General features: G+C 71.7%; 50 protein-coding genes. 37 read left to right on the top strand and 13 right to left on the bottom strand.

Going from position 1 to position 57,231, the window contains the following annotated elements:
* Window positions 1-30: 30 nt before the first annotated feature.
* Window positions 31-798 carry a hypothetical protein gene (locus AC07DS_RS35390; protein ID WP_479152100.1) on the bottom strand — a complete coding sequence of 256 codons (768 nt, stop codon included), beginning with the start codon at window positions 796-798 and terminating at the stop codon, window positions 31-33.
* A 166-nt stretch (window positions 799-964) separates the two neighbouring features.
* The gene (locus AC07DS_RS35385; protein ID WP_479152098.1) at window positions 965-2,638 is read right to left on the bottom strand and encodes a PucR family transcriptional regulator; all 1,674 of its coding nucleotides are present in this window, start codon (window positions 2,636-2,638) and stop codon (window positions 965-967) included.
* A 343-nt stretch (window positions 2,639-2,981) separates the two neighbouring features.
* On the opposite strand from AC07DS_RS35385, the gene AC07DS_RS35380 reads away from it, so the two are divergent.
* From AC07DS_RS35380 to AC07DS_RS35360, 5 genes are all read left to right on the top strand, one after another.
* A complete protein-coding gene (locus tag AC07DS_RS35380; protein WP_479152096.1) occupies window positions 2,982-3,875 on the top strand; it encodes an FAD binding domain-containing protein in 894 nt (297 codons plus the stop codon).
* On the top strand, window positions 3,875-4,456 hold the full coding sequence (locus AC07DS_RS35375) for a (2Fe-2S)-binding protein (protein WP_479152095.1): 582 nt from the start codon (window positions 3,875-3,877) through the stop codon (window positions 4,454-4,456). Before AC07DS_RS35380 ends, AC07DS_RS35375 begins: the two co-directional genes overlap by 1 nt.
* Before the next feature lies 1 nt (window position 4,457).
* The gene (locus AC07DS_RS35370) at window positions 4,458-6,842 is read left to right on the top strand and encodes a xanthine dehydrogenase family protein molybdopterin-binding subunit (protein ID WP_479152093.1); all 2,385 of its coding nucleotides are present in this window, start codon (window positions 4,458-4,460) and stop codon (window positions 6,840-6,842) included.
* 208 nt (window positions 6,843-7,050) lie between these two features.
* Entirely contained in the window at window positions 7,051-8,508 is a 1,458-nt protein-coding gene (locus AC07DS_RS35365; RefSeq protein ID WP_479152092.1) for an NCS2 family permease, read from the top strand.
* 49 nt (window positions 8,509-8,557) lie between these two features.
* Window positions 8,558-9,709 (top strand): XdhC family protein, encoded by a 1,152-nt coding sequence (locus tag AC07DS_RS35360; protein ID WP_479152089.1) that lies wholly within the window; start codon window positions 8,558-8,560, stop codon window positions 9,707-9,709.
* Window positions 9,710-9,755: 46 nt separating this feature from the next.
* On the opposite strand, the gene AC07DS_RS35355 is transcribed toward AC07DS_RS35360, so the two are convergent.
* Entirely contained in the window at window positions 9,756-10,196 is a 441-nt protein-coding gene (locus tag AC07DS_RS35355; protein WP_479152087.1) for an SRPBCC family protein, read from the bottom strand.
* Window positions 10,197-10,336: 140 nt separating this feature from the next.
* Here AC07DS_RS35355 and AC07DS_RS35350 point away from each other — a divergent pair, with 140 nt between their 5' ends.
* Both AC07DS_RS35350 and AC07DS_RS35345 read left to right on the top strand, forming a co-directional pair.
* Window positions 10,337-11,152: a hypothetical protein gene (locus AC07DS_RS35350; protein ID WP_479152086.1), complete on the top strand. Its 816-nt coding sequence runs from the start codon at window positions 10,337-10,339 to the stop codon at window positions 11,150-11,152.
* Between the two features lie 109 nt (window positions 11,153-11,261).
* Complete coding sequence (locus AC07DS_RS35345; RefSeq protein WP_479152084.1) at window positions 11,262-12,152, top strand: alpha/beta fold hydrolase; 891 nt, start codon at window positions 11,262-11,264, stop codon at window positions 12,150-12,152.
* Window positions 12,153-12,164: 12 nt separating this feature from the next.
* Here the strand turns inward: AC07DS_RS35345 and AC07DS_RS35340 are convergent, their stop codons facing one another.
* Entirely contained in the window at window positions 12,165-12,932 is a 768-nt protein-coding gene (locus tag AC07DS_RS35340; protein WP_479152133.1) for a polysaccharide deacetylase family protein, read from the bottom strand.
* Window positions 12,933-13,116: 184 nt separating this feature from the next.
* Between AC07DS_RS35340 and AC07DS_RS35335 the strand changes: the two genes are divergently transcribed.
* The 7 genes from AC07DS_RS35335 to AC07DS_RS35305 all read left to right on the top strand — a co-directional run bounded on the left by AC07DS_RS35335 (window position 13,117) and on the right by AC07DS_RS35305 (window position 22,232).
* A complete protein-coding gene (locus AC07DS_RS35335; protein WP_479152082.1) occupies window positions 13,117-13,758 on the top strand; it encodes a phosphoribosyltransferase in 642 nt (213 codons plus the stop codon).
* A 16-nt stretch (window positions 13,759-13,774) separates the two neighbouring features.
* The gene (locus AC07DS_RS35330) at window positions 13,775-14,233 is read left to right on the top strand and encodes a TIGR03668 family PPOX class F420-dependent oxidoreductase (RefSeq protein WP_479152081.1); all 459 of its coding nucleotides are present in this window, start codon (window positions 13,775-13,777) and stop codon (window positions 14,231-14,233) included.
* Between the two features lie 163 nt (window positions 14,234-14,396).
* A complete protein-coding gene (locus tag AC07DS_RS35325; protein WP_479152079.1) occupies window positions 14,397-16,037 on the top strand; it encodes a S1 family peptidase in 1,641 nt (546 codons plus the stop codon).
* On the top strand, window positions 16,034-18,325 hold the full coding sequence (locus AC07DS_RS35320; protein ID WP_479152077.1) for a serine/threonine-protein kinase: 2,292 nt from the start codon (window positions 16,034-16,036) through the stop codon (window positions 18,323-18,325). Before AC07DS_RS35325 ends, AC07DS_RS35320 begins: the two co-directional genes overlap by 4 nt.
* Window positions 18,326-18,364: 39 nt before the next feature.
* Window positions 18,365-19,897, top strand: coding sequence for a VWA domain-containing protein (locus AC07DS_RS35315; protein ID WP_479152076.1), 1,533 nt, complete (start codon window positions 18,365-18,367; stop codon window positions 19,895-19,897).
* Window positions 19,891-20,928 (top strand): hypothetical protein, encoded by a 1,038-nt coding sequence (locus AC07DS_RS35310; protein WP_479152075.1) that lies wholly within the window; start codon window positions 19,891-19,893, stop codon window positions 20,926-20,928. Before AC07DS_RS35315 ends, AC07DS_RS35310 begins: the two co-directional genes overlap by 7 nt.
* Entirely contained in the window at window positions 20,925-22,232 is a 1,308-nt protein-coding gene (locus AC07DS_RS35305) for an extracellular solute-binding protein (RefSeq protein ID WP_479152073.1), read from the top strand. The genes AC07DS_RS35310 and AC07DS_RS35305 overlap by 4 nt, the downstream gene beginning before the upstream one ends.
* A 28-nt stretch (window positions 22,233-22,260) precedes the next feature.
* On the opposite strand, the gene AC07DS_RS35300 is transcribed toward AC07DS_RS35305, so the two are convergent.
* Window positions 22,261-23,130 carry a LysR family transcriptional regulator gene (locus tag AC07DS_RS35300; protein WP_479152071.1) on the bottom strand — a complete coding sequence of 290 codons (870 nt, stop codon included), beginning with the start codon at window positions 23,128-23,130 and terminating at the stop codon, window positions 22,261-22,263.
* 505 nt (window positions 23,131-23,635) lie between these two features.
* On the opposite strand from AC07DS_RS35300, the gene AC07DS_RS35295 reads away from it, so the two are divergent.
* The 19 genes from AC07DS_RS35295 (at window position 23,636) to AC07DS_RS35205 (ending at window position 41,097) form a co-directional block, all read left to right on the top strand.
* Window positions 23,636-24,772, top strand: a complete 1,137-nt coding sequence (locus AC07DS_RS35295) for a fatty acid desaturase (RefSeq protein ID WP_479152068.1) — start codon at window positions 23,636-23,638, stop codon at window positions 24,770-24,772.
* Window positions 24,773-24,813: 41 nt separating this feature from the next.
* Entirely contained in the window at window positions 24,814-25,815 is a 1,002-nt protein-coding gene (locus tag AC07DS_RS35290; RefSeq protein WP_479152065.1) for a proline dehydrogenase family protein, read from the top strand.
* 70 nt (window positions 25,816-25,885) lie between these two features.
* Window positions 25,886-27,133, top strand: a complete 1,248-nt coding sequence (locus tag AC07DS_RS35285) for an ATP-grasp domain-containing protein (RefSeq protein WP_479152063.1) — start codon at window positions 25,886-25,888, stop codon at window positions 27,131-27,133.
* Complete coding sequence (locus AC07DS_RS35280; RefSeq protein WP_479152061.1) at window positions 27,133-28,356, top strand: MFS transporter; 1,224 nt, start codon at window positions 27,133-27,135, stop codon at window positions 28,354-28,356. The genes AC07DS_RS35285 and AC07DS_RS35280 overlap by 1 nt, the downstream gene beginning before the upstream one ends.
* 17 nt (window positions 28,357-28,373) lie before the next feature.
* Window positions 28,374-29,498 carry an aminotransferase class V-fold PLP-dependent enzyme gene (locus AC07DS_RS35275; RefSeq protein WP_479152060.1) on the top strand — a complete coding sequence of 375 codons (1,125 nt, stop codon included), beginning with the start codon at window positions 28,374-28,376 and terminating at the stop codon, window positions 29,496-29,498.
* Window positions 29,499-29,545: 47 nt separating this feature from the next.
* Window positions 29,546-29,863 carry an acyl carrier protein gene (locus tag AC07DS_RS35270; protein ID WP_336112513.1) on the top strand — a complete coding sequence of 106 codons (318 nt, stop codon included), beginning with the start codon at window positions 29,546-29,548 and terminating at the stop codon, window positions 29,861-29,863.
* Window positions 29,860-30,120 (top strand): hypothetical protein, encoded by a 261-nt coding sequence (locus AC07DS_RS35265; RefSeq protein ID WP_145880532.1) that lies wholly within the window; start codon window positions 29,860-29,862, stop codon window positions 30,118-30,120. The genes AC07DS_RS35270 and AC07DS_RS35265 overlap by 4 nt, the downstream gene beginning before the upstream one ends.
* Window positions 30,117-31,322 carry a beta-ketoacyl-[acyl-carrier-protein] synthase family protein gene (locus AC07DS_RS35260; protein WP_479152056.1) on the top strand — a complete coding sequence of 402 codons (1,206 nt, stop codon included), beginning with the start codon at window positions 30,117-30,119 and terminating at the stop codon, window positions 31,320-31,322. Before AC07DS_RS35265 ends, AC07DS_RS35260 begins: the two co-directional genes overlap by 4 nt.
* The gene (locus tag AC07DS_RS35255; protein WP_479152053.1) at window positions 31,319-32,113 is read left to right on the top strand and encodes a ketosynthase; all 795 of its coding nucleotides are present in this window, start codon (window positions 31,319-31,321) and stop codon (window positions 32,111-32,113) included. The genes AC07DS_RS35260 and AC07DS_RS35255 overlap by 4 nt, the downstream gene beginning before the upstream one ends.
* Entirely contained in the window at window positions 32,113-33,687 is a 1,575-nt protein-coding gene (locus AC07DS_RS35250; protein ID WP_479152051.1) for an amino acid adenylation domain-containing protein, read from the top strand. The genes AC07DS_RS35255 and AC07DS_RS35250 overlap by 1 nt, the downstream gene beginning before the upstream one ends.
* Window positions 33,684-34,871: an acyl-CoA dehydrogenase family protein gene (locus AC07DS_RS35245; protein WP_479152048.1), complete on the top strand. Its 1,188-nt coding sequence runs from the start codon at window positions 33,684-33,686 to the stop codon at window positions 34,869-34,871. Before AC07DS_RS35250 ends, AC07DS_RS35245 begins: the two co-directional genes overlap by 4 nt.
* A gap of 22 nt (window positions 34,872-34,893) precedes the next feature.
* Window positions 34,894-35,322, top strand: coding sequence for an acyl-CoA thioesterase (locus AC07DS_RS35240; protein WP_479152047.1), 429 nt, complete (start codon window positions 34,894-34,896; stop codon window positions 35,320-35,322).
* 25 nt (window positions 35,323-35,347) lie between these two features.
* Window positions 35,348-36,052 (top strand): 3-oxoacyl-ACP reductase FabG, encoded by a 705-nt coding sequence (gene fabG, locus AC07DS_RS35235; protein WP_479152044.1) that lies wholly within the window; start codon window positions 35,348-35,350, stop codon window positions 36,050-36,052.
* A 15-nt stretch (window positions 36,053-36,067) separates the two neighbouring features.
* The gene (gene fabI / locus AC07DS_RS35230) at window positions 36,068-36,844 is read left to right on the top strand and encodes an enoyl-ACP reductase FabI (protein ID WP_479152042.1); all 777 of its coding nucleotides are present in this window, start codon (window positions 36,068-36,070) and stop codon (window positions 36,842-36,844) included.
* A 62-nt stretch (window positions 36,845-36,906) separates the two neighbouring features.
* Entirely contained in the window at window positions 36,907-37,149 is a 243-nt protein-coding gene (locus AC07DS_RS35225; RefSeq protein ID WP_479152040.1) for an acyl carrier protein, read from the top strand.
* Window positions 37,146-38,372 (top strand): beta-ketoacyl-[acyl-carrier-protein] synthase family protein, encoded by a 1,227-nt coding sequence (locus AC07DS_RS35220; RefSeq protein ID WP_479152038.1) that lies wholly within the window; start codon window positions 37,146-37,148, stop codon window positions 38,370-38,372. The genes AC07DS_RS35225 and AC07DS_RS35220 overlap by 4 nt, the downstream gene beginning before the upstream one ends.
* On the top strand, window positions 38,369-39,349 hold the full coding sequence (locus tag AC07DS_RS35215) for a beta-ketoacyl synthase N-terminal-like domain-containing protein (RefSeq protein WP_479152035.1): 981 nt from the start codon (window positions 38,369-38,371) through the stop codon (window positions 39,347-39,349). Before AC07DS_RS35220 ends, AC07DS_RS35215 begins: the two co-directional genes overlap by 4 nt.
* Entirely contained in the window at window positions 39,339-40,148 is an 810-nt protein-coding gene (locus tag AC07DS_RS35210) for a thioesterase family protein (RefSeq protein WP_479152032.1), read from the top strand. Before AC07DS_RS35215 ends, AC07DS_RS35210 begins: the two co-directional genes overlap by 11 nt.
* Window positions 40,149-40,179: 31 nt before the next feature.
* The gene (locus tag AC07DS_RS35205; RefSeq protein WP_479152030.1) at window positions 40,180-41,097 is read left to right on the top strand and encodes a TIGR03854 family LLM class F420-dependent oxidoreductase; all 918 of its coding nucleotides are present in this window, start codon (window positions 40,180-40,182) and stop codon (window positions 41,095-41,097) included.
* A 20-nt stretch (window positions 41,098-41,117) separates the two neighbouring features.
* Here the strand turns inward: AC07DS_RS35205 and AC07DS_RS35200 are convergent, their stop codons facing one another.
* The 4 genes from AC07DS_RS35200 to AC07DS_RS35185 form a co-directional block, all read right to left on the bottom strand.
* Window positions 41,118-41,702 carry an NADPH-dependent FMN reductase gene (locus tag AC07DS_RS35200; protein ID WP_479152028.1) on the bottom strand — a complete coding sequence of 195 codons (585 nt, stop codon included), beginning with the start codon at window positions 41,700-41,702 and terminating at the stop codon, window positions 41,118-41,120.
* Complete coding sequence (locus AC07DS_RS35195; protein WP_479152024.1) at window positions 41,699-42,673, bottom strand: RNA polymerase sigma-70 factor; 975 nt, start codon at window positions 42,671-42,673, stop codon at window positions 41,699-41,701. The genes AC07DS_RS35200 and AC07DS_RS35195 overlap by 4 nt, the downstream gene beginning before the upstream one ends.
* 8 nt (window positions 42,674-42,681) lie before the next feature.
* A complete protein-coding gene (locus tag AC07DS_RS35190) occupies window positions 42,682-43,449 on the bottom strand; it encodes an SDR family NAD(P)-dependent oxidoreductase (RefSeq protein WP_479152022.1) in 768 nt (255 codons plus the stop codon).
* Between the two features lie 101 nt (window positions 43,450-43,550).
* Complete coding sequence (locus AC07DS_RS35185; RefSeq protein WP_479152020.1) at window positions 43,551-44,693, bottom strand: magnesium and cobalt transport protein CorA; 1,143 nt, start codon at window positions 44,691-44,693, stop codon at window positions 43,551-43,553.
* Window positions 44,694-44,849: 156 nt separating this feature from the next.
* Here AC07DS_RS35185 and AC07DS_RS35180 point away from each other — a divergent pair, with 156 nt between their 5' ends.
* Window positions 44,850-45,959, top strand: a complete 1,110-nt coding sequence (locus AC07DS_RS35180; protein ID WP_479152019.1) for a winged helix DNA-binding domain-containing protein — start codon at window positions 44,850-44,852, stop codon at window positions 45,957-45,959.
* 122 nt (window positions 45,960-46,081) lie between these two features.
* Here AC07DS_RS35180 and AC07DS_RS35175 read toward each other — a convergent pair whose 3' ends face one another.
* The 3 genes from AC07DS_RS35175 to AC07DS_RS35165 form a co-directional block, all read right to left on the bottom strand.
* Window positions 46,082-46,873, bottom strand: coding sequence for a S1 family peptidase (locus AC07DS_RS35175; protein ID WP_145880556.1), 792 nt, complete (start codon window positions 46,871-46,873; stop codon window positions 46,082-46,084).
* A gap of 203 nt (window positions 46,874-47,076) precedes the next feature.
* Window positions 47,077-49,920 carry an ATP-binding protein gene (locus AC07DS_RS35170; RefSeq protein WP_479152017.1) on the bottom strand — a complete coding sequence of 948 codons (2,844 nt, stop codon included), beginning with the start codon at window positions 49,918-49,920 and terminating at the stop codon, window positions 47,077-47,079.
* 172 nt (window positions 49,921-50,092) lie between these two features.
* Window positions 50,093-50,929 carry a helix-turn-helix transcriptional regulator gene (locus AC07DS_RS35165; RefSeq protein ID WP_479152013.1) on the bottom strand — a complete coding sequence of 279 codons (837 nt, stop codon included), beginning with the start codon at window positions 50,927-50,929 and terminating at the stop codon, window positions 50,093-50,095.
* Window positions 50,930-51,092: 163 nt separating this feature from the next.
* Between AC07DS_RS35165 and AC07DS_RS35160 the strand changes: the two genes are divergently transcribed.
* Together AC07DS_RS35160 and AC07DS_RS35155 are read left to right on the top strand one after the other, a co-directional pair.
* Window positions 51,093-52,763, top strand: a complete 1,671-nt coding sequence (locus AC07DS_RS35160) for an AMP-binding protein (RefSeq protein WP_479152010.1) — start codon at window positions 51,093-51,095, stop codon at window positions 52,761-52,763.
* Window positions 52,760-54,352 (top strand): AMP-binding protein, encoded by a 1,593-nt coding sequence (locus AC07DS_RS35155; RefSeq protein ID WP_479152008.1) that lies wholly within the window; start codon window positions 52,760-52,762, stop codon window positions 54,350-54,352. The genes AC07DS_RS35160 and AC07DS_RS35155 overlap by 4 nt, the downstream gene beginning before the upstream one ends.
* Before the next feature lie 5 nt (window positions 54,353-54,357).
* Here the strand turns inward: AC07DS_RS35155 and AC07DS_RS35150 are convergent, their stop codons facing one another.
* Window positions 54,358-55,095 carry a hypothetical protein gene (locus AC07DS_RS35150; RefSeq protein ID WP_479152006.1) on the bottom strand — a complete coding sequence of 246 codons (738 nt, stop codon included), beginning with the start codon at window positions 55,093-55,095 and terminating at the stop codon, window positions 54,358-54,360.
* 195 nt (window positions 55,096-55,290) lie between these two features.
* Here AC07DS_RS35150 and gcl point away from each other — a divergent pair, with 195 nt between their 5' ends.
* Window positions 55,291-57,078 carry a glyoxylate carboligase gene (gcl, locus tag AC07DS_RS35145; RefSeq protein WP_479152003.1) on the top strand — a complete coding sequence of 596 codons (1,788 nt, stop codon included), beginning with the start codon at window positions 55,291-55,293 and terminating at the stop codon, window positions 57,076-57,078.
* Window positions 57,079-57,231: the final 153 nt, after the last annotated feature.

Below are 57,231 nucleotides of genomic sequence, written 5' to 3'. Positions count from 1 at the left end.
CCCCCGGCAGAGGCTCGCGCCCACCCGCCGCTAAGCCGTCGCGGCACCCGGAGCCGGCGGAGTCAGCTGGCGGGCCAGCCACGTGGGTACACCCCCGAGCAGCCGGAACAGTCGCCCGGCCTCCCCCCGCAGCCGTGAAGCCTCCGGCTCGGACTCCGCGTCCGCCAACGACGCCAGCGCAGGGGCCGTACCCACCAGATAGCCCAACTCCTCGCGGATGCGCAGCGATTCGGCGAAGCCGTGCCGTGCCTCCGCCAACTCGCCGTCCCGCAGGGCGAGTCCGGCCAGATGGCGCCAGGTGAAGGACAGGAGCAGCGGGTCGGCGTGCGCCGTCGCGCCCGCGTGGGCCCGGCGGTACGCGGCGCGGGCCGCCTGCGGGGAGCGGGCCAGGTTCTCGGCCAGCAGGCCCCGGCGGAAGTCCAGCAGGGCCCGGCCCACGGCCCCCGGAGGGATCAGCGCGGCCGCCCGGCCCAGCGCGGCCCGGGCCTCGTCCGCCCGGTCCCGCACCCCGTGCAGCGTGGCCGCGTAGGCGAGCTGGCCGCGTTCGCAGGCGGCCGCACCCCGCTCCTCGTCGGTGTGCGCCTGCGCCTCGGCCGTACGGAGGGCGTCCTCCGCCTCCTGCCAGCCCCGCTCGGTGTACAGGCACCGTTCGACCAGCAGCGCGGCCCGCTGGAGGGTCGTGGCCGGTGTGTCCGCCGGGAGCAGCGCCGCGGCATCGGCCCAGCAGGCCCGCGAGCGCAACCGCCATACCGCGGTCTGGAGAGGATCGTCACCGGCGGTCGTTCCGTTACCAGACATGGCGGAATGCGCCACGTTGCCCTCCCCGAGCACGCCATCGAGCTGTTGAGTGGTGGCGGCATTCCAGCACCAAAGACGGGGCCGGGCCAAGAGGGTGGGTGAAAGATTTCACAAAGTGGCGGGGCATTGGCGTGAGTTGGTTTGACCGCCCCGCGCCCGCCCGGCCTCAGCTCATGCGCAGCGCCAGGAAGAAGTCCAGCTTGTCCTCGAGGCGCGACAGGTCCCGTCCCGTCAACTGCTCGATGCGGCCCACCCGGTAGCGCAGCGTGTTGACGTGCAGGTGGAGCCGGGTGGCGCAACGGGTCCAGGAGCCGTCGCACTCCAGGAACGCCTCCAGGGTCGGGATCAGTTCGGCGCGGTGGCGGCGGTCGTAGTCCTTCAGGGGGTCCAGCAGACGTGCCGTGAAGGCGCGGCGGACGTCGTCCGGGACGAACGGGAGGAGGAGCACGTGGGAGGCCAGCTCCTGGTGGCCGGCGGCACAGACCCGGCCGGGGCGGGCCGCGGCCACCCGGCGGGCGTGCCGGGCCTCCTCCAGGGCGCCGCGGAGCCCCTCGGCCGAGTGCACGGCGGCGCTGACGCCGAGCGTGAGCCGCCCGTCGTCGTTCAGGCCCGCCGACAGCGGCTCCCGCACCGACTGCAGCAGCGCGTCGGCGAGCAGACCGGTCTCCGAGCCGTCGTGCTCGACGGAGACCGCGGGGAGGGGGACCAGCGCGATCGCCTCGTCGCCGGTGTGCGCGACGGCGATGCGGTCCAGGGGCTCCGGGCCCGTGGCCGTGGGGTCCACCAGGACCTCCTCCAGCAGCGACTGGGCCACCGGGCCGGCCTCGACCGCGTCGTCCGCCCACTCCACGCGGGCCACCACGACCTGCCAGTGCGGGGCCGCCCCGAGCCCGGGCAGCAGCACGGGTGCCGCCACCCGCAGGCGCGCGGCGATCTCGGCGGGCGCGGCGCCCGTCTGCACCAGCTCCAGCACCTCCTGGGCGAGCCGGCGCCGTACCGTGCGCGCCGCGTCCCGGCGGTCCCGTTCGACGGCGATCAGCTGGGTGACGCCCTGGAGCAGGTCGAGGCGCTCTTCCGGCCAGTCCCCGGCGTCCGCCTCGACGGCCAGCAGCCAGTCGGACAGGACCGTCTCGCGCACGTCGCGGGCCGCCTGCGGGGAACGCCCGGAGGAGCGGATCGGGAACAGGGAGTAGCGGGTCCCGCCCAGCACCAGCCGGTGCGGTCCCCGGCGGCCGGTGCGGGCGGCGGCCAGGTGCTCGGCGGCCAGCTTGGCGCAGGTCTCCGGCGGCAGCTCCGGGCCCGAGACCTTCGAGCCCGCGATCAGCCGGCCGGTGGGGGAGAGCACCCAGGCGCGCAGGTCCAGGTCGGAGCCGAGCAGGTCGAGGACCACGTCCGGGCCGCCGCCGGCCGGGCCCGAGGTCATCATCCGGCGGTGCCGGTCGACCACGGCCGCGAGGTCCCCGGCCCGCTCGCCGGAGACCTGCCGTACGACGTGCTCGGTGATCGTCGCGAACGCCACCGACTCGTGCACCGCGAAAAGCGGCAGCCGGTGCCGGACGCAGGCCAGCACCAGGTCCTCCGGCACATCGCCGAGCTCCGCCTCGCCGGCCGCGAGGGCCGCCACCCCGGCCTGCACCAGGAGGCGCACGAAGGGTTCGGAGTCGTCGGCGTCCCGACGCCAGGCCAGGCCCGTCAGCACCAGCTCGCCGCCGGAGAGGTAGCGGCTCGGGTCGCGCAGGTCGGTGGTCATGACTCCGCGTACCGAGCGGTCCAGCTCGTCCTCGCCGCCGAGCAGCCGCAGGCCCAGCGCATCGGTGTCCAGAAGTGCGCGCAGCCGCATCTCGTCGCCGCCGTTCTTTGTCTCGAAACCTACGATGAATCTTGGATGGGTGACGGGGAGGGGGCCCGACGCGGGGCGCACAGGCCGTTCTCCCCGGTCGTCGGGCCGTGTCCTGCGTTTCCCGAGGAAAACGGAGAGGTTGCCGATGACCTCCGTTCATACGAATCTACAAGATGCCCGCCGTGGCCAGCCAACTCCTTCATGTTTTCGGTGACTGACCGGGTCGGAGCACGGAGCGGTGTACTGAGTCCACTCCGCGTTAACAGGACATGAACGAGCCGGGCCCGCCGCACACGGATTGGCTCAATACGTACGACCCACGAGACGAAGAAGAGAGCCGGTCATGGACTTCCTTCGCCCCGCCAGCTGGGAGGAGGCGCTCGCCGCGAAGGCCGAGCACCCCACCGCTGTGCCGATTGCGGGTGGCACCGATGTGATGGTCGAGATCAACTTCGACCACCGCCGGCCCGAGTACCTGCTCGACCTGAACCGCATCGGCGACCTCACCGAGTGGGAGGCGGGCGAGGGCACCGTACGGCTGGGTGCCTCCGTCCCGTACACCAGGATCATGGAGAACCTCCGTGCCGAGCTGCCGGGCCTCGCGCTCGCCTCGCACACGGTCGCCTCCCCGCAGATCCGCAACCGCGGCGGCGTCGGCGGCAACCTCGGCACGGCCTCGCCCGCCGGTGACGCGCACCCGGCCCTCCTCGCGGCCGGCGCCGACGTCGAGGTCGAATCGGCGGCCCGCGGCACCCGCCTCATCCCGATCGACGAGTTCTACACCGGCGTCAAGCGCAACGCTCTCCAGCCCGACGAGCTGATCCGCGCCGTCCACATCAAGAAGGCGGACGGCCCGCAGCAGTACTCCAAGGTCGGCACCCGCAACGCCATGGTCATCGCGGTGTGCGCCTTCGGTCTCGCCCTGCACCCCGAGACCCGCACGGTCCGGACCGGCATCGGCTCCGCCGCCCCGACCCCCGTGCGGGCCAAGGCCGCCGAGGACTTCCTGAACGCGGCTCTCGAGGAGGGCGGCTTCTGGGACAACGGAAAGATCATCACCCCGTCGGTCGCCAAGCAGTTCGCGGATCTGTGCTCGGCCTCCTGCAACCCGATCGACGACGTCCGGGGCACCGCGAGCTACCGCCGCCACGCGGTCGGCGTCATGGCCCGCCGGACGCTCACCTGGACCTGGGAGTCGTACCGCGGCGCCCGCCGCACCACCGAGGGAGCTGCGTAATGCGCGTCAACTTCACCGTCAACGGACGCCCCCAGGAAGCCGACGACGTCTGGGAGGGCGAGAGCCTGCTCTACGTCCTGCGCGAGCGCCTCGGCCTGCCCGGCTCCAAGAACGCCTGCGAGCAGGGCGAGTGCGGCTCCTGCACCGTGCGCCTGGACGGCGTCCCGGTCTGTTCCTGCCTGGTCGCGGCCGGCCAGGTCGAGGGCCGCGAGGTCGTGACCGTCGAGGGCCTCGCGGACTACGCCAAGCAGCGCGCCGAGGGCGGCTGCGCGACCGGTGCCTGCGGCACCTCGCTCGACGCGGCGAAGGGCTGGCAGGCCAAGGGCACCGACTCGCAGACCGGCGAGGGCACCGAACTGTCCCCGATCCAGCAGGCGTTCATCGACGCCGGCGCCGTCCAGTGCGGCTTCTGCACCCCGGGTCTGCTGGTCGCCGCCGACGAGATGCTGGAGAACAACCCGAACCCGTCCGACGCGGACATCCGCGAGGCGCTGTCGGGCAACCTGTGCCGTTGCACGGGCTACGAGAAGATCATGGACGCGGTCCGTCTGGCGGCCGCCCGCCAGTCCGAGGGGGTCTGACATGCCGACCAACGGCGCTCCTACGAAGATCACGCAGGGCACCCGGACCAAGGGCGGCATCGGCGAGTCCACGCTCCGCCCGGACGGCACCCTCAAGGTCACCGGCGAGTTCGCGTACTCGTCCGACATGTGGCACGAGGACATGCTGTGGGGCCAGATCCTGCGCTCCACCGTCGCCCACGCCGAGATCGTGTCGATCGACACCGGTGAGGCCCTCGCCACGCCCGGTGTGTACGCGGTCATGACCTACGACGACCTGCCCACCGAGGTGAAGAACTACGGCCTGGAGATCCAGGACACCCCGGTCCTCGCCCACGGCAAGGTGCGCCACCACGGCGAGCCGGTCGCGATCGTCGCCGCCGACCACCCGGAGACGGCCCGCCGCGCCGCCGCCAAGATCAAGGTCGAGTACCGGGAACTCCCGGTCATCACCGACGAGGCCTCCGCGACCGCCCCGGACGCGATCCTCGTCCACGAGAACCGCGACGACCACCACATCGGCCACGTCCCGCACCCGAACATCGTGCACCGCCAGCCGATCGTCCGCGGCGACGCGGACGAGGCCGCGAAGCGGGCGGACGTGATCGTCAAGGGCGAGTACACCTTCGGCATGCAGGACCAGGCCTTCCTCGGCCCCGAGTCCGGCCTCGCCGTGCCCGAGGAGGACGGCGGCGTCCACCTCTACATCGCCACCCAGTGGCTCCACTCCGACCTGCGCCAGATCGCACCCGTCCTCGGCCTGCCCGAGGACAAGGTGCGGATGACGCTGGCCGGCGTCGGCGGCGCGTTCGGCGGCCGCGAGGACCTGTCGATGCAGATCCACGCCTGCCTGCTGGCGCTGCGCACCGGCAAGCCCGTCAAGATCGTCTACAACCGGTTCGAGTCCTTCTTCGGGCACGTCCACCGGCACCCGGCGAAGCTCTACTACGAGCACGGCGCCACCAAGGACGGCAAGCTCACGCACCTGAAGTGCCGGATCGTCCTGGACGGCGGCGCCTACGCCTCCGCCTCCCCGGCGGTCGTCGGCAACGCGTCCTCGCTGGCGGTCGGCCCGTACGTCGTCGAGGACGTCGACATCGAGGCCATCGCCCTCTACACCAACAACCCGCCCTGCGGCGCCATGCGCGGCTTCGGCGCGGTCCAGGCGTGCTTCGCCTACGAGGCGCAGATGGACAAGCTGGCGAAGAAGCTCGGCATGGACCCGGTGGAGCTCCGGCAGCTGAACGCCATGGAGCAGGGGACCATCATGCCGACCGGGCAGCCGGTCGACTCCCCGGCCCCGGTCGCCGAACTGCTGCGCCGCGTCAAGGCGATGCCCATGCCGCCCGAACGCCAGTGGGAGTCCAGCGAGGGCGCCGACGTACGGCAGCTGCCCGGCGGTCTGTCCAACACCACGCACGGCGAAGGCGTCGTACGCGGGGTCGGCTACGCGGTCGGCATCAAGAACGTCGGCTTCTCCGAGGGCTTCGACGACTACTCCACCGCCAAGGTGCGCATGGAGGTCATCGGCGGCGAGCCGGTCGCGACCGTGCACACCGCGATGGCGGAGGTCGGCCAGGGCGGTGTCACCGTCCACGCGCAGATCGCCCGCACCGAGCTGGGCGTCGCCCAGGTGACCATCCACCCGGCCGACACCCAGGTGGGCAGCGCCGGTTCGACCTCGGCCTCCCGGCAGACGTACGTCACCGGCGGCGCCGTGAAGCACACCTGCGAACTGGTCCGTGAGAAGGTCCTGGAGATCGGCCGCCGCAAGTTCGGCACCTACCACCCCGCCTGGGCCACCGCCGAACTGCTGCTGGAGGGCGGCAAGGTCGTCACCGACGGCGGCGAGGTCCTCGGCGACCTGGCCGACGTCCTGGAGGACGAGAGCGTCGAGATCGAGGCGGAGTGGCGGCACCGGCCGACCGAGGCCTTCGACCTGCGCACCGGCCAGGGCAACGGACACGTCCAGTACTCCTTCGCCGCCCACCGCGCGGTCGTCGAGGTCGACACCGAACTCGGCCTGGTCAAGGTCATCGAACTGGCCTGCGCCCAGGACGTCGGCAAGGCCCTCAACCCGCTCTCCGTGGTCGGCCAGATCCAGGGCGGCACCACCCAGGGCCTGGGCGTGGCGGTGATGGAGGAGATCATCGTCGACCCGAAGACGGCGAAGGTCAGGAACCCCTCCTTCACGGACTACCTGATCCCGACCATCCTCGACACGCCGACCATCCCGGTCGACGTCCTCGAACTCGCCGACGACCACGCCCCGTACGGGCTGCGCGGCATCGGTGAAGCCCCGACCCTGTCGTCCACCCCGGCCGTCCTCGCGGCGATCCGGAACGCGACCGGGCTGGAGCTCAACCGCACTCCCGTGCGGCCCGAGCACCTGACGGGGACCGCGTAACACCCCAGCTCTCCGGGCGGCGTGAGGGAACGTCACACACTCCGCCGCGCCGCCCGGAGGAACCCCTTTGAGTTCCGCACCGCTCGCGGTCCTTGAAGTACCAGGAAATTCGTTCGTCTCGGGCCGTCCCCCGGGTCGTCCATTCCCAAATCCCGTGACCGTCAGGACGGTTGCACGGGTGCCCCTGTGAACCTTGGGAGATGGCACCATGACCCAGCAGTCAGTGGAGCCCAGGACCGCAGCCGACGACGCGGGCGATGGCAGCCGCGTCCCGGCCGGGCGTTCCTGGCTCGATCGGTACTTCCACATATCCAAGAGAGGGTCCACGGTCTCGACAGAGGTCCGCGGCGGCATCACCACCTTCATGGCGATGGCCTACATCCTCCTGCTCAACCCCCTCATCCTGTCCGGCAAGGACGCGGCGGGGGACACGCTCGGCCAGAAGGCGCTGATCACCGCGACCGCGTTCGCGGCGGCCTTCACCACGCTCCTGATGGGATTCGTCGGCAAGGTGCCGCTTGCCCTCGCCGCCGGCCTCTCCGTCTCCGGCGTCCTGTCCTCGCAGGTCGCCCCGGAGATGACCTGGCCGCAGGCCATGGGCATGTGCGTGATGTACGGCGTCGTCATCATGCTGCTGGTCGTCACCGGCCTGCGCGAGATGATCATGAACGCGATCCCGCTGGCGCTCAAGCACGGCATCACGATGGGCATCGGCCTCTTCATCGCACTCATCGGCTTCTACAAGGCCGGCTTCGTGCACCAGGGCAAGGCGACCCCGGTCACCCTGGGCCCCGTCGGCGAACTCGCCGGCTGGCCGGTGCTGCTCTTCGCCGGCACCCTGCTGCTGATCTTCATGCTGCAGGCCCGGAACATCCCCGGCGCCATCCTCATCGGCATCATCTCCGGCACGATCGTCGCCGCGGTCCTCAACGCCGCAGGCGTCATCGACCCCAAGCAGTGGGCGAACGGCGCCCCCGAACTGCACGGCAGTGCGGTCTCGATGCCCGACTTCTCGCTCTTCGGGCACGTCGAGTTCGGCGGCTGGGGCAAGGTCGGCGCGATGACCGTCGGCATGATCGTCTTCACGCTCGTGCTCGCCGGGTTCTTCGACGCGATGGCCACCATCATCGGCGTCGGCACCGAGGCCAAGCTGGCCGACGACAAGGGCCGTATGCCGGGCCTGTCCAAGGCGCTGTTCATCGACGGCGCCGGCGGTGCGATCGGCGGTGTGGCGGGCGGCTCCGGCCAGACGGTCTTCATCGAGTCGGCGACCGGTGTCGGCGAGGGCGCCCGCACGGGTCTGGCGTCCGTCGTCACGGGCCTGTTCTTCGCGGCCTGTCTCTTCTTCACCCCGGTCACCGCGATCGTCCCGCAGGAGGTCGCCTCCGCCGCCCTGGTCGTCATCGGCGCCATGATGCTGATGAACGCCCGGCACGTGGACTGGGCCGACCGCGCCACCGCGATCCCGGTCTTCCTGACCGTCGTCCTGATGCCGTTCACGTACACCATCACCACCGGTGTCGCCGCGGGCGTCATCTCCTACGTGGCCATCAAGACCGCCCAGGGCAAGGCCCGCGAGATCGGCGCCTTCATGTGGGGTCTGACCGTCGTCTTCCTGATCTACTTCGCACTGCATCCCATCGAGGGCTGGCTCGGCGTGCACTAGCCGGCCCGCCAACGCCCTTCCCACGCAACCCCGTTAAGGAGACCGAGAGATGCTGGACATCGCCGAGGAGCTGAACCGGTGGGTCGAGCAGGGCCGTGACTTCGCCGTCGCCACCGTGGTGGCCGTCGGCGGCAGCGCCCCGCGCCAGCCCGGCGCCGCCCTCGCGGTGGACGCCGACGGCACGGCGATCGGCTCGGTCTCCGGCGGGTGCGTGGAGGGCGCCGTGTACGACCTGTGCCGGCAGGCGCTCGAGGACGGGGAGACCGTGCTGGAGCGCTTCGGGTACAGCGACGAGGACGCCTTCGCCGTCGGCCTGACCTGTGGCGGCATCATCGACATCCTCGTCACACCGGTCCGGGCGGACGGTCCCGTCCGGCCGGTGCTCGCGGCCGCGCTGGCGGCCGCCGCCCTCGGTGAGGCGGCGGCGGTCGCGCGCGTCGTCCGGGGACCGGCCGGACTGCTGGGCCGGGCCCTTCTCGTCCGCCCCGACGGCTCCTGCGACGGCGGCTTCGGCGCCCACCCCGAACTGGACCGCACGGTCGCCGCCGAGGCCGGTGCCTTCCTGGACGCGGGCCGCACCGGCACCCTGGAGATGGGCGAACAGGGCTCCCGCTGCGGCGCCCCGCTCACGCTCCTGGTCGAGTCGTCGGTCCCCGCCCCCCGCATGATCGTCTTCGGCGCCATCGACTTCGCCTCCGCCCTGGTGCGCGTCGGCAAGTTCCTGAACTACCGCGTCACCGTGTGCGACGCCCGCCCGGTGTTCGCCACCCGCACCCGTTTCCCGGAAGCGGACGACATCGTCGTCGAGTGGCCCCACAAGTACCTGGAGCGCACCGAGGTCGACGGCCGCACCGTCCTGTGCGTCCTCACCCACGACGCCAAGTTCGACGTACCGCTGCTCGAACTGGCCCTGAAGTTGCCCGTCGCCTACGTCGGCGCGATGGGCTCCCGCCGCACCCACCTCGACCGCAACGAGCGCCTGCGCGAGGTCGGCGTCACCGAACTCGAACTGGCCCGCCTGCGCTCCCCGATCGGCCTCGACCTCGGCGCCCGCACGCCCGAGGAGACGGCACTCTCCATCGCCGCGGAGATCGTCGCCAACCGGCGCGGAGGCAGCGGGATCTCGCTGACCGGAGCGCACACCCCGATCCACCACGACATGGCGTCCCTGCCGGCGGGGCGGATCGGGTCGGTGGCCTGAGCGGCGCGGCGGAGTCCGGCCACGAAGGGCTGAGGGCGGCGCCCCCTCACGCCCGTCTGAGGAGCTTGTTCACCGCCCGTCCGAACATCGCACGTGACGTTCGCTCCAGCACGCCGTCGAAGAAGCGGGGGAGGAACCGGACCCGCAGTTCCTCCCGCCAGACCACCCGGGCGCGGCCGCCGGGCCCGGGCCGGACCTCGATCTCCGCCCAGCCCAGGACGACCCGGCCGCGCTTCTCCAGCCGGCACAGCCCGGGCTCGTCGTCCACCGGTGGATGCCAGAGCGTCACCTCCATGGGATCGTCGAGGGAGAGGGGGCCGAGGCCCGAACGGGCCACGAAGCGTGTGCCCTCCCGGGTCGGCTCGGGCGTGACCACGGTGACCCGGGTCAGCGGGACCACCTCGCCGTGGCGGGGCCACTCCGTGAGCCGGCGCCACGCCTCGTCGAGGGGGAGCGGCACCGTGCGTTCGAAAGAGAAGAAGGGCACGGCACGATCGTAGGGAATCGCCGCCCGCCACCTGCGCGTTCGGCCCCGGGTCACCTCCCTGGCCCAGCGGCGGTGCGGCCGCCGGCGAACGGGTGGGCCCACGAGTGGCCGATGGGGCGCGAGGTGTCCACCCTGGAGGGGTGAGCACCGCGGGTGGCACCGCGGCGGCCTCCGGCTGGAGAGGGTTCCTGGAGAGCCCCGTCGTCGGCATGGCTCCGTGGATCATCTTCTCCCTGCTGGTCGGACCCGGCCGGTTCGAGATCTCGGTCGCGCTGGCGCTGGCCTGCTCGGTCGCCCTGGTCCTCCTCGGCAGGGCGGCCCACCGGGGCAGTTCCTGGAAGCTTCTCGAACTCTGCGACGTGGTCTTCTTCGCCGGCCTGGCCGTCGTCGGCGCCCTGGCGAGCGAGGGCACGCTGCACTGGCTGGAGACGTACGCCGGGGAGGTGTCCAACATCGCGCTGACGCTGATCGCCTTCGGCTCGATGGCGTTCCGGACGCCGTTCACCCTGCAGTACGCCCGCGAACAGGTCGACCCGGCCCTCTGGGACACGCCCGCGTTCCTGCGCACCAACTACGTCATCACCGGGGTGTGGGGGCTCGCCTTCCTGGTGGCGGCGCTCGCGGGCGGCTACGGCGACCTCGTCCTGCACAACCCGGACAACCTCTGGACCGGCTGGATCATCCAGATCCTGGCCATCGTCGCGGCTGTCCGCTTCACCGAGTGGTACCCCGAGGTGGTCCGAGCCCGCACCCGGCGTGACACCGGCCGCCCCGGCCCCGGCCCGCCCCCGGTGTCCGACCTGCTGCTGCCCCTGGCCGGCCTGCTGGTGCCGATCGGGATCGCCGTCCTGGTCTTCGACAACATGTGGTGGCTGGGCGCCGCCCTCGTCGTGGCCGGCACGCTGCTCACCAAGGCGCTGCGCCGACCTGGAACCGGGGCGGCTCCGAGCGCTTGACGCGGCAGGTAATCGACCCGGCGACCGGCTCCGGGAAGGATCGGGACCGACAGCACGACGGGACGCCCCGTCCCGTCCGATCCCGTCCGGACCATCCCGAGGAGGCCCCATGCCGTACTACGCGAGCCCCGTCGACGGCACCCGGCTGCACTACGTCGACCACGGCCCCGCCCGCGGGCCCGTCGTCGTGTTCGTCAGCAGCGCGTACCTGGGGTACGAGCTGTGGGAGTACCAGATGCTGCCGCTCGCCGAGGCCGGCTACCGGTGCGTCGGTCTCGACCGGCGCGGCCACGGACGCTCCGACGACGCCTGGCTCGGCTACGACCTCGACACCCTCGCCGACGACGTGCGTGGACTGCTCGACCACCTCGACCTGCGGGAGGTGACGCTGGTCGGGCACTCCGTCGGCACCGCCGAGGTGGTGCGCTGCCTGACCCGGCACGGCACCGACCGGGTGGCACGGGCCGTGCTCGTCGCCGGCGTCACACCGGGATTCGTCCGTTCGCCGGGGCTTCCCCAGGGCGTGGACCCGACGGTCGTGCGCGCCGACGACGAGATCTTCCGGCGCGATCGCGCGGGGTACTTCACCGCCTCGGCGGACGACTTCTTCGCGGCGAGCCGGCCCGGCAACGAGCTGTCCGCCGCGTATGTCCGCCACCTCGTCGACCGCTGCCTGGTCGCCACGCCGCGTGCCGCGAACGGGGTGCGGGCCGTGGTGGCCGCGCTCGACCTCACCGACGAGCTGCCCGGCGTGCGGGTCCCCGTGCTCGTCGTGCACGGCACCCACGACACCTCGGCACCCCTCGCGCTCACCGGGGAACGCGCCGCGCGGCTGCTGCCGCACGCCACGCTGAAGGTGTACGAGAACGGCGGTCACGGCCTGTTCGCCACCCACGCGCAGCAGCTCACCGCGGACCTGCGGGAGTTCGTCGACGCTGCGGCCGGCGAGTGCCGTGCGGACGCGGAGTTCGGGGGCCTCGCAGCTGCCGGCGCCGGCTGAACCGCCCCGGCCTCAGGGCCGGTACACCTTCCCCGGTTCGGCCTTGCCGGGGGCCAGGAGCTGGGGGACCGTCACGAAGACGTAGCCGCGCTGCTTCAGGGCGTCGATGATGCCGGGCACGGCGGGCACGGTGCCCTGGTAGATGTCGTGCAGCAGGATGATCCCGTCCCGCGACGCCTGATCGAGGACCCGCTTGGTGATCAGCGCGGAGTCGTTGGTCGTGTAGTCCTTCGCGGTGACGCTCCACAGCACCTCGGCGAGGCCCAGCTGTTTGGCGATCTTGTGCACGTTCGCGTCCGTACGGCCCTGCGGCGGGCGCATCAGCGTGGGCTTGTGCCCGGTGAGCCGCTCTATCGCGTCGTCGGGCCGCTTCAGCTCCTCGCGTATCTGCGCGTCGGAGATCCGGGTGAGGATCTTGTGGTCCCAGGTGTGGCTCGCCACCTCGTGGCCCTCGGCGGCCATCCGCTTGACCAGCTCCGGGTACTTCTCGATGTGCCGCTTGCCGAGCAGGAAGAACGTCGCCGGGACCTTCTTCTCCTTGAGGATGTCCAGCAGCCGCGCCGAGTTCTCGCTGGGCCCGGCGTCGAAGGTGAGCGCGATGCACTTGGCCTCGCGGCAGTCGACGGACCCGAAGTGGGCCGGCGCCCCGTGCGCCGCCCCGGCCCGCGCCGTGCTCGGCGCGGTCGTGTCGACCTCGGCGCAGCCGGACAGGGCCAGCGCCAGGCAGGCGGCTGCCGACGTGAGCGCGGACAGACGCAACCTCCGGCCCCCCGCACGCATCTTCTTGGGCGCATGCTGCGGGGCCGGGTTCGTCTCGGTCGAAGTCGAAGAAGGCATGCCCGGACTATACACTCTGTGTATAGTCCACGCGTTCGAATTATTCGGATGTATCCGACGGCACGTCCGGCGCCCGTAGCACCATGGAGGTACGGGGGAGGAGAGGACCCCGGCGAGAGGACGGCCCATGTACTACGCGGACCGCGCCGAGGCCGGACGCGAACTCGCCGGCCTGCTGAGAGACCTGCGCGACAGCGGGCGGCTTCCCGACCCCGTCGTCCTGGCCCTGCCCCGCGGCGGGATCGCGGTCGCCGCGCCCGTCGCCCGCGCCCTCGGCGCCCCGCTCGACGTGCTCGTCGTCCGCAAGATCGGCGCCCCGCACCACGCGGAGTTCGCCGTCGGCGCCCTCGCCGCCGACGATCCGCCGCTCTTCGACTCGGACACCCTCGACCGCCTGGGCCTGACCGAGCAGCGCCTCGCCCCGACCGTCGAGCGGGAACGGGCCGAGCTGGCCCGCCGGGAGCAGCGCTACCGCGGCGACCGCCCGCCCCCGGAACTCAAGGGCCGTACCGTGATCGTCGTCGACGACGGCCTGGCCACCGGCGCCACCGCCCGCGCCGCCCTGCGCCACGTATGGCGCCGGGCCCCCGCCCGGGTCGTGCTGGCCGTCCCGGTCGGCGCCCCGGACTCCCTCGCCCTGCTCGCGGACGAGGCCGACATGATCGTGTGCCCGCACCGGCCCGCCGGGTTCAGCGCCGTCGGTCAGTGGTACGCCGACTTCGGGCAGCTGACCGACGCGGACGTGCTCGACGCACTGCACGCGCGCTGAACGCCGGGGAGCGAGGATGCCCGCACTGGACGCGGCCGAGGCGCGGCGCCGGTTCACCGCCGCCCGGGTCGCCCGGCTGGCCACGGTCGACGCGGCGGGCCGGCCGCACCAGGTGCCGGTGGTCTTCGCCCGGTACACCCTCGACGGCACCGACCGGCTGGTGACCGCCGTCGACCACAAACCCAAGACCACCGCCCGCCTCAAGCGGCTGCGCAACATCGCCGCGCACCCGGCGGTGTGCCTGCTCGCGGACGCCTACGACGAGAACTGGGACCACCTGTGGTGGGTCCGCGCCGACGGCGAGGCCCGTGTCCTGCCGCCCGACCCGGCCGACCCGGCCGTCCGTGAGGCCCACGAGACCGCCGTACGGCTGCTGTGCGAGAAGTATCCGCAGTACCGGGACCACCCGCCGAACGGGCCGGTGATCGCCGTCGGCGTGCGGAGCTGGACCGGGTGGGAGGCCCGCGCGCGGTGACGCCGGACCGGGCGCGGCATCCGGCGCGGACGCCCGCATCCCGCCCGTCCGCGACAACCCCGTGCACACCAGTGGTACCGGAAGGGCACGCGGAGTAACCTCTCGTGACATGACGCGCACGGGGGAGCGAGCCGTCAAGTCGCGGTTAAGGACGCCACCTTGGGTGGCTCGCATAGAAGAGCAGGACGGACAGGTGCTCGGCGCCGGGGTGCTCCTCGCCCCTGACCGGGTGCTCACCGCGGCCCATGTCGTCCGGCCCGGCCTGTCCTACGTCGTCCACTTCGTCGGCGTGCCCGGCGTGCCGGGCGTGGCCGCCACGGTCCGGGCGGACGAGCATGTGCCGCAGCGGGAGGACGCCTTCGGCGACCGCATCGGCGACCTGGCCCTGCTGCGGCTGGCGCAGCCGCAGCCCGCCGAGCACACCACCCGGCTCTACCGGCTGGCCTCGCCGCACGGGCCGGTGAGCATGTACGGCTTCCCGGCCGGCGACGACGGCGGCCGCTGGCACGGCGCCACCCTGGTCGCCGCCCGCGGCCGGGACCACCAGGTGCAGCTGCGCCCGCAGACCCAGGGCGAGCTGGCCGCCCCGGGCTTCAGCGGCGGAGGAGTGGTCGACCACGAGACCGACGAGGTCATCGGGATCGTCCTCAGCGTCGACGACGGTCCGGGCTCCGTCTTCAGCTACATGAGCCCCACCGAGACCATCCTGAGCCATCTGCCCCAGGCCGCCGCCTGGAGCGAGGGCGCCGAAGCCGTCGACCCGACACTGCGCCCCGGCGCGACGGGCACCGCCGGCCGGCTCGACCTGCCCTTCGCCACCGAACTCGCCTCCTGGTTCCGGGGCGAGGGCTGGCCGGTGCTCGTCACCGTCGTCCCCGCCCGCAGCGGCCGCGCCTGGACCCTCACCCGCGCCGTCACCCTGGCCGACCGGGAGCTGCGCACCCAGCAGAACACCAGCGCCTTCAGCCACGACCCGCCCGAGACCGTACCGCCCGCCGGCGGCCACGATCTCGCCCTGGACGTCAAGGGAATGACGGAGAGTCAGGTCATGGACCGGATCGCCGAGCGGCTGGGCATCCGCGGCGACCCGAGGCCCGAACGGCTCGGCGCCCTGCGCGTGCCGCTCGCCGCCGTCCTGGTCGGTGTCGACCAGGCCGCCGACCCCGAGGCCCTGCTCGGCCTGCTGGAGCGGCTCGCCCAGCAGGGTGCCCGGCTGCTCCTGGTCTTCCGCCGCCGGGGCGGCCGCGCGGCCCAGGCTGCCGAATCCTTCGTCCGGTTACCGCTGCACCACCGCTGGACCCGGCTGCACCGCGAACTCGACCACATCGGGGACGAGTTGGGCCCCGCGCTCGACGAACGCCGGGGCCGGGTGGCAGCGGACCCCGGCACCCGGCAGCTGCTGGACCGGGCCGAGGCCGGTGTACGGCGCACCCGGATGCTCCTCGCCTGGGTCGCCCACTCCCCGGAACGGGAGCGGGAACCCCGCAGCGCCGACCTGCTGTTCACCTTCGAGGACGCGGCCGAGCGCCGCCGCCGGCGCCTGGAGGAGGCGATCTCGCTCCTCGACGACCGGCTGCGCCGCCGCGAGGAACTGCTCGGCCGGGTCACCGCCGAGTGGCCGCTGTGCCGGGAACGGGCCGCGGCCCAGGGCGACGACCGGGTCATGGAGGCCTACCGGCTCTACGAACTCGCCCTGTCACTGCTGCGGCAGAGCCCCTGCGACGTGGACGAGGCGGAGACCGCCGCCCGGCACTTCGTCGGCTTCTGCTCCGGTACGGCACCCGGAAGGGAGGGCACCCCATGACCTCGTGCATCCGGCCCGGCTGCGCGGGCCACATCATGGGCACCGGTTACTGCGACACCTGCGGACACCGGCACCTGGAGCCACGGACCGAGCCACGGACCGAGCCACGGACCGAGCCACGCACCGAGTCGCGGTCCGAGCCACCGCCTCCGCCGCCCGGGCCCGGGGAACCGCCCGGCCCGCAGCCCACCCACGCCGTCGCCGGAGTCGGCGAACTCGACCAGCACGGACTGGTCCTGCTGCCCGACGTCCCCGCCCCCGAGGGCGGGCTCGTCGAGGACCCCCGGCCGCCCACCGGCGGCCGCCGCTGCGGCGCGAACGGCTGCACGATGATCGTCGGCATCGGCTACGGCGGCCAGCCCGCCCCGGCGAAGGGCCGATGTCCCCGCTGCGGCACCCCCTACTCCTTCCTGCCCCAGCTGGACAAGGGCGACCTGGTCGCCGGCCACTACCGGATCCTCGGCTGCCTGGCCCGCGGCGGCCTCGGCTGGATCCACCTCGCCGAGGACACCAGCGCGGACGGCCACCGCGTCGTCCTCAAAGGGCTGATCGACGTCCACGACGCGCTGGCCCGCCGCAACGCCGTCGAGGAGCGCCGCTCGCTCACCGGTCTGCACCACCCCGACATCGTCCGCATCATCACCTACGTCGAACACCAGGCACCCGCCGGCCCGCCCACCGGCTACCTGGTCATGGACTACATCGGCGGCCGCTCCCTGCAGCAGCTCTTCGACGCCGACGACGCCGAGCGCGTCTTCCAGGGCCGCCCCCGCCTCGACCATGTGCTCACCTACGGCTGCAAGATCCTCGGCGTCCTGCAGTACATGCACGAACGCGGCCTGCTCTACTGCGACATGAAGCCCGCCAACGTCATCCACTTCGGGCGGGCGATCAAGGTCATCGACCTCGGCGCCGTCCGCGCGATCGGCGACCGCGGCTCCGCCTACGTCTACACGGCGAGCTTCGCCCCGCCCAAGGAGGAGGTCGACAGCCGCGGCTGGCACGTCGACAGCGACCTCTACACCGTCGGCATGACCCTGCAGGCCCTGGCCCGGGGCACCGAAGCGGCCCGTGGCCTCGCTCCCGACTCCTTCCGCCTCCTCATCGACCGCGCCACCCACGCCGAACCCCGCGCCCGGTTCCGCTCGGCCGCCGAGATGTCCCGCCAGCTCTGGGAGGTCCTGCGCGAGTTCCGTTCGCTGCAGTTCGGCGAGCAACTGCCGGAGAGCAGCACCCGGTTCCGCGCCACCGAGGCCAGCCTCGACGCCGGACTCGGCGCGATCCCCTCCCTCGAACACTGGACCGGCCGGCCCGGCGGACACCCCGCCGGTCTCGACGTCTCCCCGCCCGCGGCCGCCGAGGTCGCCGGCGCCCTGCCGGAACCGGTCCCCGACCCCGACGACGGGGCCGCCCTGCTGCTCGACACCTTCCCGCCCGACGCCCCCGGCCGGGTCGCCCGGCAGTGGCCCCGCGAATCCCGCCTCGGCACCCCGGAGACCGCGCTCTGGCTGTGCCGCGCCTATCTGAGACAGGGCGCACAGGACGAGGCCCAGAGCTGGCTGGCCGAGGCCGAGACCCTGCTCGGCGAGCGCGCCGCCGCCTACGACTGGCGCATCGCCTGGCACCGCGGCGTGCTCCACCTGAGCAAGGCCGAGGTACGGCGGGCCGGCAGCTGCTTCGAGGCCGTCTACCGGGCGCTGCCCGGCGAGTACGTGCCCAAACTGGCCCTCGGGTACTGCGCCGAACACGCCGGTGAGCAGCGTACGGCTCGGGCCATGCGGTTCTACGAGGCCGTGTGGGCCCGGGACTTCGCGCACACCGCCGCCGCGTTCGGTCTGGCCCGCGGCCACCTGGCCACGGGGGACCGGGACGCGGCCGTACACGTCCTCGACGACGTGCCCGCCACCTCCCGCCACTACGACGCCGCCCGCATCGCGGCCGTCCGTGTCCGCGCCGGTGTGCTGCACGGCCGCGCCCCGTCCGCGGCCGACCTGCGGGACGCGGACCACCGGCTGCCCGAGCTGCACCTGGACGGCGGCGCCGCCGGCGGGGAGTCGCGGGCCCGGCTGGTCGCCGAGGTTCGGGAGAACGTCCTGCACTGCCGCCCGAAGTCCGGCTGGGGACCGGAGTTCCCATCCGGTGACCTGCTCGGAGCCGGTGCCGAGGACGCCCTGCGCACGCTGCTGGAGCAGTCCTTCCGGCAGCTGGCCGCACAGGCGCGCACCGCGGGCGAGCACGGCCGGCTGCTCGACCTGGCCCATGCCGTACGGCCGATGAGCAGATTCTGAGGACGTGGACGACATCGGGGAAGCGAGGGGGACGCAACCATGAGCGTGGCCGGGAGAGGCGAGCGCACCGAGGACATCACGGTGACCCTCGCGGTCGGCCAGGAGAAGGAACTGCCCGTCGTGCCGACCGCGGCCGGGCGGTCCCGCGACCGTGAGATGCACGCCATCCTGGAGATCGGGGTCAGCAACAACGGCGCCCCGGGCATCGTCACCGGGGGTGTCCGCGGGGCCGGGCCCGCCCTCGCCGAGGTGCTGATCGTGGACACCTCCCGCTCCATGCTCCACCCGGACGCCAAACTGCGTGCCGCCAAGGACGCCACGGTCGCCGCCCTGCGGCTGCTGCCCGAGGGCACCGCGTTCGCCGTGCTCTCCGGCCGGTTCGACGCCACCGTCGTGCACCCCGGCCCGGACCGTGAGGGCATGGCCGTCGCCGGGACCACCGAACGGGAGGCCGCCGAACGCGCCGTACGGATCCTGGACGCGAACGGCGGCACCGCCATCGGCCACTGGCTCGACCTGGCCAGGCGGCTGCTGAGCAAACAGTCCGCGCCCGTCAAACACGTCCTGCTGCTCACCGACGGACACAACGAGCACGACCACCGCGCCGGCATGCGTCTGGACACCGCCCTGGAGGCCTGCGACGGCAGGTTCGTCTGCGACGCGTGGGGCATCGGCGACGACTGGGACGCCGACCTCCTGCTGGGCATCACCCGGCGGCTGCACGGCCGGGCCGGAGCGGTCCGACGCGAGTCGGAACTGCCCGCCGCGTACGAGGAGTTGGTGAACGGCCTGCTCGGCACGGCGGTCCCCGAGCTGCGCATCAAGATCACCCCGACACCCGGCACCGTGATCCGCCAGGTCAAGCAGGTCGTGCCGAAGGAACAGGAACTCCTCGCCACCGGAGCCGAGTTGGGTTCACGCGGCGCCGAGTACGTCACCCGCGCCTGGGGCGAGGAGACCCGGCACTTCCAGGTCGTGCTGACCGCCGACCCGACCGGCCGCGAGACAGACGAGGACCTCCAGCTCGCCGCCGTGGACGTGGTCGTACCCGACTTCGGCCCCGCCGTACGGCTGCCCGCGCCGCAGCCCGTCCTGGTGCGCTGGACCGACAACCCGCTCGACGCGTCCCGGCAGCATCCCGGGGTCCGCCGCCACGAGCTGTACCAGCAGGCGAGCGCCGCCGTGGCCCGGGCCTACCGGGCCTGGCTGCGCCGCGCCGAGGGCAGGGCGGAGGCCGACCGGGAACTCGCCCGGGCGCTGTCGCTGGCCGGGGAACTGGGCGACGCCCAACTGCTGGGCGCCCTGCGGCGGATCGAGGACGGGCCGGGCACGGGCCGGGTCCGCGACGGCCTCAAGGACGTCGACTGGCAGCACCTGATCCTCTCCAGCGCCATGACCACCCCGCCGGAACAGCCCGCCGAGGGTCCGCCCTCGGCGGGACCGGCGGCCGTCGGTCCGGAGAACCCGCCCGGTGCCGACGAGCTGATCGAGTGCCCGGGCTGCAGCTGGCTCGGCCCGGCGGACTCGGTGTACTGCGGCAGGTGCGGGCGTCTGCTGGGGGGAGCATGGTGAGCGTCGGCGCCCGCACCGGACCGGGCCGACGGGCGCGCGCCACAGCGAGCCCCCGCGACAGGGCCCCGCTGCCCCGGCACCTCGGCAGCCTCCTCGGCGCCGGGCCGCGACCGCCGGACCCGGGCAGCACGACCGCGTACGAACTCGCCGTGCGCCGCCGCCTGCTGCTGGCCCTGACGGCCCTGCTGACCCTGTCCCTCTTCCTGTCCTACGAGGGCGTGCACGCGGACGCCGGCCCGCTGCGCACCTCCAGCGCCCCCGCCGTCGTCGCCATCGACACCGCGCTGTACGCGCTCGGCGAGGCACAGGCGGACGCGACCGGGGGCACCCCCTCGACCAGCGAGTTCCAGAAACAGATCTCGGTGGCCGCGCAGAGCCTCGCCCTGGCCGCCGCCGACGACGTGGGCGGCCCGGGCGGCCGGCAGGCCCTGCAGACGGTCGCCGGCTTGATCACCGGATACACCGCCATGGTCGAGAAGGCCCAGCTCCAGTCCCAGGGAAGCGTGTCGCGGGACGCCTATCTGAGCTACGCGACCAGCATGCTGAAGACCGCGAAGACCGGCATAGAGGACCGGCTGAGACGGCTGCAGGACGAACAGCGGGCCGTGGTCGGTCGGCAGACCTCCTTCGGGTGGGCGCTGTGGCTCGGCTGGAGCGCGACCGCGCTGCTCGTCCTCGCGCTTGGCGCGGCCCTGGTGGAGACACAGCTCTTCCTGCGCCATCGCTTCCGGCGCAGGTTCAACCGTCAGCTCATCGCCGCATGTGCCCTGCTGGCCGGGGGGTTCACGACGCTCCTGCTGTTCACGGTGTGGACGCGCCAGGGCATGACGGACACCCGCGGCCTGCTCGACCGGTTGGTGTCCGGACAGGCCGTCACGGACGCCGGGCAGCACACCGCCGGGTACCTGGCGCACACCGGTCTCCGGGCGGCGGCCTCGGCGTGGATCGTACTGGGAGGCATCGCGCTCATGGCGCTGACCGAGACGGGTCTGCGACAGCACATCAACGACTACCGGTTCAGGCTCCGGTGAGCGCCCCCGGCACCGGCCCCGCGGCCGCCGTCCGGCGCCGTCCGCTGCGTACGGTCACCGTGCTGGTGAGCTGCCTGGCCGTACTGGCGGTGGCGGTCGTGCTGGGCGTACGCGCCCTGGGGCAGGAACCGACCGTCACCCTGCTGGCCAACTGGACGGGCAAGGACGAGCAGTACTTCCGGCAGGCGGTCATCGACCCCTTCGAGCGCAGGTACCACGTCCACGTCGACTACCAGGGAAGTTCCGCGGAGAGTCAGGTGCTCAGCGCCGATGTCGAGGCCGGCACCCCGCCCGACGTGGTGGTGCTCACCGGTCCGGGCGAACTCGCCGCCTACGCGGACCAGAAGCAGCTGCAGCCGATCGAGAAGCTCGTCCCGCAGGGCGACTTCAGCAAGTCCTGGGTAACTCCCAGGAACGGGCACGTGTACTGGTTCCCGCTCAAGGCCGACCTCAAGAGCATGGTCTGGTACCGGCCCGAGGTCGGTGCGCAGCAGCGCCGGAGCGCGGCGAAACGGCCTGACCAGTGGTGCCTCGGCATGGGATCGGGCGCCACCAGCGGCTGGCCGGGCACCGACTGGATCGAGGACATCCTGCTGCAGCGGTACGGCCCGGCTGTGTACGAGCGGTGGGCGCGCGGTCTGCTGCCCTGGCAGTCCAAGGAGGTGGAGGGGGCCTGGGTCACCTGGGGGAAGATGGTGGGCGCCGGTGGTTCCAGGGACCTGGTCCTGCGCGCGCTGCAGACCGAGTACCAGGCGGCGTCCGAGCTGGTTACGATGGACCCGCCCCAGTGCACCCTGGAGCATCAGGCCTCCTTCATCCGCAACCTGCAGCCGTGGAAGGAGGCGCACGGTCGTTACGAGCACTCGGACCGCCTCATCCCCGGCGCCACCGCGGACAATGCGTGGGAGGTCTCCGGCGACCTGGTCGCCCTGCTGCACGCCACCCCGCAGGCGCAGGAACTGATCCGGCACCTCGCCGCCGCCGGGACCCAGCGGGCGTGGAGCGCCAAGGAGGCCGGCCTCTCCGTCAACGCCCACGCACAGCCCACGGCCGGTGACTCCACCCCCTCCTGGCGCCGCTCGCTGGCCCGGACCCTCCTCGACCCCGACGCGGTCCACTGCTTCGACGCCTCCGACGCCATGCCGCCGCCGGTGCGCGACGCCTTCACCCAGGCGACCATCGACTTCCTCGCCGATCCGCACAGACTGGACGACCTGCTGAAGAACCTGGACAGCCTCGGCAGCGCGGAGAGCCTGAGCTGGCTGACATCCGTGTGCGACCGCACCCGCAGGAGGGGACCTTGAACGACTCCCAGGGCTTGCCCAACCACCCTCAGGGCTCGGTGGCGTCCAGCGCCGCCTGGGCTACCCGCCGTACCACGGTCCTTCGGTCGGCGCTGCGCCAGGCGAGCGCGGTCGAGCAGTGAATGTTCCCGGACAGGGGCACGATGACGACGTTGGCCCGGGCGTAGTGCTCGTCGGTGCTCTCCGAGACCAGTGCGACACCGCGGCCGACGGAGACGAGTTCGAGGGTCTCCTCGATGGACCGCGACGTCACCATGTCCCGCAGGTCCGTGATGCCCACGGCCTGCGGGGTGCGGAACTCGGCCCAGGCCCGGTCCTCGGAGAGGGGAACGACCCAGGTGCGCCCGGCGAGTTCGGACGGCTCGACACGCTCACGGCCGGCCAGCGGATCGTCCAGCGGGAGGGCGACCGCCCGCCGGTCACTGGCCACGGTCAGGCTGCGGATCGTGGGGTCGTCCAGCGGCGGCCACACGATGGCGAGGTCGGACTGACCGGACGTCAGACCGCAGCTCGGGTCGGCGTAGTCGTAACGGCGCAGGGTGATGTCGGCGTTCGTCTCGTCCCGGACGAGTTTCATGAGCCACGAGGTGCGGCGGCCGGCCGCCTCCCCCATGAAGCCGATCGTGAGACGCGGTCCGCGGTCCGCGAGCAGCGCGTCGACCTGGTCGGCCGCGTCCACGGCCGCGAGCGCGTCACCGAGCAACTGCCGCCCGAAGTCGGTGAGATGGACGCCGTCCCGGGTTCGGCTCAGGAGCGGCCGGCCCGCCTCGGACTCCAGCCGGCGGATCGCGTCGCTCACCGCCGGCTGCCGCACCTCGAGGGCGTCCGCCGCCCGCCGGAACGAACCCGTGCGAGCGACGGCGGCGAAGGCGCGCAACATGGCAAGCGTCGTGGGCACCTCCGGAGCATAACCGGCACGCTCCCAACCATCGCTTATGGCCATCGACTCTGCTTATGGGGGTACGGGGCGCGGGTGGGCCGATGATCGGGGGCATGTGGCGCCCAGATTTCGCCGCACCCGCCCCCCGGAGGAAGGATCCCGCCATCGTCGTGCGCCTGTGAGGATTGATTTGTGTCATTTAAAGTGCATATATTCCGCTGACTTGGAATGAGTTTGAGTCAGTATCCGGCCCCAGCCTGCCGACGCTCGAATTTTCGCCCTTGTAACCGGGCTGTCGAGCGTGTTTGACTCAAGCGAAGGCGCCACCAACGGGGGTAGTGAGTGTCAAGGTTTCCTTTTCCCAGGGTTCACCTGTGGTCCCTTTACAGACCGCCCCTGTCTGACGCATCCCGGATGTTGTCCGGTGGTTTTGCCTGTCAGGCCTGAACGGGCTTCTCTTTCATGTTCCAGCGCATAGACCTGCGCTGCGGCATGTCCATTTCTTTGTCTGGGGGACGTGACCTTGCCTGCTCAAAGTGCAGCAAACGCGAGCGGTGAAGAACTGGCAAGTGCAGAAGAGCTGAGCTTAGATTTCAGCAGGCTCGACCGAGGGGTTCGCAAGCGGCTCAAGCAGCTGTGCGAGCTGGACAACCACCATGCTCCACTGGCCCTCCTGTGCGACTACCTGCTGGTCGCCGCCTCGGTCTACCTGTGTGTCGGAGTGTCGTACTGGTTCTACCCGATCGCCGCCATTCTCATCGGGTCGACCCAGCGGGCGTTCGTCAATCTTCTGCACGAATCCTCACACAAGGTTCTCACCAAGAACCAGCGCCTCAACGTAACACTGGGAACCGTCTTCTCGGGATACCTGGTACTGCATCTGTACAACCCGTACCGGAATTCCCACATAGGTTTCCACCACCGTTATCTGGGTGACCCGGAGAAGGATCCCGACTACAACTTCCATGTGGGAGTCGGGATCTACGACCACCGGATCTCCGACAAGAAGTTCTTCCTCAAGAACATCGCGCTCGCGGTGTTCGGCATGAGGACTCTCGAGTACGCGGGCTATGTCATTCGGGACCGTATTTTCTTCAGCCCGAAGGACGTCGCGGTCTCCATGCCCATCCGGCTCACGACGGAGCGCGTCCTCCTGCTGGTCCAGTGGGCCGGCATCATCGGCCTGTGCGCCTGGCAGGGCTGGCTGATCGAGCTGGCGCTGTTCTGGTTCGTGCCGCTCTTCACCACCGCCATCGCCGTGGGCTGGCTCTCGGAGCTGGCGGAGCACTACCCGCTGCCGGAGAGCGAGAGCAAGCAGATCCTCATGACCCGCAACCGTCACGGCTGGGCCATCGAGCGCTTCCTGCTGGGCCGCCACCACGACAACTACCACCTGGTGCACCACCTCAACACCGGCGTGCCGTTCTGGAACATGAAGCGGGCCCATCAGGTCCTCCTGGAGGACGCCGCCTATGCCCGCTGGGACGGGCTGTGGGCCGGCGTCCTGACCCGCTCGCGGGGCCGCGAGAACCAGGAGACGCTCATCAGCTACGCCTCGAAGTACCGCGCCTGGCGTCGCAACGGAGGCGACCCGACCCTGGTCGACGGCGGCACCTTCGCCGAGGCGGCCGCCCTCGCTCGGGTCGTCACCGCCGCCTGACCCGGCCCGCCCCGTTGCTTCAGTCGAGAGGAAACCCCCACATGAGCCACGTCGTGGACGCCCAGGCGGCCGCCGCTCTGGACCCCGAACTGCTACGCCTGGCCACCAACGGCCTCAAGAAGCTGGCCGCGGACACCCGTTGCCGTAACGCCTTCGTCGACAACCCGCTGATGGCCGCCCTGCTCGCACCGGCCGCGGGCCGCTACATAGTCGCCGCCGACCAGGACGGTCTCTTCGAGCGGCTGCCGGTCCTCGAGGCCAAGGGGTACCGGACCGGCGTCGAGTTCGTCGGCGAGGAGGCCCGCAGCGCCGACGAGGTGCGCGATGTCGTCGACGAGTACCTCAAGCTGATCGAACGTCACGAGAGCGCCGGCCTCGTCACACCGACCCAGCTCGGTTTCGACCTGTCGAACGTCGGCTCCCTCATCTCTCCCCAGACAGGCGCGGACAACACGGCCGCCCTGCTCAAGGCCGCCGCCCCGCAGGGCATCGGCATCCTCATCAGCATGGAGCGCTCGTCCTTCGTGGACGACATCCTCACGGTCTTCAAGGGCCTCGCCGAAGAGCACGAGAACGTCGCCCTGACCCTCCAGGCCCATCTGCACCGCACCGAGGACGACCTCGCCACCGTCCTGCCGCTCGGCCGCAAGATCCGGCTGGTGAAGGGCGTGTACAACGAGGCCCCGGAGGTCGCCCTCCCGCGCGGCCCCGAGCTGAACGACCGCTACGCCCGGCTCCTGGAGCGCATCCTCGACCACGGCAACCCCGTGGCCGTGGCCACCCATGACGCCACGCTTCTCGAACTTCTCGACAGCCGCGGGCTGTTGGAGCGGATCGAGGAGCTGGAGATGCTGCACGGCTGCCGCCCGCCCCTGCTCAAGGCACACAAGGACCGCGGCATCCCGTGCCGCGTCGCCACGGTGTACGGGCAGAACTGGTGGCTGCACTTCCTGCACCGCCTCGCCGAGTACCCGCCGGTCGCCCTGACCGCTCTGGCCGACCTGTACGAACCGGAGCGGGTCCGCTTCGGCTCCGAGTACTGATCCCCGAGCGCTGATCAGCGCGTACTGACCCGCGAGCACGACCTGCTCCAACCCGAAAGAAGGTAGTCCGTTGTCATCCACTCCGCCTGTTGCCGCCATTGTCGACGGTTACTCCACAGGGAACTTCCTTCCTGCGGCCTTCACCCGTCTGGGTGCCCAAGTCGTCCATGTCCGCAGCACCCCGGAGTGGATGACTTCGATGCTGCTGCCCAACACGGACGACTACATCGCCGACCTCGTCTTCCAGGACGAGGAGCAGATCGTCAAGGAACTGCGCTCGCTCGACGTCAGCGCCGTGCTCGCCGGGCAGGAGCCCGGGGTGCCGCTCTCCGACCGGCTCAGCGAGCTGATGGGCACGGCCAGCAACGGCTCACGCCTGTCGACCGCCCGCCGCGACAAGTACGACATGATCGAGGTCCTGCGGGCCGCCGGCCTGCACTGCGCCGACCAGTTCAAGAGCGACGACCCGCAGGCCCTGGTCGACTGGGCCGAGGCGCACGGCACCTACCCCGTGGTGATCAAGCCGCTCAGCTCCGCCTCCACCGACGGCGTGTTCATCTGCAACGACGCGGACGAGGTGCGCACGGCCGCCCAGCAGGTCCTCGCCGCCCGGGACATCTTCGACCTGCCCAACCGCGAGGTGCTCATCCAGTCCTACCTGGACGGCGAGGAGTACATCGTCGACACCGTCAGCCATGACGGCCACCGCTTCGTCTGCGGTGTCTGGAAGTACGAGAAGACCCTGGTCAACGGCAAGAACATCTACGACAAGGATGTGCTGCTGCCGGCCGACGAGTTCCCGGTGCCCGAGCTGATCGCGTACGTGGACCAGGTCCTCGAGGCGATGAACATCCGCTTCGGGCCCACCCACACCGAGGTCAAGATGACCTCGAACGGCCCGGCGCTGGTGGAGATCGGCGCGCGCCTCAACGGCGACATGAACCCGGACTTCCACCAGGTCTGCCTCGGCCACAACCAGGCCGACCTGATCGCCCTGTCCTACATGCGGCCCCAGGAGTTCCTCGACCGCTACGGCGACCGCGTCTACACCCGCCGCCAGCCGGCCGTGGTCTACAACGCGCCCAGCAGCCAGGAGGGCGAGGTGAAGGCGATCGACGAGGCCGTCGTCCGCGAGATCGCCGCCCTGCCCACCGTGTTCCTGCCGAGCGTGAAGGTGCCGGTGGGCGGTCGGGTCCGCCGCACCGTCGACCTCCTCACCAGCCCCCTGCGGATCTTCATGACCGGGGTCACCCAGGAAGCCGTCCTCGACGACTACAAGCGTCTGCAGGAACTGAAGGACAAGGTGTATCTCGTCTGATGCTGCGCAGTACTCTGCACGCGGTCCGCGGGCTCGCGCCCGAACTGCGTACCCTGTTCATCACCACCCTGCTCTTCCGCTCCGGAACCATGGCGTTCCCGTTCCTGTCCGCCTACCTGGTGGCGCAGAACGACTACTCCGCGGGGCAGGTGGGCTCGATCGTCGGCGCCTACGGGCTCGGCGCGCTGGCCGCAGACCTCGCGGCCGGGCCGGTCCTGCGCTTCGTGTCCGCGCGGACCGTGATGATCAGCGGGCTGGTGGGCAACGCGGCGCTGGTGCTGGTCCTTCCGCTCGCGGAAAGCGCCGCGCTGCTCACGGTGGGGACCCTCGTCTGGGGCTTCTTCTACGAGGCGTTCACGCCGGCCGCGTACGCGGAGACTGTGCGGTACTCGCGGGAGAGCGACCGCAAGGTCGCCTTCTCCTGCAACCGGCTCGCCATCAACGTAGGCATGGGCATCGGACCGGCGCTGGGCGGACTCGTGTTCGCCTGGCGGCCGGCCGGCCTGTTCCTCATCAACGCCTGCGTCGTCCTGGCGACCGCCGTCTTCCTCACCCTGCGGACCTCCAACGGGACCGTGGCGGCGGGGGAGAAGGCGGTCCGGGGCCGCATGGTGGCGCCGACCCTCAAGGGCGAGACCCGGTTCTGGACGATCTTCCTGCTGGCTCTCCCGATCCATCTCGCGTACGCGCTGCCGCCGACGTTCCTCAGCGCCTACGTGATCCACGAGCGCGGCCTCGACAGCTTCTGGGCCGGCATCATCTTCTTCGTCAACGCCGGTGCCATCGTGCTCTTCGAGGTGCCGCTGAACACGGCGATGCGGAACGTGAGCCACTACGCCTCGCTGCTGGTCGGTTATCTGCTGGCCGGTGCGGGCTTCGCGCTGATGGGTCTGTCCGGTTCGGGGCCCGCGCTGGTGGGCGCGACGCTGCTGTGGACCGCGGCCGAGATGATCGTCTTCCCGGCGCTCCTCCACTACGTCAGCGAGGTCTCCGACCCGTCCGTCACCGGCCGCAACATGGGGCTCTACTCGGCGGGCGTCAACGTGGGCCTGATCGCCGTGCCCCAGCTGAGCCTGACGCTCACGTCGGGCGGCCACCCGGCGAGCCCGTGGTACGTGGTCGGAGCCGCCCTCGGCGTCGCGCTCGTCCTGATCGTCACCGTCCGGCGCAGTTCCTACCTCTGGCTGACCGAGCCCGAGCCGGAACCCGCTCCCGTCTCCTGACCCAACGGAGTTGGCGCATGCCCATCCACTTCAACAACGCGGGCGCGGGCCTCATGCCCGAGGCCGTGACGCAGGCCATGACCGGCTACCTGGCCGAAGAGTCACAGGGCGGCGCCTACGAGGCCGAGCAGCGGCACGCTGACACCCTCGAACACGGGGTCTACGAGACGCTCGCGCGCGCACTGGACGCGCCCGCGGACGACATCGCCCTGTTCGACAGCGCCACCCGCGCCTGGTCGTCCGTGGTGTCCCACCTCCCGTTCACCTCCGGCGACCGGGTCTGGGTGACGCCGTACGAGTACGCGGGCAACCTCATCCTGTGGACCGAGCTGCGCCGCCGCTTCGGCCTGCGCATCGAGGTCGTACCGCTGGTGGCCGACGGCGACCTGGACCTGGAGTGGATGAGCGCGCACATCGGCGACGACGTCGCCTTCGTCGCCGTGCCCCATGTGCCGTCCGGATGCGGGATCGTCACACCGGTCGAGGAGATCGGGAAGATCCTCGCGCCCTGGCGGTGCTTCTACGGCATCGACGCCTGCCAGTCCGTGGGGCAGCTGCCGGTCTCCGTCGCGTCCATCGGCTGCGACCTGCTCACCGGTGCGGGCCGCAAGTTCCTGCGCGGGCCGCGCGGCACCGGATTCGCCGCGATCGGCTCCCGGCTGCGGGCCCAGGTCTCCCTGCCCTTCCACGACCTGCACATCGCCGACATGGTCGCGGACGACGACTACGAGGTGCGCACCACCGGCGCCCGCCGGTTCGAGTACGCCGAGCGCGGCAGCGCCGGCGTCATGGGCCTCGACGCGGCGGTCCGCCACCACCTCGCCCGCACCGACGGCGGCTCCGGCCCGCTGCGCGACGCCGTGCGCGCGGTGATCGAGGAGCTGCCGGGGACACGGCTGGTCGACCCCGGCTCCCGGCACGCCGCCATCGTCACGTTCACCCACGACCGGGTTCCGCCCGAGCGAATCCGGGCCGAGCTGCGAGCACGCGGTGTCAACGTGTGGATCGCGCAGGGCAGTCACACACCCCTGTACATGCGCACCGCGGAGGTCGATTTCGCCGTGCGTGTTTCCCCGCATTACTACAACTCCACGGCCGACGTGGAGACGTTCGCCGACGCGTTGCGCGACGTCCTGCGTTGACCAAGCGGTTCTCACATCCGTCTCATCGAGTCGAAGGAGGGGCAGAAATGCCCGTAGAAAGCCAGGAAGCAGAGAGGCAAGAAATTCTCGCACTCGTCACCCACATCATGGAGGACACCGTCGGCCTCGAACTGGACGACGACGTCGACCTGAACACCTCGATCGGCCCGGAAGGTCTCGGACTCGAGTCGATCGGCATTCTCGAGGTGACGGTTCACCTCGAACGGGAGTACAACATCGAGTTCTCCGACGAGGCGCTGGAGCTGCTGCTGAGCGGAACGCTCGGGGAGTTCATAGACGAGGTCGTCAGGCAGCGTTCGGCCGTGGCCGCCGGCGCGAGCACGGAGAACAGTGGTTCCCGGTGATCACATCGACCGACATCAGGAGGATCCTCGTCGACGGCAAGACGCTGGCCGGCGTGGAGGACGTCGAGGACGACTCGGAGATCCTGGTCGACTCCTTCTCGCTCGCCTGGCTCGACCACAGTCTGCGCACCGACTTCGGCGTCGAACTCGACCTGCGGGAAGTCCGGGCCGAGGATTTCTCCAGCATCAACCGCATCGCCGACTATGTCAACGCGTTGACCGAGGGGGCCGTCGCGACGTCAGGAGACGGCCGATGACGGAATCCCAGCGCGTCGTCGTCACGGGTTTCGGGGTCTTCACCGCATTCGGTTTCGGCGAGAAGGCACTGCTCGACGGGGTGTTCTCGGGCCGTCCCGCATTCCGTGAAGTGGAACGGTTCGACATTTCGCCGTTCCGTTGCAGGTCCGCTGCCGTGTACGACGGCAGCGGCCCGGAAATCCCCGAGGTGAGCTTCGCGGGCGACCCGCCGCCGCGTCAGCACGACGTCCTGGCCGCCTGCTCACGCGCCGCGATCGACATGGCCGGCATCGACCCGTCGAAGATCTCCGGCGTGCTCGTCGGCAGCCAGGGCGACTACCGCCCGATCACCCGGTACTGGGGCTCGGTGGCCGCGGGAGCCGACACCGCCGGCACGGCGTTCCTGAAGGACAGCGTGCCCGGCCAGCTCTCCCACGGCCTGGGCGAGGCCCTCGGTGTGGGACCGCTGCGCATGACCTTCATCAACGCCTGTGTGGCCTCCGCCGACAGCATCATCCACGCCAGCCGCCTCATCAGCCGAGGACGGGCCGACGCGATGCTGTGCGGCGGGTCCTACCTGGTCGAGCGAGAGCTGTTCGCCAAGTTCGACTCGGCGCGCGCGTTCGCCAAGGACGGCCACGTCCGGCCGTTCTCCAAGGACCGGACCGGGCTGCTGCTCGGCGACGGAGCGGCGTGCCTGATGCTGGAGTCCGAGGCCAGTGCACAGGCGCGGGGCGCCGACGTGCTCGCCCGGGTGGCCGGCTGGGGTATCTCCTCCGACGCCTACCACGCCAGCCGGCCGCACCCCGAAGGCCGCGGCACCGCGACCGCGATGGAGTCCGCGCTCCGCGTCGCGGGCCTTGCCCCCGACGCCGTGGACTACGTCAATGTGCACGGCACGGGCACCGCCTCCAACGACACCGCCGAAACCGCCGCGCTGCGCCGGGTGTTCGGGGAGCGGGCCGCGCACCTGCCCGCCAGCTCGACCAAGAGCACGACGGGACACACCCTCGAAGGCGCCGGGGCCGTGGAGGCAGTGATCACGCTGCTGGCCCTCAGCCACGGACTCGTCCCGCCCACGGCCAACTTCACCACGCCCGATCCCGCGCTCGACCTGGACTACGTGACCGACGGTCCCCGCCGCCGGAGTCTGCGACGCGCGATCTCGACCAACTCCGCCTTCGGCGGGGCCAACACGGCGCTGCTCCTGGAGCGAGCATGATCGACACGCTTACCGAACGACTGCTGGTCTCCGAGGCGCTCGTCGTGCCGTCCGGCTTCACGGCCGGCGCCACCACGGTCGAGCCCGCCGAACCGGGCCGTGTGCCAGGCTTCGTGGAGTCGGCCTTCAGCCCGCTGATCAAGGCCGTCGTCGACCGCTGCCTGGCCGATGTCACGGGCGGCGAGTCCTTCGGCGAAGAGGGCGCGCGCACCGGCCTGGTGCTGGCGACCCTCTTCGGCGACACGGTCACCGCCGATCTCGGGAGCAGGCTGCTGACGTCCGGGCGGGTGGCCAACCCGCTGCTGTTCTACCAATCGGTGCCGACGACGATCCTCGGCGTGGTCGCCCGCGACTACGCGATCACAGGACCGACGACCTGCGTCGCCCTCCGCGGTGACCTGCGCGGCGAAGCCCTCGACCTCGTCGACATGATCCTCGACGACGGCATGGACCAGGTGCTCCTCATCGGCATCGACCTGGCGACCGAGTCCCGGCCGCTCAGCGCCCACGCACAGCTGACGGACGGCGGGCCGCACACGGACGCGGCACGGGTGGACACCGCCGTCGCGTTCCTGATACGCCGGGCCGACTCCTCGCCCGGGACGGAACCGGCCGCCGTGGCCCCCGTCGCCGGTCAGGAGCTGTCGGACTTCGGGAGCCTCGCCGGACTCGTCCAGCTCTACTTCACCGTGCGCGCGGAGCGTGCGGCGGCCGCCGCGGGGGCGGTCGCCGTGAACGTCGGTTCCGCACTGGGCGAGCGCGAGCTGCGCCTGCTGCTGAGGGAGCCCTGATGACCGCAACAGCCGAGCCCACGACGACACACGCGGAAGAACGGCTGGACGGGCTGCTCGCCCGTGCCGCCCGGACGTACCCGGACCGGCCCGCCCTCGTGGACGGCGACCGCGCCTGGACGTACGCGGAACTCGACGACGCCGTGGCCCGCGTCGCCGGACGGCTCGCCGACGAGGGAGTGAAGCCCGGCGAGAGGATCGGCGTCTTCATCGCCAAGTCGGCCGAGGCCGTCATCGCCATCCATGCGGGGCTGCGCGCCAAGGCGGTCGTGGCACCCCTGGACGTCCGCAACCCCGTCGTCCGCACCGGCCGCATGCTGCGTCAGGGCGCCCTGACCCGGCTGCTCACCGTCGGCGCGTCCGAGAACATCGCCCGCAAGGCGGTGGGCGGCGACGAGATTCCCGGGACCGACGACCTCGGGGACGGCATCGGACTGCTGCGCACCCGGGAGCGGACGCCGGCGGAGCCGCTTCCCGAGCCCGCGCGCGACGGCGGCTACGTGCTGTTCACCTCGGGCAGCACCGGGGTCCCGAAGGGCGTGCTGCTGTCGCACGCCAACGTCGCGCACTTCGCCGTCTGGGCCGCCGCGGAGACGGGCCTGCGCCCCACCGACCGGATCGGGTCACAGGCCGCCCTGACCTTCGACCTGAGCACGTTCGACCTGTTCTCCGCCGCCGCGGTCGGCGCGTGCACCGTTCTGATGCCGGAACGGCTGAAGGCGTTCCCCGCCGATGTCGTCAACTGGCTCACCGAGCACCGGATCAGCGTGCTCTACGCGGTGCCGTCCCTGTACGTCAACATGCTCGAACGGGGCGGCCTCGGCGACACCTTCCCGGCCGACCTGCGAACGCTGCTCTACGCGGGCGAGCCCTTCCCGCCACGCTCGCTGGAGGCGTGTCTGCGCCTCGCCGCAGACCGGCCCGTCTACAACTTCTACGGGCCGACGGAGACCAACGTCTGCACCTTCCTCCGGGTGCCGGCGACGTGGACGGCGGAGCAGGAGGCCACCATCGGTTCGGCCGTTCCCGGCGATGTCGTGGACGTCTTCGACGAGACCGGGGAGCCCACGGCCGACCGGGGCGAGATCCACGTCGCCGGCGCGACGGTCTTCCTGGGCTACCTGGTGGACGGCGCGCTGAACGATCCCACCCGGCAGGTCCGCTTCGCCGACGGGGCCGTCCGCCGCGCCTATGCCACCGGAGACCTCGGCAGACGCACGAACGGCGGCGGACTCGTGCTGTTCGGCCGGAAGGACTCCCAGATCAAACGGCACGGCTACCGCATCGACATCGGCGAGATCGAGAGCGTACTGCTCGACTCACCCGGAATCCGGGCCGCCGCCGTCGTCGCCAAGACCGGCGAGAACGAGGGCGATGTCTGGGCGTACGCGCAGGGGACGGTGTCCGAACGGGACGTCCTCGGACTGCTGCGCACCCAACTCCCGCTGTACATGGTCCCCGACCGGGCCGTCGTGGTCGACGCGCTCCCGCTCAACGCCCGCGGGAAGACCGACCGTCTGACGCTCGCGGCCGAGGCGCTGCCGCACCCCTCGCCGCAGAAGGAGACACGATGACGCTCCCCGACGACTTCGACAAGATCCTGGAGGCCGCCCACCAGGTCGGGCGGAAGCTGGAGCCGCTGGCGGCCGGCGTGGACGCCCGGACCGGCGACCTCCAGGAGCCCTACCGCCTCCTCGCCGAGGCCGGGTTCCTGACCCTGCTGGTGCCGCGCCGGGCGGGCGGCGCCGGGCTCGGGTTCGCCGACTACTGGCGGGTGCTGTCCGCCGTCGGCTTCCACAACGGCGCGGCCGCACTCGGGCTGAACATGCACAACGCGGTCATCGGCCCGCTGTGCGAGTCGGCGGACACCCCTCTTCCGCCGATGGCCGAGGAGTTCCGCACCTGGCTCTTCGACGAGGTGGTGGGCGGCCGCAAGATCTTCGCGTCCGCCGCGTCCGAACCCGCCGGCGGAGCGAAGCTGCGCGGACTGCAGACCCGTTACCGGCGGACCGACGACGGCGAGGGGTTCGTGATCACGGGCGAGAAGTCGTTCGTGTCGCTGGCCGGCATCGCCGACTACTACGCGGTCCCCGCCCGGCCCGAGGACTCCGACGACCCGGGACGGATCTCGCACTTCCTGGTGGGCAAGGACGACCCAGGGGTCAGGTTCGGCGAGATCCACAACCTGACGGCGATGTACGGGACCAGCACCGCCAACATGACCCTGGACTCCGTCACGGTGCCCCGGTTCCGGCTGTTCCTCGGCATCGAGGGCCTGTCGCTGCCCAAGGTGATCCGCGAACCGCACTGGATGGTGGCCGGCTACACCGGTGCGTATCTGGGCATCGCCGAGGCCGTGCAGCAGGCCGTCGTCGACCACGTGGCCGCCTCGCCCAAGAAGGCGCAGTCCGCCGTCGTCCAGCGCAGCATCGGCCTGAACACCGCCCGCCTGCTCGCGGCCCGCGCACTGGTCGAACGCGCCGGTGAGGCCGTCGACCTCGGCCGCGGCGGCGCCACGGCCAACACCCTGGTCCACGCCGCCAAGTACGCCGTGGCCGACCTCGGCCCGGAGCTGGCCCGCACCGCCGTCTCGCTGTGCGGCTCGGCCGCCGTGAGCCGCGCCAAGCCGATCGAGCGGCTGCTGCGCGAGCTCCAGTACGGGGCGGTGATGCCCGCCAAGCCGGAGGAGTGTCTGGAATACCTCGGCAAGGGCGCGCTGGGCGTCGACCTCCGCGACGAGAACTCGTTCTCCTGGTGAACCGAACGATTGGAGAGACCCCATGACCGAGGACGGCCCGGTGTTCGAACATCCCGTCCTGCCCCGCTTCTTCGAGATCGACCGCCAGGGCGTCATGTTCAACATGTGGTACCTGGCCCACGTCGACGAGGCGGTGGACGGCTTCTTCCTCGCGCGTGACCTGCCGTACTCCTCCTGGTCCGAGCTGGGTGTCGACGTGCACGTCGCCCACGTCGAGATCGACTGGAAGGCGGCCATCACCCTCACCGACCGGCCCAAGGTGCTGATGAGCACCGCACGGATCGGCAAGAAGAGCTTCACCCTGGACTTCGCCTTCACCCGCGACGGCGAGATCACCGCCACCGGCTGCATCGTCTATGTCGCGGTGGCCACCGACGGATCGGGCAGCACGCTGCTGCCCCCTCGGCTGGTCGAGGCGCTGGGCGAGGCCGCACCGCTGCGGACCGCATGACAACCATCCTGATTCGGGGGCAATGATGACGAGATCGGTATTGGTGACCGGCGGAAACCGGGGGATCGGCCTGGCCATCGCCCGGGAGATGGCCGCCGCCGGCGACGCCGTGGCCGTGACCTATCGGTCGGGCGAGGCGCCGGACGGACTGTTCGGCGTGAAGTGCGACGTGACGAACGCCGAGGACGTGGACAGCGCCTTCGCCAAGGTCGAGGCGGAACACGGCCCCGTCGAGGTACTGGTGTCCAACGCCGGGATCACCCGGGACAAGATCCTCGCGGTGATGCGCGAAGAGGACTTCGACGCGGTGCTCGACGCCAACCTGAGGGGCGCGTACCGGGTCGCGAAGCGCGCGGTGAAGAACATGATCCGGGCACGCTCCGGCAGGCTCGTCTTCGTCTCCTCGGTGGTCGCGTTCAACGGCCAGAGCGGCCAGTCCAACTACGCCGCCTCGAAGGCGGGACTGGTCGGATTCGCCCGCTCGCTCGCCCGGGAGCTCGGCCAGCGGAACATCACCGTGAACGTGGTCGCGCCCGGGTTCGTCGACACCGACATGACCGCGGGACTCAGCGACCAGATCAAGGCGGCCGCGAAGGAGCGCATCCCGCTCGGCCGCACCGCCTCGCCCGAAGAGGTCGCCAAGGTCGTGCGCTTCCTGGCCAGTGCGGACGCCGGCTACGTCACCGGAGCCGTCCTGCCGGTCGACGGCGGCCTGGCCATGGGACTCTGAGAGGGGAAGCCGTTCATGGGAATCCTCGAGGGAAAGAGCATCCTGGTCACCGGGGTGCTCACCCAGGACTCCATAGCATTCCACGTAGCGAAGATCGCGCAGGAACAAGGGGCGCAGGTCCTCCTCACCGCCTATCCCCGCCGCGGGCTGACCGAACGCATCGCCAGGCGTCTGCCCTCCGGCCCGGACGCCACGCCGCCCGTCATCGAACTCGACGTCACGAACGCGACGCAGATGGCGGAACTGCCGGACCGCGTACTCGAACATGTGCCCGCGCTCGACGGTGTCGTGCACGCGATCGGAGCCGCTCCGCAGACCGCACTCGGCGGCAACTTCCTCAACACCTCCTGGGACGACGTGGGAGCGGCGATGCACGCCTCCACCTACTCCCTGAAGTCCCTGACCGTGGCCTGCCTCCCGCTGATGAAGAACGGCGGCTCGGTCGTGGGCCTGGACTTCGACGCCTCCCAGGCCTGGCCGCTCTACGACTGGATGGGCGTCGCCAAGGCGGGACTCGAGGCGTGCTCCCGCTACCTCGCGAGGTACGTCGGACCGCAGGGCGTACGCGTCAACCTGGTCGCGGCCGGGCCGCTGGACACCCCGGCCGCCAAGGGCATCCCCGGATTCCAGGAGGTGGCCGGCGTCTGGGGCGAGCGTGCCCCGCTGGGCTGGAACACCGCCGACCCCGTTCCGGCGGCCAAGGCCTGCGTGGCGCTGCTGTCGGACTGGTTCCCCTCGACCACCGGGGAGATCGTGCACGTCGACGGCGGCGTCAACATCATCGGCGTCTGACCGGCCGGCACGCCCCACGCACCGCGTACTACCGACAACGCTCTACGGACAAGGAGACCGACATGGCAGAGATCACCGACGACCTCCGGGAACGCGTGAAGAAGATCGTCTGCGACATCCTCGAGGTCGAGCCCGCCGAACTGACCGAAACGACGGTGTACACCGAGGAGTTCGGTGCCGACTCGCTGGCGGTCATCGAGATCCTGACGGCCCTCGAGGACACCCTCGACGTCAGCATCGACCAGGCCGAGGCCCCGCGCATGGTGAGCCTGGCCGGCATCTACGACGTCCTGGCCGAGGCATGACCGGTACGCCGGAGCGGGTCGTCGTCACGGGCCGCGGCGTGGTGTCGAGCATCGGCTTCGGCGTGGCGGAGTTCGCCGCGGGGCTGCGGGCCGGCCGCAACGAGGTCGCGCCCCTCACCGCGTTCGACACGACGGGATTCGCCTACGCCAACGGATCCGAGGTCACGGGGTTCGAGCCGGCCGACTGGCTCACCCGGACCCCGGTGGACCAGCTCGGCCGGGCGAGCGCCTTCGCCGTCGCCGCCGCCCGAATGGCGCTGGCGGAGGCGGGACTTGACGCCGCGGAGCTGCGTGACCGGCCGGGGCACATCTCGGTCGGCACCGCCGACGGCGAAGCGCGGGACCTCGACGCGCTGGCCGCCGACACGGTCGCGCGCGGAGCCGAAACGGTCGACCCGGCGCTCGTCGAACGCGCCGGGACCCATCGCCTGTCCGCCTCCATCGCCTGGGAGTTCGGGCTGGAGGACGTGACCCCCATGACCTTCCCGACCGCCTGCTCCGCGGGCAACTACGCGATCGGGGACGGGCTGGACGCCATCCGCGTCGGGGACGCCGACTACGCCCTGGTCGGCGGCGTCGACGCCACCTGCCGGCGGTCGTTCGCCTCGTTCTACCGGCTGGGCATCATGTCCCCCGACCGGTGCCGCCCGTTCGACGCCGACCGTCAGGGCATCCTCAGCGGCGAAGGAGCGGGAATCCTGCTCCTGGAGAGCCTGACGTCGGCGCGGGCGCGGGGAGCGGCCATCCACGCGGAGGTGCTCGGCTACGGGCTCAACTGCGACGCCCACCACGCCTTCGCTCCCGAGGAGAAGAGCATCCAGCGGTGCATGGAGGCGGCACTGCGCGACGCCGGGGTGCGGCCCGACGACGTGGACCTGATCTCGGCACACGGAACCGGCACCAAGTCCAACGACGTGACGGAGATCCGTGCGATCAGGTCCGTCTACGGCGACCGGACGCCCCCCGTCATCTCGCTGAAGTCGATGCTCGGTCACACGATGGGCGCCTCCGCCGCGCTCGGCGCGATCGCCTCGTCGATCGCGGTCAACGAGGGCTTCATACCGCCGACGGTCAACCACCGGACGCCGGACCCGGAACTCGGCATCGACTGCGTCCCCAACCGGTCGGTCGCCGCCGACGTGCGGATCGTGCAGAACAACGGCTTCGCCTTCGGCGGCAACAACGCCATCGTCCTGCTGGGCCGTTACGAGGAATCCCGATGATCATTACCGCTTGGTCGGCCCTGTCCCCGTACGGCACCGACGACCAGGACTTCGCGCAGGGCACCGTGACGGGCCGGCCGCTTCCCGACGGCCCCCGGCCGGTGCCGGACTTCGAACCGCGCGAGTTCCTCGGGCAGCAGGGCACCCGCGCCATGAGCCGCGCCACGGCCCTGTCCGTCGCGACCTCCGCCCGGCTGCTCACCGAGGACGACGACCGTGAGCGCACCGGGCTGGTGCTGGGCACGACGAACGGCAGCGCCCAGAACATCCTGGACGTCAACAGGGCCTCACTCCTGCGCGGGAAGCCGTACCACATCCAGCCGTCGGTCATCCAGAACGCGGCCATGAACAGCGTCGCGAGCCAGACCGCGATCTGGCACGGGCTCAGAGGACCCAACGCCACGCTCGCCGGGGGCCGGTCCACCGGTTTGTCGGCCCTCGGCTACTGCCGGCGGCTGCTGCTGACGGGCCGCGCCGACACCCTTCTCGCAGGCGCCGCCGAGGAACTCACCGAAGCGCGCACGTGGGTCGGTGACGGCACCGCCCCGCTGGCGGAGGGCTGCGCCATGGTCCGTCTGGAGCGCAGCGCCCCCGACGGCCTGGCAGAGGTGCTCGCCGTCGCCTCGGTGGTGGCCATGGACGGCGACATCGGCTCGGCCGTGGTCAAGGCCGCGAACCGGGTACTGACCCGTACCTCGCCCGACCGGGTGTGGGCCGCCGTCGGTTCGGGAACGACGGACGACGCGGAGTCCAAGGCTCTGGCCACGGTGTGCCCCGAGGCGACGGTCCTGCCGCCGCTGACGGAAACCCTCGGCCAGGTCCATGCCGCGTCAGGTCCCTTCCAGCTGGCGGCCGTTCTGAGCCATGCCGCCGCCTCGGGACCGGCCGAGCGGTTCGCACTGCTGACCTCGGCCGAACCCCAGGGCATCGTGGCCGCCGCCGTCCTCCGATTCAAGGGAGAAACCGTTGTCGTTTGAGACCGCCTTCGCAGTCACCCCGTCGAGCTCGGGCTTCCGGGGCACGGTCGGTGAGGAATGGATGTTCGCGGGCCGTGTCTTCGGCGGCTGTGTGGCGGCGTTCGCCAGCGAGGTCGCCCGGGCCGCCGCACCGCATCTCGTCCTCGGCGGAATCCAGGGCTCCTATCCGCGGGCGGCCTCGCCCGGCCCCATCGAGGGCCGCGTCGAGACCATCCGGAAGGGCCGGAGCACCGAGTTGGTCCGCGTCGACCTGACCCAGGGCGACGAACTCGTCTTCACCGCCCAGGCCTGGCTGCTCGACAGCGCCCTGGTGCCGGCCGACCGGTCAGGGACCGACGTGGAGCCCCCGGAAACGGCCGCCCCGGTGACATGGCTGGAGGACGAGGTCGCCTTCTTCAAGAACCTCGAGGTACGGGCGATCGACTACCCGCTCACCCCGGCCGGACTCGGCGACGGCGTCCCCCGGTGCGAGGTCTGGGTCAGGGGCCGCCCGGACCTGATCGGCGAGGCGACCCACGGGGCGGCCGTCGACCTGCTGCTCTTCGACAGCTTCCTGCTGGAGTGCGTGTTCCGCAGCGAGGGAGTCGGCACCGTCCAGCCGATCACCCTGGACCTGGGCGTCCGCTGGACCCGGCACGTCCCCATCCAGGCCTGGCGCCGCCTCACCACGGAGGCGACCATCACCGACGGCATCGCGCTGGCCGAGGGCACCAACCGGACCGCGGAGGGCGCCGTCCTGTCCACGGCCACCACGCTCGGCAGGCTGCTCCGGCGCGCCGGCACCGAGGCAGGGAAGTGACGGCCGGCGGGAAAGGCGATCTGATACCGGTATGAAGATTCGCATCGGCGTGGGGAACGTGCCCGAGCGCGGTACACCGCCCGGCGATCCCGACCTGGCCCGTCTGGTGACCGAGCTGGAGTCGCACGGAGTCGACTCGGTGTGGCTGTCCGACCTGGTCTCCGCGCCGGGCGTGGTCGATCCGCTGGTCGGCGTCGGCTACGCAGCGGGTCTCACCGAGCGGCTGAAGCTGGGCATGAGCGTGGTCGTCCTGCCCGGCCGCAACCCGGCCGTGCTCGCGGCGCAGCTGGCGAGCCTGGCCGCGCTCGCCCCGCGCCGCGTCCTGCCCGTCTTCGGCGTCCGCCCCGCCCGGCGCGCCGACCGGACGGTGTTCCCCGTGCCGGACGGGCGGCGCGCCGACGTGTTCGAGGAGGCACTGGGCCTGGTGCGGGCCCTGCTGACCGAGCCGGTCGTCACCCACCACGGCCGGTACTTCCACCTGGACGGGGCCTCGGTCGCCCCGCTGCCCGCACGACCCATGGACCTGTGGCTCAGCGGCCGGGTCCCGGCGGCCCTGGACCGGGTCGGCCGGCTCGGTGACGGCTGGCTCGGCAGCAACATCACCCCGGCCGAGGCCGAAGGCTGCCGGGCCCGGATCGTGAGTGCCGCCGACCGCGCGGACCGCACGATCGATGAGGACCACTACGGCACCTACCTGACGATCGTCCAGGACGACGCCGACGAGCACGCCGTGGACGCCCTGCTGGCCCGGCTGCGCCAGGACCGCCCCGACGTCGCCGACCCGCGCACCCTGCTGTGCTGGGGCTGGGCCGACGCCCGCGAACACCTGCGCCGGCTCACCGACGCCGGCCTGTCGAAGTTCGTGGTGCGCCCGGCGGGCCCGGTGGCCTCGCGCCGCGCCTTCGTCGAGGCGTTCACCACCGAGCTGATGCCCCTCGAGAACCGCTGACCGCCGCCGCCCGCCGGGCTTCAGGCAGAGGCCTGGGAGGCGGCTGCGCGCAGCGGACCGAGCGCCCCCGCCCAGGCCAGCAACTCGTCCACCAGGCCATGCAGTTCCACCGTACGCAGCTCCTGCGGCTTGAACTCGGTGAAGTTCACGAAGTCCTCGCGCAGCGTGAGCGCCACCTGCGGCCCGATGTCCGCCATCCGCAGCGGCCCCGCCTGCGCGCGCAGCTTCTGCACCGCCATGACCGCGCCGTAGAAGCCGTAACCGACATAGCCGACCGGCTTGCCGCCCCACTCGTCGTAGAGGTAGTCGATGGCGTTGGTCAGGGCGGCGGGCGGGGCGGTGTTGTACTCGGGGGTGACGACGACGAAGGCGTCGAACGAGCCGATCCGTTCGGCCCATCGCCGGGTGTGCGGCCGCTGCCCCGGAGCCCTGCGCGCCGGGACTGCCTCGTCGAGCAGCGGCAGCGCGTGGTCCTGCAGGTCCACGAGCTCGAAGTCCGCGGCGTCGCCCGCGTGTTCGGCCGCCATGTCGCGTACCCACAGGCCCACCTGCTCGCCGTTCCGGCCGGGGCGGGTGCTGCCGATGATGACGCCGGTCCTGATCATGTCCGATTCTCCTCTTCCGTTTCCGGTGTGCTGAACGTGTGGCGGTGCGGTCCCCGGTTCGCCTCGCGGAGGATCGCCCAGGTGTCCGCCACCGGTCCCACGTGCGCGAGCTTCTCGGGGTTGAGCACCGAGCGGATCGTCTGGATCCGCCCGTCGACGACGTCGAGCGCCCAGGTGTTGATGACCCGGCCCTCCCGGTCGCGGAAGATCGCGCCGGGCTGCCCGTTCACCTCGTGCGGCTCCATGACGCCGCCGATCCGGGCGTACGACAGGACGATCACCCCGAGCACCCGGGACACGTCCCCGGCGCCACGGAAGGCGGGCCTCCACTGCGGGGCCTTGCCGCCGCTGTCGCCGACCATCGCCACATCGGCGGCGAGCAGTTCCCGCAGTCCGTCGACGTCCCCCTCCCGGAAGGCGTCGAGGAACCGCCGGGCGAGTTCCTCGCGTTCGCGCCGGTCGGCCTCGAACCGCGGCCGGCCCGCGTCCATGTGCCGGCGCGCCCGCACCGCGAGCTGCCGGCACGCGGCCTCCGACCGCCCGACGGCCGAAGCGACCTCGGGGAAGCCGAAGGCGAACACCTCCCGCAGCACGAAGACCGCGCGCTCCAGCGGGCTGAGCCGTTCGAGCAGCAACAGGGCCGCCATCGACAGCGAGTCGGACAGCTCCGCCGAGCGCTCCGGGTCCTGATAGGGGTCGCTGAGCAGCGGCTCCGGGAACCACGGACCGACATACTCCTCGCGCCGGACCCGGGCCGAGCGCAGCACGTCGATCGAGATGCGGGTCACCACCGCCGAGAGGAAGGCCTTCGCCGACTCGGGGCGGGCCGGGGAGGACTCGTAGCGCAGCCAGGTCTCCTGGACCGCGTCCTCGGCCTCGCCGACGCTGCCGAGGATCCGGTAGGCGATCGAGAACAGCAGCGGCCGCAGCTCCTCGAACTCCGCGGCGGCACCTGTGCCGAATGCAGTCATCGCGTCGGCTACCAGGGCAGCGGTCCGTCCGCGTTGAAGAACCAGGCGGTCGGCCCGTCGGCCGCGAGCGTGGCCAGCCGCACCACGACCTCGGCCCCCTGCGCGGGGGTGAGGTACCCGCGGTGGTCGTTGATGTCCGTGTCGACATAGCCGGGGTCGGCGGCGTTGATCAGGAAGCCGTCCTTGCGCAACTCCTGGGCGTACTGCACCGTCAGCGCGTTGAGCGCGGTCTTGGAGGGCATGTAGGCGGCCGACGTCGGCAGCCCCGACAGCGGGCCGTCCGGCTGACTGGTGATGGTCAGCGACGCGGCGGCGCTGCTGACGTTGACGATGCGCGGCGCCGGTGACTTCCGCAGCAGCGGGAGCATCGCGTTGGTCACCGCGATCACCCCGAAGACATTGGTCTCGAACACCGCCCGGACCATGTCCAGGTCGACGGTGCTGGGGATCTGATCGCGGGCGTCCTCGGGCGAGACCTGCCCCGAGCCGGTGATGCCCGCGTTGTTGACCAGCACGTCGAGGTGGCCGAAGCGCTCCTCGATCTCCCGCGCGGCCTCCTGGACGGTCGTCGCGTCGGTCACGTCCAGGGTGACCGCGTGCGCGTAGCCGCCCGCCGCGCACACCTCGGCGGCGGCCTCCTCGCCGCGCCGCAGGTCTCTGGCGCCGATCACGACCCTCATGCCCGACGCGGCGAGCTGCCCGGCGACCGCACGGCCGATCCCCTTGTTCGCCCCGGTGACCAGTGCCACCTTCTGGTGAGTGGTGGGCTCGTTCACGATCCAGCTCCTGTCCGGGTGAGACTGCGTTTCTCCACCCAGGACGAGACAGCCGCTCCGGCTGTGACATGGCGGACCGCGCCGAGCGAGGACCGAGGGCTCTAGAGCCAGTGCTTCCGCTTGAAGATGACGTACAGGCTGACGCAGACGACCCCCATCAACCCGATCGCGAAGGGGTACCCGAACGCCCAGTGCAGTTCCGGCATGCGGGAGAAGTTCATCCCGTAGATCGTCCCGACCAGCGTCGGTGCGAAGAGGATCGCCGCCCACGACGAGATCTTCTTGACCTCCTCGTTCTGCTCGAACCCCGCCTCCGCCAGGGCCCGCATCTCCGCGTTCTGCTGTTGGGTCACCAGGGTCGCGTTGACGGTCAGGATCTCGGTGAGGGCCTGGCGGAAGCCGTCGACGCGTTCGCTGGTGTGGGTGACGTGGTCGGCGACGTCACGGAGGTAGCGCTGGAGTTCCTCGTCGGTCTCGTACTTGGCGAAACCCGCCATCAGGCCGTGCAGCATGCCGACCAGCGGGCGGGTGGCGCGCTGGAACTCGACCATCTCGCGGGAGAGTTCGTAGATGCGGCGGGAGACCGCGGGGTCGCCGCGGAACACCTCCGTCTCGATCTCGTCGATGTCGTTCTGGACGCCGGAGACGACCGGCGCGTAGCCGTCGACCACCGCGTCGAGGATCGCGTACAGGACCGCCTCGGGGCCCAGCTTCAGCAGCTCGGGGGAGTCCTCCATGCGGCGGCGGACCGCGGACAGGTCGGGGGCCGCGCCGTGCCGGACGGTGATGACGAAGTCGGGGCCGACGAACACGTGCAGCTCGCCGAAGTCGACCTCCTCCGGCGCGTCCAGGTAGCGGGCGGCGCGCAGGACGACGAAGAGCGTGTCGCCGTAGCGCTCCAGCTTCGGGCGCTGGTGGGCCTCCATCGCGTCCTCGACGGCGAGCGGGTGCAGATCGAACTCGGCGGCCAGGGAGAGGAGTTCTTTCGCCGTGGGCCGGGCGAGTCCGATCCAGGCCATGCCCGCGGGCTGCTCGCGCAGCTCGCGGAAGGTCTCGGCGAGCGTGGCGGGGGAGGAGACCCGGACGCCGTCCCGGTACAGCGCCGCCTGGACGACACTGGCCGGCTCGGCCGGCTCCGAGGGCTCCGGGGCGGCCGTCGTGGTCTCGGCGGAGGGGGCCGCGGTGACGGCACGGCGCCAGACGGACCTGCGGCCGCCGTTCTTGCCGCCTGGGCGCTCGGACATCGGCCGGCCTCTCCGTCGAGCCTGTGTACGGCGTGATCACGAAGTGGAATACGGGCAGGATAGCCGCGGTCCGCGGGTCCGGGTGCCGTGATCCGGTGCAGGGTTCGGTGAGAGTCGCGGACAGAAGGTGTCCGCAACCGGCGCTAGCGTGCGGGCATGACGAAGAGCAGCGCGGCGCCGGCTCCCCTCCTGGACATCCGGGCCCTGAACCGTGCCACCCTCGACCGGCAGCTCCTGCTGCGCCGCTCCCCGCTGTCCGCCGCGGACGCCGTACGGCACCTCGTCGGCCTGCAGGCGCAGAACGTCAGGCCCCCGTACTACGCCCTCGACGCCCGCCTCGAAGGATTCGCCCCCGAGCAGATGTCCGCGCTCCTCGCCGACCGCGCAGCCGCCCGGATCGTCACCCTGCGGTCCACCATCCACACCCACACCGCCGAGGACTGCCTGACCCTCCGGCCGCTCGTCCAGCCCGCCCGGGACCGGGAGCTGACGAACTTCCGCAAGGGCCTCGCCGGAGTCGACCTCGACCGGCTGGCCGCCCTCGCCCGGGAGCTGGTCGAGACCGAGCCGCGGACCATGGCCCAGCTGCGCGAGGCGCTCGGCGCCGAGTGGCCGGAGGCCGACCCGCAGTCCCTCGGTGTCGCCGCCCGCTGCCGGCTGCCCCTGGTCCAGGTGACCCCGCGCGGTCTGTGGGGCCGCAGCGGACAGGTGGCGCTGACGACGGCCGAGCACTGGCTGGGCCGCCCGGCCGAGCCGGCCCCCGCCGCCGACGCCGTGGTCCTGCGCTACCTCGCCGCGTTCGGCCCCGCCTCCGTCAAGGACATGCAGACCTGGGCCGGACTCACCCGCCTCAAGGACGTCTTCGAACGGCTGCGCCCGAGGCTGCTCACCTTCCGGGACCCGAACGGAGTCGAACTGTTCGACCTGCCCGATGCGCCCCGCCCCGACCCCGACACCCCGGCCCCGCCCCGCTTCCTGCCCGAGTTCGACAACCTGCTCCTCTCCCACGCGGACCGCACCCGTGTCATACCCCCCGAGTACTGGGGCCGCAGCTGGCAGGGCAACCAGGCCTACCGCACTCTCCTCGTCGACGGCTTCCTGGCCGGACTGTGGAAGCCGGACGGCGACACCCTGGTCATCGAGCCCTTCGGGGAGCTGACGAAGGCCCAGCGGGAGGACGTGACCGCGGAGGGCGCCCGGATGCTGGCGACGATGCACCCCGGAACGTCGTACGACATCCGTTTCGGCACCGTCGTACGGCGCTGAATCGCCCCCCGGACGTCTCAGCGCCGTACGCGCGTGGAGAGGGGGCATTGCGGGCCGCTCGTGGTGGCCCGCAACGCCCCCTGGTATCTACCTGAGGGATGCTCAGGTGTGCTGCTTCCGGGTCACGAGTTGACCTGCGTGGTCACGAGGTTCGAGAAGGTGGTCAGCCGGGTGTACACACCCGGGTAACCCGCCTCCGCGCACCCCTCGCCCCAGGAAGTGATCCCTGCCAGGACGCCCCCGATGAGCAGGGGACCGCCGCTGTCGCCCTGGCAGGTGTCTACGCCACCGGACGTGTATCCGGCGCAAACCATGTCGGACTGGACGAAGTCCGAACCGTAGGAGCTCTTGCAGCTGGAGTCGGACACGATCGGGACGGTCGCGGTCCGCAGCTGGTTGGAGGAGCTGCCGTTCTCCGAGGTGGTGCCCCAGCCGAGGATGCGGGCCGTGGTGCCGGCCGCGTACACGCTCGTCTGGGACGAGGAGACGTACTTCGCCGCGGTGTACGGCATCGACGTCGAGAGGGTCAGGACGGCCACGTCGTCGCCGTTGGTGGCGTCGCTGTAGTCCGGGTTGATCCAGATCTTGCTCACCCGGCTGACCGTGCCGTTGGTGCCGTTCAGATAGGTCCGGCCGCCGACCACACGGACACTGCTGGTCGACTCGCCGACCATGCAGTGCGCGGCCGTCACGACCTTCTTGGCGGCCACCAGGGTGCCGCCGCAGAACTGGTTGCCGGACGCGTCCGTGATCTGCATCGTGAAGGGGTACGCCGTGGTGGTGGTGGTCGTACCGCCCACGATGGGCTGGGGTGCGGCGCTCGCCGTGGGGGAGGCGATCAGCGCGGTCACCGCGGCGGCGGCGGTGGCCACCAGGCTCGCGGCGGTCTGTCTGGCACGTCTTGACCCGAACATGAGTCTCCTCAGTGGGGGTTGCCGGTGGGGGGTCGCGCGGGTGGGGGTTATGCACGGGGGTCGCGGGACCGACCCCCGTGTGCCCGGGCGAGCGGCACGCCCTTTACGCTAGGACCCGGCACCCTCGGCTCCCAATGAGGGAACCCCCTAGGGGGTTGGGTGAGGGAAAACCCTCGGTCCGGATCAGTTAACCTGGCGAGCCGTCACTTCGCGCGCCGCGCCGCCGCCAAACGGACGATGTCCACCCGAGAGCGGATCCCCAGCTTGCGGTAGACCCGGGTCAGCGTCGCCTCGACCGTCTTCACACTGACGAACAGCCGGGACGCGATCTCCCTGTTCGTGGCGCCCTCCATGACGAGCGCCGCGACCTGACGCTCCATCGCGGCCAGACCTGCCAGTGCGTCGAGCTCGTCCGTGGTGTCCGGCACGGCGAGGGCCGGCTCGGGCTCCGGGGCGGTGAGGGCCTCGTCCACCTGGCGCAGCCACGGTAGCGCGAGGCAGCGGCGGAAGAGCCGGGAGGCCTCGTCGTACGCCGTCGGCCTGCGCTGGCCGCCCTCCGGGCGCCGGGCGCGCAGCTGGGCCAGCGCGAACGCGGCCCGGGCCTCCTCGAGACCGTAACCGAGCTTCGCGAGCCGGTCCTGAGCGGACGTCAGCTGGGCGACGGCCGCCTCGTGGTCCCCGTGCGCGGCCCGCACCAGCGCCTCCGCACGGTCGAGCACGGCGATGACGCTCTCCCGGCCGAGCCTGAGGGCGTGCTCGCGGGTGGCGTCGATGACGTCCTGCGCCTCGGCCGGCTCACCGATGCGGACCAGTGCCTCGGCGAGGTCGCCGTGCCAGCGGCCGCGCGCCGGGTCGGTGATGCCGAGGCCCAGTTCCAGGCGGCGCACCCGGCGCAGCGAGCGCACCGTGCCGGCCGGGTCGCCGGCCACCAACTGGGCGTACCCGAGCGCGCCCAGCGCCCGGGACAGGTACATCTGGTCGCCGTCCTCCTCGGCGTGCTCGACCGCCTCCCGGGCCAGGGCCAGCGCCCGGTCCACGTCCCCGCCGGAGGCCTCCGCGAGCGAGGTGAGCATTGCCGAGGCGGTCTCGCCGATACCGGAGTCCCGGGCGAGCCGCAGGCTGTCGCGGGCCACCTCCAGGGCGCGGCCGCAGTGCCCGGCGTGCAGCTCCGTCTCCGCGAGGCCGCGCAGGAAGTGCACCTCGCTCTCCACCGAGCCGCGCCGGCGCACCTCGCGCAGCAGCGCGGTGACCGTCGCCCGGGCCTCGGCCAGCTGGTCGCCCATGACCAGCCAGCGGAACCGGGCGCTGCCCGCGCCGTTGTGATGACAGGCCACCGTCGGGTCCTGGGGCTCCTTCAGGGCGCGCTTGATGGTCCGGGGGGCCTCTGGATGGCCCATCAGGGTCTCGGTCTGCGCCTGGAAGGCGAGGGAGAGCAGTTCGGTGCGCCGGTCGCCGCCGCGCTCGGCCAGCTCGGCGGCGTGCGCGGCCGCCTCCCGGGCCTCGGTGAAGTCGCCCGCCACGATCAGCGCCCGCCATGCCAGCTGGTAGTGGACGAGGGCCAGCAGCCGCGGGTCGTCGCCGGCGTCGGCGAGGGCCTGCGGGAAGACGGCGTCGACCTCCGCCATGGTGTGGCCGGCGGTGTCGATGACGATGATCCAGGCCCGCACCCGCTCGGCGGGCACGGTCGCCCGGGTGAGCACCTCGCGGGCGATGTCCCGGGCCAGGTCGAGATCGCCCGCGGTGATCGCGTCCTCGGAGGCCTGCAGCCGTCGCTCGTCGGGGCCGGGGGCGCTGTCGGCGGGGGTGTGCCGGGCGGCGAGCAGCCCCAGCTGGGCGGCGACCGACGGGGCGCCCCGGTCCCGGGCGAGGGCCGCGGCCTCGGCGAGCCGGGCGGCCACCTCCGGGTCGGTGCCGGTGGTGGCGAGGGCGAGGTGCCGGGCCCGCTCGATCGGGTCGGAGGCGGCGGTGGACAGGGCCGCGTGTGCGGCCCGCCGCTCCTGGGCGGGTGCCTCCGCGTACAGCGCGGCGGAGATGAGCGGGTGCGCGAACCGCACGGCCGGCGCGTCCGGCTCGGTGGCGAGCAGGCCGAGTTCGGCGGCCTGCGCGCACTCGGCCTCGGCGTTCTCCCGGCCGGCCGCGTGCAGCAGCGCCGGGGTGGGGCGGGCGCCGGCGCTGGCCACCAGCAGGGTGCGGCGGGCCTCGACCGAGAGCATGTCCAGGCGGCTGAGCACCAGGGCGCGCAGCGAGGTCGGCACCGGCAGCGGCTCGCCGGGCCGGGGCGGGGTGGGGCTCTCGGCGAGGGCGCGGCCGAGCTCCAGGGCGAACAGGGGGTTGCCGCCGCTGGTGCGGTGGATCTCGCGCACCGTGGAGCGGGGCAGGCTGCCGTGACCGCGGTGGTCGATCAGCTGTGCCACCTGGGCGCGGGTGAGCGGGCCGAGCCGGACGGCGAGCGTGTCCGGCGGGCAGGCGCGCAGATGGCGGTCGTACTCCTGGCTGTCCTGGCCCTCCGTGCGCACCGCGCACAGCAGCTGCACCGGGGTGCCCTCGAGACGGCGGGCGGCGAAGCCGAGCAGCTCGGCGCTGGCCGGATCCAGCCACTGCAGGTCGTCGGCCACGATCAGGACCGGTCCCCGGGCGGCGAGCGCGCGCAGCGCGGAGAGCACCGCGAGGCGCAGGGCGAGGCCGTCGCGCTGGAGGCTGGACTCGCCGCGTCCGGTGAGCGCCGACTCCAGGGCGGTGCGCTGGGCCGCGGGCAGCCGCGGGGAGACGTCGTCGAGGACCAGACCGAGGAGGTCGGCGAGGGCCAGGAAGGGGAGGTGGGATTCGGACTCCGTGGCGGAGCAGCGCAAGACGGTGCGCGCGCTGGCGCCGTATTCCTCGGCCAATGCCCGCAGGACAGTGGATTTCCCTATTCCGGCGGGGCCGTGCAGGAGCACACTGCCGCCCGAGCCGAGTTGGTCACGGGCCGCGGCGAACAGCTCCTCGCGGCCGATGAGCAGGTCGGGGCGGCATCGGGCAGGCTCCTGGAAGTCCCGTCGCACGGTCACCGCTCCCCTCCTGTGTCGTGTCCGGGCCAAATTCTAAGCAACGATCCTTTAAATTCGGACGGAAGCCGTGGTGAGGGAAATAACAAACGGTCACGCATAGGTAAATTCAAAGCGACGTCGCTTGAATGGGCAAGGTTCCTCACGGCTGCCGCCGAGAACCCCACGGGACCGCCTACGGCAGCAGTCCGGCCCGCCTCGCCGCCGTCACCGCCTCCCCTCGTGTGTGCGCGCCCAGCTTCCGCATCGCCGAGCGCAGATACCCTTTCACCGTCTCCGGGCGCAGGCCCAGTCGTTCTGCCACGGCCGCGTTCGTCGCGCCCGCCGCCACCCAGGACAGCACGTCCAGCTCGCGTGGCGCCAGGCTCGCGCCCCCGGCGGGGCGAGGTACGGCCAGCAGCCCGCAGGCGGCCAGCAGTTCGGCGCGCAGACCCGGGTCGGTGATCCGGGGCGCCAGCGCGCGCAGCGCCGCATGGGCCTCGCGCACCTGCTCCCAGGCGGCACCCTGCCCGTCGGGCCCGTCGGCGGGCTCCGGCAGGGCCGCCGCCAGCAGTACCCGTGCCTCGTCCCGGACCACCAGCGCCTGTTCCACGTCCCGTGCCACCGCCACCGCCTCGCCCAGCGTGCGGTCGCCCAGCGGCTGGGCCGACCGCAGCGCGCCGTACAGCACCCCGCGCACCCGCCGCCGTACCACGACCGGCACCGCGAGCACCGAGCGGATGCCCTCGGCGGCCACCGGGACGTCGTACTCGTGGCTGATCTGCCGGGAGCTGGAGTAGTCCGTGACGGCGCACGGCCGCGCCAGCGCGACCGCCTTGCCGCCCAGCCCGTTGCCGGACGTCACCGCGAGCGAGCTGAGGGCGGCGGTGGCCGTGCCGCTCAGCTCGCTGATGCGGATCTGCGGCCGCCCGTACTCGACCAGGCCGCCGAAGGCGACCGGAAGCCCGGTGGTGCGCCGCAGCCGGACCAGCGCACCGCGTATCTCCACCGCCGCCACGGCCTGTGCTGACACCTCTTCTTCACTCCTTCGGAGCGGTCACGTGGGGGGACCACACCCCCGTTCGGGGGTAGTGAGACCTGCATCACGGATTAGACGATGCCAGAGAGCCGCCCGGCAATGGTCCGGAACACGGGAGTGAGCCGCCCGGCCGCGCCCGGAGAGCTAGGAGGAACCGATGACGACGGCGACCGAGGTCTTCAGGAGTGCCCGGGACTTCCTGCTGGAGCACCGCGAGGACTACGCCACCGCCCACGAGGGCTTCGCCTGGCCACGGCCCGAGCACTTCAACTGGGCGCTGGACTGGTTCGACGTGATCGCCGACGGCAACGACCGGACCGCCCTGCACATCGTCGAGGAGGACGGCACCGAGACCCGCCTCTCCTTCGCCGAGATGGCCGAGCGCTCGAACCGGGTCGCGAACCACCTGCGCGCGCGGGGCGTCGCCGCCGAGGACCGCATCCTGGTCATGCTCGGCAACCAGGCCGAGCTGTGGGAGACCGCACTGGCCGCGATGAAGCTGCGCGCCGTCGTCATCCCGGCCACCCCGCTGCTCGGCCCCGCGGACCTGCGCGACCGGGTCGAGCGCGGCCGGGTGAAGCACGTGCTGGTACGGGCCGAGGACGCCGCCAAGTTCGCGGACGTGCCCGGCGCCTACACCCGGATCGCGGTCGGCGGGGTGCCGCAGGGCTGGGAGGCGTACGAGGACGCGTACACCGCCCCCGCCGCGTTCACCCCGGACGGGCCCACGCTGGCCGACGACCCGCTGATGCTGTACTTCACCTCCGGTACGACCGCCCGCCCCAAGCTGGTCGAGCACACCCACACCTCGTACCCCATCGGGCACCTGGCCACCATGTACTGGATCGGCCTCAGGCCCGGTGACGTGCACCTGAACATCTCCTCGCCCGGCTGGGCCAAGCACGCCTGGTCCAACCTGTTCGCCCCCTGGAACGCCGAGGCGACCGTCTTCATCCACAACTACGCGCGCTTCGACGCGGGCCGGCTGATGGCCGAGATGGACCGGGCCGGGGTGACCACCTTCTGCGCCCCGCCGACCGTGTGGCGCATGCTCATCCAGGCCGACCTGAGCCAGCTCGCCACCCCGCCGCGCGAGGTCGTCGCGGCGGGTGAACCGCTCAACCCCGAGGTCATCGAGCAGGTCCGCCGGGCCTGGGACGTCACCATCCGGGACGGCTTCGGGCAGACCGAGACCGCCGTCCAGGTCTCCAACAGCCCCGGCCAGCTCCTGAAGACCGGCTCCATGGGCCGGCCCAGCCCCGGCTACCGCGTCGAACTCCTCGACCCGGTCTCCGGCGCCCCCGGCGCCACCGAGGGCGAGATCGCCCTCGACCTGTCCGAGAGCCCGGTGGGCCTGATGACCGGCTACCACGGCGACCCCGACCGCACCGCCGAGGCGATGGCCGGCGGCTACTACCGCACCGGCGACATCGCCTCCCGGGACGAGGACGGCTACCTGACGTACATCGGCCGCGCGGACGACGTCTTCAAGGCCTCGGACTACAAGATCAGCCCGTTCGAGCTGGAGAGCGCCCTGCTGGAGCACGAGGCGGTCGCCGAGGCCGCGGTCGTGCCCGCACCGGACGAGCTGCGCCTGGCCGTGCCCAAGGCGTACGTCGTCCTCGCCGAGGGCTGGCAGCCCGGACCCGACACCGCGAAGGTGCTGTTCGAGCACTCCCGTGAGGTCCTCGCCCCCTACAAGCGCATCCGCCGCCTGGAGTTCGGCGCCCTGCCCAAGACCGTCTCCGGCAAGATCCGCCGGATCGAGCTGCGCGAGGCCACGGCCGCGGGCTCGCAGGACGAGTACCGCGAGGAGGACTTCCGGTGACCTCGGAATCGTCGTACACGCACGGCACGAGCGGGACGACCCTGCTCGGCGACACGATCGGCGCCAACCTGGACCGGGCCGTCGCCGCCTGGCCGGACCGTGAGGCGCTCGTCGACGTGCCGTCGGGGCGGCGCTGGACGTACGCCCGGTTCGGCGCGGACGTCGACGCGCTGGCCCGCGCACTGCTCGCGAGCGGTGTCGCCAAGGGCGACCGGGTGGGCATCTGGGCCGTCAACTGCCCCGAGTGGGTGCTGGTCCAGTACGCCACCGCCCGTATCGGCGCGATCATGGTGAACATCAACCCGGCCTACCGCACCCACGAGGTCGAGTACGTCCTCAACCAGGCCGGTATCTCGCTGCTCTTCGCCTCCCTCAGCCACAAGAGCAGCGACTACCGCGCGATGGTCGAGGAGGTGCGGGGCAGGTGCCCGCAGCTGCGGGAGACCGTCCACTTCGGCGACCCGGCCTGGGAGGCGCTGCTCGGCCGGGCGACCCCGGACGTCCGGTTCGAGGCCCTGTCCTGCGACGACCCCATCAACATCCAGTACACCTCGGGCACGACGGGCTTCCCCAAGGGGGCCACCCTCTCCCACCACAACATCCTCAACAACGGCTACTTCGTGGGTGAGTCGGTCGCCTACACCGAGCAGGACCGGATCTGCATCCCGGTGCCCTTCTACCACTGCTTCGGCATGGTGATGGGCAACCTCGCCGCCACCTCGCACGGCGCCTGCATGGTCATCCCGGCGCCGTCCTTCGACCCGAAGGCCACGCTGGACGCGGTCCAGCAGGAGCGCTGCACGTCGCTGTACGGCGTCCCGACCATGTTCATCGCGGAGCTGAACCTGCCCGACTTCGCGTCGTACGACCTCTCGTCCCTGCGCACCGGCATCATGGCGGGCTCGCCCTGCCCGGTCGAGGTGATGAAGCGGGTGGTCGCCGAGATGCACATGGCGGAGGTGTCCATCTGCTACGGGATGACCGAGACCTCCCCGGTCTCCCTGCAGACCCGCATCGAGGACGACCTGGAGCACCGCACCGGCACCGTCGGCCGGGTCCTGCCGCACCTGGAGGTCAAGGTCGTCGACCCGGCCACCGGGGTCACCCGGCCGCGCGGCACGGCGGGCGAGCTGTGCACCCGTGGCTACAGCGTGATGCTCGGCTACTGGAACGAGCCCGGGAAGACCGCCGAGGCCGTCGACGCGGGCCGCTGGATGCACACCGGGGACCTCGCGGTGATGCGTGAGGACGGGTACGTGGAGATCGTCGGCCGGATCAAGGACATGATCATCCGGGGCGGCGAGAACATCTACCCGCGCGAGATCGAGGAGTTCCTCTACGCCCACCCGAAGATCCGGGACGTGCAGATCGTCGGGGTGCCGCACGAGAAGTACGGCGAGGAGGTCCTCGCCTGCGTGATCCCGCACGATGCGGCCGACCCTCTCACCCTGGAGGACCTGCGCGCCTTCTGCCAGGGCCGGCTCGCCCACTACAAGATCCCGAGCCGACTGCAGATCCTCGGCTCCTTCCCGATGACGGTGTCCGGGAAGGTGCGCAAGGTGGAGCTGCGGGAGAAGTACGGGGTCTAGGCCGGTCAGACCGCGCCCGACCTGGCGAGTTTGCGGCCCGGGCCGTTCACCGGGGTCGGGGTGCCCGTGAGGTCGAGGACGAACAGGGGGACGCCCAGCGTGTCGGCGCGAGCGCGGGCGTCCTCGGCGTATCCGGCCAGGGAGAAGTAGACACAGCCCGCGGACTCCGTCATGGCCGTCAGCCACAGGCACTCCACGTCCCGCAGCGAGGCCGGGCGCACGGCGGGGTCCACCTGGGCGACCAGGCCGGGCGCGGCCAGGCCTATGCCGGACGGGGGCCGCTGGTCGGCGCGGCGGATGTCCCGGTAGCCGAGCCAGCGTAAGTACAGCGCGGTGGCGGTGACGGCGTCCCGTGCGGTGCGGATGGTGACGGGCTGGAACGGGATCCGTCCGCCGCAGCGCGGGGCGGCCGCTCCCGGCCGTGCGGCCGGCGCCGGGGTGTCACCCGGCACGGCCGCCCCGGGGCGCGCCCCCGGTGACGGGGCGTCGCTCACCGGAATGCGCAGGACAGTGCCGCACGGGCAGCCCAGCTCCGGGTGCGGCAGCTGATTGGCGAGCCCGCAGGCGGTGCAGCGCACGGTGACCCAGTCCTCGTCCCAGGTGCGGTGCGCGAGTACGGCCGGCGCGGCCGCCGGGTCCAGCCGCGGGGCGCACGGCCTGCCGCAGGCGCAGGGGTAGGGCGGCGCGGTGTAGACGTGCTCGCGCCGACAGGCCGGACAGCGCACCGGCACGCTCTCGGGCATGGCCACTCCAGGCGTCGCATCGGGACTGCGCCCCCCATCGTGCTCCTGCCCGACCCTCCTTGTCCCTCTCTTGACGACCTTCGGCGACCCCCCTACATTGATTTCAGATAGTAGAAATTACTTTCCGCAATACGGAAGTACTCGCCGCGGGGCGCGACGGGAGTACGCATCCGACAGCCGAAGCAGGAGTACTCGATGGCTCGTATGACCGCTGCCCGCGCGGCAGTTGAGATCCTCAAGCTCGAGGGCGTCACGGACGCCTTCGGTGTGCCGGGCGCGGCGATCAACCCCTTCTACAAGGCGCTGAAGGAGGGCGGCGGGATCAGCCACACGCTCGCCCGCCACGTCGAGGGCGCCTCGCACATGGCCGAGGGGTACACCCGGACCGAGCCGGGCAACATCGGCGTCTGCATCGGCACCTCGGGCCCCGCCGGCACCGACATGATCACCGGCCTGTACTCGGCCATCGGCGACTCCATCCCGATCCTGTGCATCACGGGCCAGGCGCCCACGAGCGTGATCCACAAGGAGGACTTCCAGGCCGTCGACATCGCCTCCATCGCCAAGCCGGTCACCAAAATGGCGGTCACCGTCCTGGAGGCCGCGCAGGTCCCCGGCGTCTTCCAGCAGGCCTTCCACCTGATGCGCTCCGGCCGTCCCGGCCCGGTCCTGATCGACCTGCCGATCGACGTCCAGCTCACCGAGATCGAGTTCGACCCGGAGACGTACGAGCCGCTCCCGGTCTACAAGCCGGCCGCCACCCGCGCCCAGATCGAGAAGGCGATCTCCTTCCTCCTGGCGTCCGAGCGCCCGGTCCTCGTCGCCGGCGGCGGTGTCATCGGCGCCGACGCCGCCGATCTGCTGGTCGAGTTCGCCGAGCTGACCCAGACCCCGGTCATCCCGACCCTGATGGGCTGGGGCACCCTGCCCGACGACCACGAGCTGAACGCAGGCATGGTCGGCGTCCAGACCTCGCACCGCTACGGCAACGCGAACTTCCTGGAGTCCGACTTCGTCCTCGGCATCGGCAACCGCTGGGCCAACCGCCACACCGGCTACAAGCTCGACGTCTACCGCCAGGGCCGCAAGTTCGTCCACGTCGACATCGAGCCCACCCAGATCGGCAGGATCTTCCCGCCGGAATACGGTGTCGTCTCCGACGCCAGGGCCGCGCTGCAGCTGTTCGTCGAGGTCGCCAAGGAGCTGAAGGCCGAGGGCAGACTGCCCGACCGCGCGGAGTGGGTCGCCTCCACCCAGGAGCGCAAGGCCACCCTGCTGCGCCGCACCCACTTCGACAACGTGCCGATGAAGCCGCAGCGCGTGTACGAGGAGATGAACAAGGCCTTCGGGCCTCAGACCCGGTACGTCACCACGATCGGTCTCTCCCAGATCGCCGGCGCGCAGATGCTGCACGTCTACAAGCCGCGCCACTGGATCAACTGCGGCCAGGCCGGCCCGCTCGGCTGGACCATCCCGGCCGCGATCGGCGTCGCCAAGGCCGACCCGGACTCCCCGGTCGTCGCCCTCTCCGGCGACTACGACTTCCAGTTCCTGATCGAGGAGCTGGCGGTCGCCGCCCAGCACAGGATCCCCTACGTCCACGTTCTCGTGAACAACGCCTATCTGGGCCTGATCCGGCAGGCGCAGATCGGCCTGGACATCAACTTCCAGGTCAACCTGGAGTTCGAGAACATCAACGCTCCCGAGATCGGCGTCTACGGCGTCGACCACGTCAAGGTCGCCGAGGGCCTGGGCTGCAAGGCGATCCGGGTCACCGAGCCGGACCAGCTGGGCGCCGCCTTCGAGCAGGCGAAGAAGCTGGCCGCCGAGTACCGGGTGCCGGTCGTCGTCGAGGCGATCCTGGAGCGCATCACCAACATCTCGATGAGCCGGACGATGGACATCAGTGACATCTCCGAGTTCGAGGACCTGGCCACCGAGCCCGGCCACGCGCCGACGTCGATCAAGCCGCTGAAGGTCTGATCCGGCGCACGCGCGCGAGAGCACGCCGGGGGGGGGGGGGGGGGGGGGGGGGGGGGGGGGGAACGGGGGGGGGGGGGGGGGGGGGAGGGGGGGGGGGGGGGGGGGAGGGGGAGGGGGGGGGGGGGGTGGTGGGGGGGGGGGGGGGGGTGGTGG

It is taken from the genome of Streptomyces sp. NPDC044064 (genome assembly GCF_056434245.1).
Note: the sequence above shows the minus strand (reverse complement) of the source record. Positions and strands in the feature narration are given on the sequence as shown.

Bases quoted from the DNA above. Each gene is read 5' to 3' on its own strand.
- AC07DS_RS35390 (WP_479152100.1), bottom strand. From the start codon at position 798: ATGTCTGGTAACGGAACGACCGCCGGTGACGATCCTCTCCAGACCGCG.
- AC07DS_RS35385 (WP_479152098.1), bottom strand. From the start codon at position 2,638: ATGCGGCTGCGCGCACTTCTGGACACCGATGCGCTGGGCCTGCGGCTG.
- AC07DS_RS35380 (WP_479152096.1), top strand. From the start codon at position 2,982: ATGGACTTCCTTCGCCCCGCCAGCTGGGAGGAGGCGCTCGCCGCGAAG.
- AC07DS_RS35375 (WP_479152095.1), top strand. From the start codon at position 3,875: ATGCGCGTCAACTTCACCGTCAACGGACGCCCCCAGGAAGCCGACGAC.
- AC07DS_RS35370 (WP_479152093.1), top strand. From the start codon at position 4,458: ATGCCGACCAACGGCGCTCCTACGAAGATCACGCAGGGCACCCGGACC.
- AC07DS_RS35365 (WP_479152092.1), top strand. From the start codon at position 7,051: ATGACCCAGCAGTCAGTGGAGCCCAGGACCGCAGCCGACGACGCGGGC.
- AC07DS_RS35360 (WP_479152089.1), top strand. From the start codon at position 8,558: ATGCTGGACATCGCCGAGGAGCTGAACCGGTGGGTCGAGCAGGGCCGT.
- AC07DS_RS35345 (WP_479152084.1), top strand. From the start codon at position 11,262: ATGCCGTACTACGCGAGCCCCGTCGACGGCACCCGGCTGCACTACGTC.
- AC07DS_RS35340 (WP_479152133.1), bottom strand. From the start codon at position 12,932: ATGCGTGCGGGGGGCCGGAGGTTGCGTCTGTCCGCGCTCACGTCGGCA.
- AC07DS_RS35335 (WP_479152082.1), top strand. From the start codon at position 13,117: ATGTACTACGCGGACCGCGCCGAGGCCGGACGCGAACTCGCCGGCCTG.
- AC07DS_RS35330 (WP_479152081.1), top strand. From the start codon at position 13,775: ATGCCCGCACTGGACGCGGCCGAGGCGCGGCGCCGGTTCACCGCCGCC.
- AC07DS_RS35320 (WP_479152077.1), top strand. From the start codon at position 16,034: ATGACCTCGTGCATCCGGCCCGGCTGCGCGGGCCACATCATGGGCACC.
- AC07DS_RS35315 (WP_479152076.1), top strand. From the start codon at position 18,365: ATGAGCGTGGCCGGGAGAGGCGAGCGCACCGAGGACATCACGGTGACC.
- AC07DS_RS35310 (WP_479152075.1), top strand. From the start codon at position 19,891: ATGGTGAGCGTCGGCGCCCGCACCGGACCGGGCCGACGGGCGCGCGCC.
- AC07DS_RS35290 (WP_479152065.1), top strand. From the start codon at position 24,814: ATGAGCCACGTCGTGGACGCCCAGGCGGCCGCCGCTCTGGACCCCGAA.
- AC07DS_RS35280 (WP_479152061.1), top strand. From the start codon at position 27,133: ATGCTGCGCAGTACTCTGCACGCGGTCCGCGGGCTCGCGCCCGAACTG.
- AC07DS_RS35275 (WP_479152060.1), top strand. From the start codon at position 28,374: ATGCCCATCCACTTCAACAACGCGGGCGCGGGCCTCATGCCCGAGGCC.
- AC07DS_RS35270 (WP_336112513.1), top strand. From the start codon at position 29,546: ATGCCCGTAGAAAGCCAGGAAGCAGAGAGGCAAGAAATTCTCGCACTC.
- AC07DS_RS35260 (WP_479152056.1), top strand. From the start codon at position 30,117: ATGACGGAATCCCAGCGCGTCGTCGTCACGGGTTTCGGGGTCTTCACC.
- AC07DS_RS35255 (WP_479152053.1), top strand. From the start codon at position 31,319: ATGATCGACACGCTTACCGAACGACTGCTGGTCTCCGAGGCGCTCGTC.
- AC07DS_RS35250 (WP_479152051.1), top strand. From the start codon at position 32,113: ATGACCGCAACAGCCGAGCCCACGACGACACACGCGGAAGAACGGCTG.
- AC07DS_RS35245 (WP_479152048.1), top strand. From the start codon at position 33,684: ATGACGCTCCCCGACGACTTCGACAAGATCCTGGAGGCCGCCCACCAG.
- AC07DS_RS35240 (WP_479152047.1), top strand. From the start codon at position 34,894: ATGACCGAGGACGGCCCGGTGTTCGAACATCCCGTCCTGCCCCGCTTC.
- fabG (WP_479152044.1), top strand. From the start codon at position 35,348: ATGACGAGATCGGTATTGGTGACCGGCGGAAACCGGGGGATCGGCCTG.
- fabI (WP_479152042.1), top strand. From the start codon at position 36,068: ATGGGAATCCTCGAGGGAAAGAGCATCCTGGTCACCGGGGTGCTCACC.
- AC07DS_RS35225 (WP_479152040.1), top strand. From the start codon at position 36,907: ATGGCAGAGATCACCGACGACCTCCGGGAACGCGTGAAGAAGATCGTC.
- AC07DS_RS35220 (WP_479152038.1), top strand. From the start codon at position 37,146: ATGACCGGTACGCCGGAGCGGGTCGTCGTCACGGGCCGCGGCGTGGTG.
- AC07DS_RS35215 (WP_479152035.1), top strand. From the start codon at position 38,369: ATGATCATTACCGCTTGGTCGGCCCTGTCCCCGTACGGCACCGACGAC.
- AC07DS_RS35205 (WP_479152030.1), top strand. From the start codon at position 40,180: ATGAAGATTCGCATCGGCGTGGGGAACGTGCCCGAGCGCGGTACACCG.
- AC07DS_RS35200 (WP_479152028.1), bottom strand. From the start codon at position 41,702: ATGATCAGGACCGGCGTCATCATCGGCAGCACCCGCCCCGGCCGGAAC.
- AC07DS_RS35195 (WP_479152024.1), bottom strand. From the start codon at position 42,673: ATGACTGCATTCGGCACAGGTGCCGCCGCGGAGTTCGAGGAGCTGCGG.
- AC07DS_RS35185 (WP_479152020.1), bottom strand. From the start codon at position 44,693: ATGTCCGAGCGCCCAGGCGGCAAGAACGGCGGCCGCAGGTCCGTCTGG.
- AC07DS_RS35180 (WP_479152019.1), top strand. From the start codon at position 44,850: ATGACGAAGAGCAGCGCGGCGCCGGCTCCCCTCCTGGACATCCGGGCC.
- AC07DS_RS35175 (WP_145880556.1), bottom strand. From the start codon at position 46,873: ATGTTCGGGTCAAGACGTGCCAGACAGACCGCCGCGAGCCTGGTGGCC.
- AC07DS_RS35160 (WP_479152010.1), top strand. From the start codon at position 51,093: ATGACGACGGCGACCGAGGTCTTCAGGAGTGCCCGGGACTTCCTGCTG.
- AC07DS_RS35150 (WP_479152006.1), bottom strand. From the start codon at position 55,095: ATGCCCGAGAGCGTGCCGGTGCGCTGTCCGGCCTGTCGGCGCGAGCAC.
- gcl (WP_479152003.1), top strand. From the start codon at position 55,291: ATGGCTCGTATGACCGCTGCCCGCGCGGCAGTTGAGATCCTCAAGCTC.